This is a genomic window from Methylotenera sp. (assembly GCF_029945705.1).
GTDB lineage: Bacteria > Pseudomonadota > Gammaproteobacteria > Burkholderiales > Methylophilaceae > Methylotenera.
This window is the reverse complement of record NZ_JAQSDC010000010.1, coordinates 1-42,605: the sequence shown is the minus strand read 5'-3', so window position 1 is coordinate 42,605 and position 42,605 is coordinate 1. Positions and strand designations below refer to the sequence as shown.

The 42,605-nt window shown below is 41.3% G+C and carries 33 protein-coding genes and 1 pseudogene; 17 read left to right on the top strand and 17 right to left on the bottom strand.

All coding sequences use genetic code 11. The features are described 5' to 3' along the window. The 5 genes from PSU78_RS03520 to glgC all read right to left on the bottom strand — a co-directional run. Nucleotides 1-4,026, bottom strand: a 4,026-nt coding sequence (locus PSU78_RS03520) for a PAS domain S-box protein (protein ID WP_300384321.1), incomplete at its 3' end; no start/stop codon positions are given. A gap of 279 nt (nt 4,027-4,305) precedes the next feature. Then, on the bottom strand, nt 4,306-5,259 hold the full coding sequence (locus tag PSU78_RS03515; RefSeq protein WP_300384318.1) for an ROK family protein: 954 nt from the start codon (nt 5,257-5,259) through the stop codon (nt 4,306-4,308). A gap of 18 nt (nt 5,260-5,277) precedes the next feature. Further along, on the bottom strand, nt 5,278-6,813 hold the full coding sequence (malQ, locus tag PSU78_RS03510; RefSeq protein ID WP_300384315.1) for a 4-alpha-glucanotransferase: 1,536 nt from the start codon (nt 6,811-6,813) through the stop codon (nt 5,278-5,280). Nucleotides 6,814-6,890: 77 nt separating this feature from the next. Then, nucleotides 6,891-8,627 carry a glycoside hydrolase family 57 protein gene (locus tag PSU78_RS03505; RefSeq protein ID WP_300384312.1) on the bottom strand — a complete coding sequence of 579 codons (1,737 nt, stop codon included), beginning with the start codon at nt 8,625-8,627 and terminating at the stop codon, nt 6,891-6,893. 79 nt (nt 8,628-8,706) lie between these two features. After that, a complete protein-coding gene (gene glgC, locus PSU78_RS03500) occupies nt 8,707-9,987 on the bottom strand; it encodes a glucose-1-phosphate adenylyltransferase (protein ID WP_300384309.1) in 1,281 nt (426 codons plus the stop codon). 283 nt (nt 9,988-10,270) lie between these two features. Between glgC and glgB the strand changes: the two genes are divergently transcribed. From glgB to PSU78_RS03485, 3 genes are all read left to right on the top strand, one after another. Then, nucleotides 10,271-12,430, top strand: coding sequence for a 1,4-alpha-glucan branching protein GlgB (glgB, locus tag PSU78_RS03495; protein ID WP_300384339.1), 2,160 nt, complete (start codon nt 10,271-10,273; stop codon nt 12,428-12,430). A gap of 35 nt (nt 12,431-12,465) precedes the next feature. Then, nucleotides 12,466-14,118, top strand: a complete 1,653-nt coding sequence (gene pgi / locus PSU78_RS03490; protein WP_300384306.1) for a glucose-6-phosphate isomerase — start codon at nt 12,466-12,468, stop codon at nt 14,116-14,118. Nucleotides 14,119-14,237: 119 nt separating this feature from the next. After that, nucleotides 14,238-15,050: a polyphosphate kinase 2 family protein gene (locus PSU78_RS03485; protein WP_300384336.1), complete on the top strand. Its 813-nt coding sequence runs from the start codon at nt 14,238-14,240 to the stop codon at nt 15,048-15,050. Here PSU78_RS03485 and PSU78_RS03480 read toward each other — a convergent pair. The 4 genes from PSU78_RS03480 to PSU78_RS03465 are packed head-to-tail and all read right to left on the bottom strand — an operon-like array spanning nt 15,047 to nt 18,165. After that, nucleotides 15,047-16,045, bottom strand: coding sequence for a S49 family peptidase (locus PSU78_RS03480; RefSeq protein WP_300384304.1), 999 nt, complete (start codon nt 16,043-16,045; stop codon nt 15,047-15,049). The genes PSU78_RS03485 and PSU78_RS03480 overlap by 4 nt on opposite strands. A 32-nt stretch (nt 16,046-16,077) precedes the next feature. Next, nucleotides 16,078-16,431 carry a Rieske 2Fe-2S domain-containing protein gene (locus PSU78_RS03475; protein WP_300384301.1) on the bottom strand — a complete coding sequence of 118 codons (354 nt, stop codon included), beginning with the start codon at nt 16,429-16,431 and terminating at the stop codon, nt 16,078-16,080. Between the two features lie 23 nt (nt 16,432-16,454). Continuing rightward, nucleotides 16,455-17,111: an HAD-IA family hydrolase gene (locus PSU78_RS03470; protein WP_300384299.1), complete on the bottom strand. Its 657-nt coding sequence runs from the start codon at nt 17,109-17,111 to the stop codon at nt 16,455-16,457. A gap of 22 nt (nt 17,112-17,133) precedes the next feature. After that, nucleotides 17,134-18,165 carry an RluA family pseudouridine synthase gene (locus tag PSU78_RS03465; protein WP_300384296.1) on the bottom strand — a complete coding sequence of 344 codons (1,032 nt, stop codon included), beginning with the start codon at nt 18,163-18,165 and terminating at the stop codon, nt 17,134-17,136. 701 nt (nt 18,166-18,866) lie between these two features. On the opposite strand from PSU78_RS03465, the gene PSU78_RS03460 reads away from it, so the two are divergent. Then, complete coding sequence (locus tag PSU78_RS03460; RefSeq protein WP_300384293.1) at nt 18,867-21,533, top strand: Rne/Rng family ribonuclease; 2,667 nt, start codon at nt 18,867-18,869, stop codon at nt 21,531-21,533. Nucleotides 21,534-21,646: 113 nt separating this feature from the next. On the opposite strand, the gene crcB is transcribed toward PSU78_RS03460, so the two are convergent. Beyond that, complete coding sequence (gene crcB, locus PSU78_RS03455) at nt 21,647-22,030, bottom strand: fluoride efflux transporter CrcB (protein WP_300384290.1); 384 nt, start codon at nt 22,028-22,030, stop codon at nt 21,647-21,649. Nucleotides 22,031-22,086: 56 nt separating this feature from the next. Between crcB and glgA the strand changes: the two genes are divergently transcribed. Next, on the top strand, nt 22,087-23,571 hold the full coding sequence (gene glgA, locus PSU78_RS03450) for a glycogen synthase GlgA (RefSeq protein WP_300384287.1): 1,485 nt from the start codon (nt 22,087-22,089) through the stop codon (nt 23,569-23,571). 160 nt (nt 23,572-23,731) lie between these two features. Here glgA and orn read toward each other — a convergent pair whose 3' ends face one another. Then, entirely contained in the window at nt 23,732-24,292 is a 561-nt protein-coding gene (gene orn, locus PSU78_RS03445; RefSeq protein ID WP_300384333.1) for an oligoribonuclease, read from the bottom strand. A 141-nt stretch (nt 24,293-24,433) separates the two neighbouring features. Here orn and PSU78_RS03440 point away from each other — a divergent pair, with 141 nt between their 5' ends. The 6 genes from PSU78_RS03440 to queD all read left to right on the top strand — a co-directional run bounded on the left by PSU78_RS03440 (nt 24,434) and on the right by queD (nt 31,131). Continuing rightward, complete coding sequence (locus PSU78_RS03440) at nt 24,434-25,696, top strand: M48 family metallopeptidase (protein ID WP_300384284.1); 1,263 nt, start codon at nt 24,434-24,436, stop codon at nt 25,694-25,696. A 25-nt stretch (nt 25,697-25,721) separates the two neighbouring features. Next, nucleotides 25,722-26,045 carry a cytochrome c gene (locus PSU78_RS03435; protein WP_300384281.1) on the top strand — a complete coding sequence of 108 codons (324 nt, stop codon included), beginning with the start codon at nt 25,722-25,724 and terminating at the stop codon, nt 26,043-26,045. Between the two features lie 58 nt (nt 26,046-26,103). Beyond that, nucleotides 26,104-26,958: a ribosome small subunit-dependent GTPase A gene (gene rsgA, locus PSU78_RS03430; protein WP_300384330.1), complete on the top strand. Its 855-nt coding sequence runs from the start codon at nt 26,104-26,106 to the stop codon at nt 26,956-26,958. Between the two features lie 184 nt (nt 26,959-27,142). Next, complete coding sequence (locus PSU78_RS03425; RefSeq protein WP_300384278.1) at nt 27,143-28,759, top strand: HD-GYP domain-containing protein; 1,617 nt, start codon at nt 27,143-27,145, stop codon at nt 28,757-28,759. Further along, complete coding sequence (locus tag PSU78_RS03420; RefSeq protein ID WP_300384275.1) at nt 28,752-30,593, top strand: EAL domain-containing protein; 1,842 nt, start codon at nt 28,752-28,754, stop codon at nt 30,591-30,593. The genes PSU78_RS03425 and PSU78_RS03420 overlap by 8 nt, the downstream gene beginning before the upstream one ends. Before the next feature lie 97 nt (nt 30,594-30,690). Further along, on the top strand, nt 30,691-31,131 hold the full coding sequence (queD, locus tag PSU78_RS03415) for a 6-carboxytetrahydropterin synthase QueD (protein ID WP_300384272.1): 441 nt from the start codon (nt 30,691-30,693) through the stop codon (nt 31,129-31,131). 78 nt (nt 31,132-31,209) lie between these two features. Here queD and rfbB read toward each other — a convergent pair whose 3' ends face one another. Genes rfbB through PSU78_RS03395 form a run of 4 tightly spaced genes read right to left on the bottom strand, consistent with a single transcriptional unit; the run spans nt 31,210 to nt 34,303 of the window. After that, nucleotides 31,210-32,295 (bottom strand): dTDP-glucose 4,6-dehydratase, encoded by a 1,086-nt coding sequence (gene rfbB, locus PSU78_RS03410; RefSeq protein WP_300384269.1) that lies wholly within the window; start codon nt 32,293-32,295, stop codon nt 31,210-31,212. 47 nt (nt 32,296-32,342) lie between these two features. Further along, nucleotides 32,343-33,050 carry a DNA polymerase III subunit epsilon gene (gene dnaQ / locus PSU78_RS03405; RefSeq protein ID WP_300384266.1) on the bottom strand — a complete coding sequence of 236 codons (708 nt, stop codon included), beginning with the start codon at nt 33,048-33,050 and terminating at the stop codon, nt 32,343-32,345. Then, nucleotides 33,050-33,508, bottom strand: a complete 459-nt coding sequence (gene rnhA, locus PSU78_RS03400; RefSeq protein WP_300384263.1) for a ribonuclease HI — start codon at nt 33,506-33,508, stop codon at nt 33,050-33,052. Before rnhA ends, dnaQ begins: the two co-directional genes overlap by 1 nt. 6 nt (nt 33,509-33,514) lie before the next feature. Next, on the bottom strand, nt 33,515-34,303 hold the full coding sequence (locus PSU78_RS03395; RefSeq protein ID WP_300384260.1) for a methyltransferase domain-containing protein: 789 nt from the start codon (nt 34,301-34,303) through the stop codon (nt 33,515-33,517). Nucleotides 34,304-34,320: 17 nt separating this feature from the next. Between PSU78_RS03395 and gloB the strand changes: the two genes are divergently transcribed. The 6 genes from gloB to fabI all read left to right on the top strand — a co-directional run bounded on the left by gloB (nt 34,321) and on the right by fabI (nt 41,514). After that, nucleotides 34,321-35,103 (top strand): hydroxyacylglutathione hydrolase, encoded by a 783-nt coding sequence (gene gloB / locus PSU78_RS03390; protein ID WP_300384327.1) that lies wholly within the window; start codon nt 34,321-34,323, stop codon nt 35,101-35,103. A gap of 212 nt (nt 35,104-35,315) precedes the next feature. Further along, nucleotides 35,316-37,064 (top strand): transglycosylase SLT domain-containing protein, encoded by a 1,749-nt coding sequence (locus tag PSU78_RS03385; RefSeq protein WP_300384257.1) that lies wholly within the window; start codon nt 35,316-35,318, stop codon nt 37,062-37,064. 55 nt (nt 37,065-37,119) lie between these two features. After that, entirely contained in the window at nt 37,120-38,832 is a 1,713-nt protein-coding gene (locus PSU78_RS03380) for a peptide-binding protein (protein ID WP_300384254.1), read from the top strand. Between the two features lie 19 nt (nt 38,833-38,851). Continuing rightward, a complete protein-coding gene (locus tag PSU78_RS03375) occupies nt 38,852-39,871 on the top strand; it encodes an ABC transporter permease (RefSeq protein ID WP_300384252.1) in 1,020 nt (339 codons plus the stop codon). Beyond that, a complete protein-coding gene (locus PSU78_RS03370; RefSeq protein WP_300384250.1) occupies nt 39,868-40,689 on the top strand; it encodes an ABC transporter permease in 822 nt (273 codons plus the stop codon). The genes PSU78_RS03375 and PSU78_RS03370 overlap by 4 nt, the downstream gene beginning before the upstream one ends. Nucleotides 40,690-40,728: 39 nt before the next feature. Beyond that, on the top strand, nt 40,729-41,514 hold the full coding sequence (gene fabI, locus PSU78_RS03365) for an enoyl-ACP reductase FabI (RefSeq protein ID WP_300384248.1): 786 nt from the start codon (nt 40,729-40,731) through the stop codon (nt 41,512-41,514). A 44-nt stretch (nt 41,515-41,558) separates the two neighbouring features. On the opposite strand, the pseudogene PSU78_RS03360 reads toward fabI, so the two are convergent. Together PSU78_RS03360 and istB are read right to left on the bottom strand one after the other, a co-directional pair. After that, nucleotides 41,559-41,783, bottom strand: a pseudogene (locus tag PSU78_RS03360) (integrase core domain-containing protein); the annotation flags it as partial. 67 nt (nt 41,784-41,850) lie between these two features. After that, a complete protein-coding gene (gene istB / locus PSU78_RS03355) occupies nt 41,851-42,579 on the bottom strand; it encodes an IS21-like element helper ATPase IstB (protein WP_300384324.1) in 729 nt (242 codons plus the stop codon). Nucleotides 42,580-42,605: the final 26 nt, after the last annotated feature.

Here is a 42,605-nt window from a genome sequence, read left to right as displayed (position 1 = left end):
TGCATCACTATCTAACATGGTGCGATTAAATCGTATTTTTAGAGGTGCCCATAAGGTATTTCTACCCATTTTTTTAGCCTGATACATCGCAATATCAGCATGTTTTAATAACACATCTTGAGCATGCTCATTCTCACTGAATAACACTACTCCTATACTAGCCGTTGTCTGGTATGCACTTGAGCCAAGCTGGTATGGCTGACTAATTGACATTAAGATTTTATTAGCAATAGTTTCAGCGTGTGATGCAGCTTCTAGAGGATGTTTGCTCAAATCTTCCAGCATCACCACGAACTCATCACCACCTAAACGCGCCACAGTGTCGCCTTCTCGCACACACTCGGTCAGCCTGTCAGCCACTTGCCGTAATAATAAGTCACCAACGTCATGGCCAAGTGTATCGTTAAGTGTTTTAAAGTGATCAAGATCAAGAAATAGCAATGCACCTCCCCAGCCTAGACGTGCGCCGGCGGATAAAGCATGATTCAGGCGGTCAATTAAAAGACGTCGATTAGGCAAACGAGTCAGCACGTCATAAAAAGCTAAGTGATTGATTTCAGCTTCTGCGGCATTGCGCAATGTCACATCGGTAAATGTGGCAACATAATTCGTCACAATACTATTGTCACCCACGACTGCAGTAATCGTGAGATGCTGAGGATAAACCTCACCATTTTTACGACGATTCCAAACCTCGCCTTCCCAGTAGCCACTTATAGCAATGTTTTGCCACATTGAGGCATAAAAATCTTCATGATGATGGCCCGAGCTAACTAAGCGCGGTGTTTGGCCTACTGCCTCTTCTGCCGTATATCCAGAGATCTTAGTAAAGGCTTTATTGACGCGCAGAATAACTTTATTAACATCTGTCACCATCATGCCTTCTTGAGATTCAAACGCGGTAGCCGCGATACGAAACTCTAGTTCAGCTAACTTACGGCCGGTAATATCTAAAGAAGTACCCGCAGCACGAATGGCTCGTCCACTAGCATCACGAATGACTTTGATAGAGTTACTCAGCGTACGGACTGCTCCCAAGGATGGATTAGTGCGAGATTCAAATTGAATTGAGCCGATGAGAGTGGCTAATTGACGTTGAATATCGACCACTAGGTCACGATCATCTGGATGAATTAACTCAAGATACTCAGCAAAACTTGGCGTGCCTAATTCTGGATCTAAATCATACAACCGAAAGTTTTCATCAGACCAAGTGCCCATCATTGTGATTAAATCTAACTCCCAGCTGCCTAAATGCGCACTGGCTTGAGCTTTAGCTAAACTAGCAGAGCTTTCAAGTAGTTTTAATTCAGACTGTTTACGTTCAGTCACATCACGCGACAACATAATAAAGCGAACATTTTCGCCAGCTACTTTGGGTTTTTTGGCCACAGAAAGCTCAAACCAGAACTTACCCTTTGGCAACTCTAATTCAAGCTGCTTACCTTGTGATCTATCTTCATTTTCGGCCTCATAAATTGCAGACATCACTATATTAGCCGCGCCTTCTGGCATCACTTCACGTACCGTTTTTCCGATTAACGCTTCGGATGGAACTGGAAGCAAGTGCTTGCTGGGCGAATGTGCAGAAATATAACGGCCATCAATATCAATTTCGAACAATAAATCAGGAATGGCATCTATGGTCGCTTGCAGCCTAATGTCGGAACGCTGCTTTTCTTCCTCAGTACGCTTTAACTGAGTCACATCGAGCATCGCTGCGCGCAATATGGGTTGTTCAGCTTCATCATCCATGCGCAAGCAGTTGAGGTTAACGGTGATAATCGTACCACTGACATGCGCTAATTTAATGTCGAAATTTAGCTCTTCTCCACCATCTAGGTCTTGCATGCTTAAAAATATGCTTTGCCAGCGAGCTTTCTCTCCTTCTACTACAAATTGACTAAAGTGCTGCTCGTTAAGCTCGCCACGCTTCACACCTAGGATTGAAGTCACTTTCCAATTAACTTCAGTGATCTTGCCATGCTTACTGATAGAGAGATAACCTATAGGCGCAAATTCATAAAGATCTCGATAGCGATCACGCGACTCCGTAGCCTCTAACTGTGCCAATTGCAACTTATCTTGCGCTAAGCGACGTTGCGCTTCGCGATCGAAATTATCCAAGGCAAAACTAATATCAGATGACATTTCATTCAGTAGCGCTATTGTCTCTTTATCAAAAGCATCTACTTCAGGGCTATAAACAATAAATATGGCAAATGGCTTACCATTTCGATTAATTGGAAATGCTCCTAAAGCGTTCCAGCCACATTGTTGTGCATAGGCTAGCCAAGGCTGGGTGAGCGGATCCTCTAAGAAATTATTAACAACGACGTAGTGATTCTCTCTAAATGCAATACCACTAGGACCCTGGCCTTCTTGAATATCAGCACGACTCGAAATATGCAGACTTTCTAAAAACTCCAAACCCTCACCATAAGTGGCGACAGGTAAAATAAACTGACTAGGTTCATCCAACACCCCTACCCAAGCCATTTGCAAACCACCGAATTGAACGGCGCACCTACATACTAGAGGGAATAAATCATTCTCATCCGACATGCGAACAATCGCTTGATTAGTTTCACTCAGGGCTTGATATAGATTGTTTAATCTAAGAATGCGCTGCTCATTTTTTTTACGATTAGTCAGATCATGCAAAATGGCAAAATAAGTTTGGCCATCTAACTTACGTGCATTCACTTCAACCGTAAACTTAGTGCCATTCTTACGTACATGCACCCACTCTCCCGTATGTAACTCGCCAGCCATCATGCTCTCTACAACGGGATTTACTCTGCTTATCTCTGTATCTAGCAATACTTTAGGTAAGTGAAGACTTAAAAGCTCATCGCGCTTATAACCAAACATCTTTAATGCGGCTGGGTTTGCGTCTAGAATGCGATGTTCTCGATTGAGCACCAGCACACCAGAGCCAGACTGTTTAAAAAGCTTTAAATACCTATTCTTAGCAACCTGCTGAGCTTTCACTAAAGTCCAAGCTAGTAAAGCCAGCATTAAAGATAAGGCGAAGCCAGCGCCAGCAATAGTTTTAGACTGATTCAGATTTGAAACGCGCGATTCAAATTCTGGCGTAGTATTTAATAACAAGGTCCAAGTATGGCCAGCAAAATCCAACTGGCGTTTGGTTTGCAGCCTACCATCAGCAATGCTATATTTAGACGACTTTATCGCTGATTGATACATACGTGATTGATCTGAAACCACGTTGCCGTCGTATATTTCAAGACCAATATCTTGATCAAACTCACCCTTTAGCCCAGCCATTAAATCATTAATGCGCAATGGTACATCGACCCAGCCTTGAATGTTTGTCCGTCTAGCACTCAACGTATTAAGATTTGCACCTGCTTTAAAAATTGGCAAATACATCACAAATGAAAATACGTTTGACTTAGCTACATCTTGCACCAAGGTAAAGTGATTTGAAACAGCGACCTCATTTGAATCACGAGCCCGCTCCATCGCGACTCTCGCAATAGGGACCGCAAATACGTCTAAACCTAATGCTTTAAGATTATCCCCAGCCATAGGCTCCATACGAATGATAGGGGCATATACTTGACGGTCACCCTCAGGTCTGATTTTGTAATTGGGTAATCCCAGTTTACGAATAGCTTCTAAATGTCGAGCTTTATCAGCACCTCGCACAATGGTGACTAATCCTATTCCCAATACACCAGAGTTTTTTTCTTTTATTTTTAAGGCGTCAACATAAGATCTAAACTCGCCTACATTAACGCTTTCTGAACCATCAATAAAACCCTTTACACCTCGCATCACAGTTTCGTAGGCGTTAAGACGAGCTAGTATATTGTTTTGAGTCTGATCTGCGGCGTAGTCTAATGCTGCATTTAAATTTTCAGTATGATTTTTTTTAGCTTCTTGCCACAAAACGGCAGTAATGCTCAGCCCAGCAAGCAACACCATGGCAGAAATTAACCAAGGCGCAAGCTTAGTCTTAACTAAACCTAATAAGCGTTTTTTATTCCAAAAAGCCATACCTTCTATTCTTAAAATTAATGCTATATTTAAAATATTCAGCTGCTCTACATTACGTTAGATAACCTTTTTTAAGCCATAAAAACGATAAGAGCACAATCATCCAATGCCACTGATACTTGAAACTCAAAAACCAATCAGCTCGTTTTTGGAAAACATCATAAAAGTATCAGTGCAATCTCATTCAACTAATATCGGCAACATAATGTAAAAATTGAATATACCCCAAGCGCCGCTCCGAATTCCAGCTTACTTTTCAGTAACATTCAACAACAATAATTAAGTAGTGATTTTTTTCTGCACCAACATGGCGGCACCAATAATACCTGCTTGGTCGCCCATGCTAGAGAGGCTTATCTTCACTTTACCACGTAAAGCGGGAATCAAATCTTCGTTTAATTGTTGTGTAAAAGCTGGTTCAATTAGCGACCAAGCAGCACTCATTCCGCCGCCTATCACTACATTGGTCACATCGATTACTTTTAAAATTTGGGCTAATGCTTGAGCAAGCGTTTTACCCGCTAGAGAATACGCAGCAACTGCATGTGTGTCACCCTGATGAGCGAGGTTGGCAATTTCGTGTGCATTGTATTGCTGACTAGTCACTTCGAAATAGCTAACTGAGACGCCACTCGCTGAGGCGTACTGTTCCATGCAGCCATAATTGCCGCAGCCACATAATCGACCATTTGGCTGAACAGTGATATGTCCAACCTCCATAGCCACACCATGCTGACCTTGAAACGGCTGACCATTTAAGATTAAACCACCACCAACACCTGTGCCTAAACCCAAGTAAATGAGATGGTTGATTTGACCAACACACATGGCGTATTCGCCATAGGCAGCAGCTAAGGCATCATTTTCTGTCATCACAGGCAGTTCTATCAGCAAACTTAAATCGATACTTAAATCCACATCAACTAAACCAGGTAAATTAGGAGATTGCGAAATCTTTTGAGTATGCGGGTCAATAAAACCTGGAAAGCCTATGCCAACTGCTGAGATATTGGGGTATTTCACATGCATACTATCTATTGCGACTGCCATAGCATTTAAAATAGTTCGCCAAGCTTGCTCTGGCGTATGAATTTTACAAAAATTTGAAAAGTCAGTTTGAAAGCGCTTTTCTTCTATCAAGCGAGGCGGAATATTAGGTGCAGTTTCATCATAATCCACCACGCCCAAACGCAGATTTGTTCCGCCAACATCAATGCCGATCAACACTGCCATGATGACATCTCCATAAGATTAACTTCTTTCTGTCCTAGCAATCACTTCAGTAATAAACTCTTTTTGAGCATCCGTTAGCTGATGCCAATTAAAACGCCAATGCCAATTACCTGAGCATGTGCCTGGGGTGTTCATACGGTGACTAGAGTCCAGCGCTAATATATCTTGCATAGGAATAATCGCTAATTGTGCATGAGATTCAAACGTAAGATTAATCAAATCGGCTGGCATATGCACATCATGCTCCTCTGAACGTGAAGAGTGTATATAAGCCTCTACTAAGCCACGCTGATGTTCATCTAAAGTGTTATACCAACCAAGCGTGGTGTCATTATCATGCGTGCCAGTGTAGGCGACGCTATTGGCTTCGATATGGTGTGGTAAATACGGATTATCTTCTTGACCGCTAAACGCAAACTGCAAAATTTTCATACCGGGTAAGTGATATTTAAGTCTTAGCGCATCCACTTCGGGCGTGATAATGCCCAAATCTTCCGCAACTAAACAAATTTTAGGTAAAGCCTTAAAAATGGCGGCCAGCAAAGCATCTCCTGGCGCAATGACCCACTGGCCATTTATAGCAGTCTCTTCACTCGCAGGAATCTCCCAAGCCGCTTGCAAGCCTCTAAAATGGTCAATGCGTACAATATCAAACAAGGCGCTTTGTGTTGCCATGCGCGAAACCCACCAGCTAAAATCATCGGCTGCCATCGCATCCCAATCATAATGCGGATTGCCCCAACGCTGACCTGTAGCGCAGAAGTAGTCTGGCGGTACACCTGCTACTACTTCCATATTTTTATATTCATCTAACTTAAAGAAATGCGGTTGCGCCCACACATCGGCACTGTCATACGCAACAAAAATTGGAATGTCACCAAACAAGTAGACACTCTTAGTTGCAGCATAGGCTTTAAGCGCTAGCCATTGGGTAAAAAATATAAACTGCGTAAACTGAATGATAGCGATTTCATGTGCTAGCTCTTTACGTGCTTGCTTAAGCGTTGCAGCATCTCTATTCTTATAGCCATCAGGCCAGTATTGCCAGCCAGCCTGATTAAACTTATTACGTAATGCCAAAAATAAGGCAAAATCATTCAACCAGTGCGATTGTTTTTTACAGAATTTTTTAAAATTCAGTTGCTCTTTCTCAGCTAAAGATTCCGCTTGCTTAGCTTGCTCACAGAAAGCCTTATAGGCTATTGCAAGTAAATTGGCTTTGCTGGTTAACTCGCCACTTACCATGTCTCCGCCCAAATCGTTTTTTGTAAGCAGTCCTTGTGATTGCAGGCTTTCCAGACTAATAAAGTCTGGATTACCTGCAAAAGCTGATAAACATTGATAAGGAGAGTTATCCGCATGCGGCATATTGATTGGCAATGTTTGCCAAACACTGACACCAATACTATTTAGAAAATCTACAAAGCGGTAAGCTTCAGTGCCTAAATCACCCACCCCTAAATCACTCGCGTCAGGTGAGCTAGGCAAAGAGCTAATATGTAACAACACCCCTGATCGGCGTTGAGATAAAAGAGATAAATTAGTGCGTTTCATTATTACCTACATAAAATTATGTTGACGTGAATCTGGTTAACACTAATTACATCTATATGCGCTTTATTACATTGAGCTTAAACCTGCCCTCTACGCATTGTGCCAGCATTATCTGCATTACCACCACCCGCACTAATAGTTTTGTGCAATATTGCAGGTACTGGTTGTTGCAGTAAAGTATACAAGTTAATTAAATTGCGACGATAAAGCTGATCGAAACTCGCCACGCTATCAGACGAGTTGTAATCTCCAAACCACCAAAACCAATCAGAGCCTTCACAAATTGAAAGCTGACGTTCACAGGCCTTCAATTGATTGGCGTCTAAACTATTACTCAACATCACATCATCGTAAGTTTTTTTCGCCGCACATAGTAAATCCCATGCTAAGTTTTTATCTTTACTACCAATCCAAGTACTAAATGTGCCGTATACCCAACTACCCGCCGCTATTTGGGACAAGGCAGGAGCGGATATTCCGCTAGTTTTATATCCTTTAGATTGATATAAATCAACGATATCGCTAAAAGTCGTCATTTCGATATCAGGATGATTGGTCAGTGCTGCATACAATTCGTTCAAAAAGTAATAGCCATTGTATGGATAGTATTCCCAGGCGTTTTCACCATCTAATATAACGCTAACTACTTTAGCACTCTCATTTGAATTAGCTTGGTGTATGCCTTCTAATGTTTTAATAAAATCACTTACCGCATCTGGCGTGTGCATTTTTGCATACTCAAAGCCGATTTTATCTGAAAGATTATCATCCCTAAAGAAGCATAAAATATCTTGCTTACCATTGGTTACGCGGTATGGTTGATAGAGATATTCACTCTTGTCTTGCAAACCCATCTGCGACTTCAATAAACTATTGGCCAGTACTGCCTGCCCCGTAGCTGCCCATTCCACACCATGCTCTGCCATCAATGAGAGTGTTGCATTAGATACGCCACCCTCTGCAGGCCACATTCCACGTGGAGCTTGGCCAAATAAGTTAGTATGATATTTACTCGCTGCAACCACATGGGCAGCAGCACGCTCTTGCCCACCAGCATATCTGGCAAATTTAGGTAAAGGTGCATACGGCATGGCATCTATCGTAGATTTAAAGTCTATCAATAATGGCAAAATCGGATGGTAATAAGGCGTAGTAGAAATCTCAATTTGCTTAGATTTCATCAGCGCTTTATAGCGTGGAATCAAATTAGCAATTGTTTCTGCTATCACAGCAAATAATTGCGTTCTATCTTCTAAAGTAAAACTTAAACCCTTGGACATTAGCGTTTGCACCACTTTGTTATTGCGACGCAAACTCTCGCCACACCAAGCTAGGTGATACCACACTAATAAATCCGCTTTATATTGCGCAGATAAATAATGAAACTCATCTTTGTCATCCGCAATCGGCTCTATAAGCTGGTAAAGCTGCAATAAACGCTGATAATGCGGGAAGGGACTCAGCATTTTCTCGTGATGGCTTTTGAAGCAGCTATTCACAATTAAACGACATTGCTCATAACTGACACTAGCTAAATCTGGCTCTATCAACAAAGCCAATAACGGATCGCGGATATTATTTTGCTTAAACTGAAGAGTGTAATCTTCTAGCTGCTCTAACAAAATGGGCACAAAATTAAAGCTGACGCGCGCTTTTGGGTTGGCTTCTAGGTGATAGGCCATATCACTATAATCTTTTATCGCATGCAAATACGTCCATGGCAACACATATTCATTGCTGACAATGTCGCGGTAGTCTGGCTGATGCATGTGCCAATAAAGATTAATATACAGTTTCGGGCGAGTTGGTTTCATTTTGATTAGCAACCTTAAATTAAATAAAAATAGTTAAAAATTATTTTTTAACTATTTAATTTATATTCAATCATTTACATTAAATCACCCTATACAAATCCTGCCCTAACATATCAGGCGTTACAAGCGTGATACCTTTCTCCGAGACATAAAAACGTTTAGCGTCTAAAGCCAAGTCCACACCAATCTGCATACCCTCAGGGATGCTACAACCACGGTCTATTACTACATTTTTGAGTATTACATTACGGTGAATTGTCACTTTTGGTAAAATAACCGCACCTTCAATATCACAATAACTATGCACTCGAACATCAGAAAACAGCACTGAATTGGTCACAGACGAACCGCTGATTAGGCAACCACCTGATACCAACGAATCTGTTGCTTTACCCGTTCTACCTTCGTCATTAAACACAAATTTTGCTGGTGGCAACTGTTCCAGTGAGGTCCAAATCGGCCACTCTCTATCGTATAAATTAAGCTCAGGAATCACTCGCGTTAATTCCATGTTCGCTTCCCAATAAGCATCAATCGTGCCAACGTCACGCCAGTAATAGTTACCGTTTTGAGCGCCGACACAACTTTCGGTAAAGCGATGTGCTTGGATTTTATATTTTTTGATAATGTACGGAATAATATCGCCACCAAAATCGTGGGTTGACTTTGGGTCGCCAGCATCGCGTATGAGCTGCTCATACAAGAACTTAGCATTAAATACATAAATCCCCATACTTGCAAAAGCCTTGGTTGTATCACCAGGCATATGCTTAGGACTCGTTGGTTTTTCAGCAAACTCAATGACGCGATCAGTCCCATCTACTGCCAACACGCCAAACCCTTTGGCATCCTCCAACGGCACATTGATGCATGCTACCGTCATATCTGCATTGCTTTTTACATGAGTCGCTAACATTTTGCCGTAATCCATTTTATAAATATGGTCACCAGCTAATATCAAAATATACTCACCACCGCTCTCACGTAATAAATCTATGTTCTGATACACAGCGTCTGCAGTGCCCTTATACCACTCATCTGAAATACGCTGTTGCGCTGGAATGATATTAACGTACTCGTTAAACTCACCACGTAAGAACCCCCAGCCACGCTGAAGATGCTGAATTAGACTTTGGGCTTTATATTGTGTAGCGACGTTAATACGGCGAATACCAGAGTTGATGCAGTTTGATAATGGGAAATCAATGATTCGGAATTTACCACCGAATTGTACGGCAGGCTTTGCGCGCCAATCAGTTAAGTTTTTTAAGCGGCTACCTCGGCCACCTGCAAGAATAATAGCAGCGGTATTTTTGGTTAATGTACTAATAAAACGGTCTGAATACTGATCTTGCGACATAACGCCCTCCTGAAGTTTAATTAATCATTTGCTTAACTAGCCGGGCTCACTAGTTTAATTTTTTGTTCTTACAGTGTTCGTTTACATTATAATCAGCTTAAAGCACTATAATCTAGCTAAAACACTAGCAATCTAGCAAATATTATTAAATATATTTTTTAGAAAAATTGAGGGGGAATGTATCTTGGATAAATCTGAAGCGACTCCAGTTGATTCAACAACCAAAGTAGCCGCAAAAACAAGCGCTAAAGCCAAATCGGCTTCAAACGCAAATTCAGATTCTTTGAAACTGATTTTAAAAGCAAAGCATCACGATCCATTTAGTTTTTTAGGTTTGCATGCTGTTGATAACACCTACATTTACCGAGTGTTTTTACCAAGCGCTTCTGAAGTTTGGGTCAAAAATTCCAGAACATGGACTAAACTTAATAAAACGCACAATGATGGTTTATTTGAAGTCACAAGTGAAACTCCCCTTAAAACGCCATGTCTACTTAAAGTAAGCGCGGGTGGTAACGAATACGAAACTTATGACCCATACACCTTTGCATCAAGCCTAACGCAAGATGAGCTTTACTTGTTTGGCGAAGGTCGCTTACTACAGGGCTATAAAACGCTGGGGGCGCAGTGCATCTCTCAAAAAAGTATCGAGGGTGTGCGCTTTGCCGTTTGGGCACCCAATGCTGAACGCGTTAGTGTAATTGGTAGCTTTAACAACTGGGATGGTCGAGTCCACTCAATGCGTGCACATGGTTCTAGCGGTGTTTGGGATATTTTTATTCCTCATTTAACAACGAGTGACACCTATAAATTTGAAATTCGCAATCGCCATACTGGGCATATTTTAGCTAAAACAGACCCCTACGGCTTCGAGTTTGAACCACGCCCTGGTTCTGCTGCAAAAATCAGTACAAGCAAGCATCAATGGCAAGATAAAAACTGGCTAGATGCACGTCAAAAACGTGACTGGCTACATGCGCCGTTCAACTGTTATGAAGTGCATTTAGGTTCATGGCAACGCAACGAGCAAGGTCACTTTTTAACTTACCGTGAACTCGCAAACACATTGGTACCTTACGTTACCGAAATGGGCTATACGCATGTTGAGTTGATGCCAATTTCTGAACACCCACTTACTGAATCTTGGGGCTACCAAACAACTGGTTATTTTGGTGTGACTAATAGATTTGGTTCACCCGATGATTTACGCTTTTTGATTGATGCATTTCATCAGGCCAATATCGGCGTGATTTTAGACTGGGTGCCAGGCCACTTCCCTAAAGATGATTGGGCGTTAGCACGATTCGATGGTACGGCATTATATGAACACGAAGACCCACGTTTAGGTGAGCACCAAGATTGGGGAACGCTGATTTTCAATTATGGCCGTAACGAAGTACGCAACTTTTTGATGTCTAACGCGCATTTCTGGCTGTCTGAATTTCATATTGATGGTTTACGTGTAGATGCTGTTGCCTCCATGCTTTACTTAGACTATTCGCGTAAAGCTGGGGAATGGCTGCCAAATAAATTTGGTGGGCGAGAAAATCTAGATGTGATCGAATTCCTTAAACAACTTAACGTGATGGTAGGCGAAGACTTCGCAGGCGTACTAACAATCGCTGAAGAATCTACTGCATGGCCTGGCGTCTCTCGTCCAGTGTACTTAGGTGGTTTAGGTTTTAACATGAAATGGAACATGGGTTGGATGAACGACACCCTTGCTTACATTGAGCACGACCCTGTTCATAGGCGCTATTATCACGACATGCTGACTTTTGGTCAGCTATATGCTTACTCTGAAAACTTTGTGCTGCCCTTCTCGCATGATGAAGTCGTACACGGAAAACATTCGCTATTAGACAAAATGCCTGGTGATGCATGGCAAAAATTTGCCAACCTGCGCCTGCTGATGACTTATCAAATGACGTCTCCTGGGAAAAAACTCAACTTCATGGGCAATGAATTTGGTCAAGGGCGTGAATGGAATGTCAATAGCAGCCTTGATTGGCACTTGCTAGGGAAAGACTATGAAGGTCATCAATGGCATCAAGGTGTTAAGCAAGCTACTACTGACTTAAATAGAATTTATAAGAATCTCAACGCGCTACATGCACTCGATTTTGAAGTGCAAGGATTCGAGTGGATAGACTGCCATGATAGCGATCAATCAATAGTTAGCTATGTTCGACGCGGTTTGGACAATAGTTTTGTTATAATAGTGTTGAATTTCACACCTGTGTTGCGCAGTACTTATCGTATTGGTGTGCCGCAAGCTGGCAATTACCATGAGATTTTTAATAGCGACGCTGGTTGTTATGGCGGTAGTAATCAAGGCAATGGCGCTGGACTTCACACAGAAAACGTTGCTTGGATGAATCAGAATCAATCGCTTGTCATCACATTGCCACCTTTAGCAGGTATCGTTTTACAAATAAACTAATTTTTTCAACATCAAACTTAAAGTAATTTTACAAAATGGCTGCATTAACTACACTACCAGTCTGGCAAAATCTTTGCCAGCATCAACAAGAAATTGCAAAAACACATATGCGCGATTTATTTGCAAACGATGCCAATCGTTTTGATAAATACAGCCTTAAATTTACCGATATATTGTTTGATTTTTCCAAACATCGCATTAATGACGAAACGCTACCTTTGCTGATGCAACTGGCGCGCGAAGCGAATATTGAAAACTGGCGCGATCGAATGTTTGCTGGTGAAAAAATCAACATTACAGAAAATCGTGCGGTGCTACATACTGCGCTTCGCAACCGCAGCAATACCCCAGTGATGGTCGATGGTAAGGACGTGATGCCAGATGTCAACGCGGTACTCGCGCAAATGCGTGTATTTTCAGACAAAGTGCGCAATGGTAGCTGGCTTGGTTACACAGGCAAACGCATCACTGATATTGTCAATGTAGGTATTGGTGGCTCTGATTTAGGCCCCGTGATGGTCTGCGACGCGCTTAAACCATACGCGAGTCCAGAGTTACAAGTGCATTTTGTATCAAATATCGATGGCGCTCACTTAATGCGTGCCTTAGAAAAATGTAATCCTGAAACCACGCTATTTATTGTGGCTTCAAAAACATTTACCACGCAAGAAACCATGACTAACGCCATGTCAGCACGTACTTGGTTTTTGTCAGCCGCACAAGATAATGCACATGTAGCAAAACACTTTGTTGCCCTCTCTACTAACGCAAAAGCTGTACAAGAGTTTGGTATCGATATTGCCAATATGTTTGCGTTCTGGGATTGGGTAGGCGGTCGCTATTCACTGTGGTCTGCAATCGGCTTATCAATCGCCTTGTACGTTGGCATGGATAATTTTGAAGCGCTGCTTACTGGTGCGCATGAAATGGACAACCACTTCAAAACTGCGCCTTTAGAACAAAATATGCCAGTCATTATGGCGCTGATTGGTGTTTGGTATAACAACTTCTTCCATGTTGATACTCATGCAATATTACCTTACGACCAAGGTATGGCGCGCTTCCCTGCTTACTTGCAGCAAGCTGACATGGAAAGTAATGGTAAATTCATTTGCCGTGATGGTAGTCGTGTGAAGTACAAAACTGGCCCTGTTATTTGGGGTGAAGCTGGCACGAATGGTCAGCATGCGTTTTATCAACTTATTCATCAAGGCACTCAAATTGTGCCGTGTGACTTTTTAATGCCCGTACATAGTCATTATGCGATTGGTAAACATGGTTACGCTCATCATAAAATTCTGCTGGCTAACTTCTTAGCGCAAACACAGTCGTTAATGCTAGGAAAAACATCTCAAGAAGCACGCGTTGAACTTGAAAAACAAGGCATGAGCGGTGAAGCGCTAGAAAAACTATTGCCGCACAAAGTGTTTGAGGGTAACCGCCCTAGCACTTCCATCATGTTTGATAAGCTCACGCCAAACACGCTTGGTAAACTTATTGCTTTGTATGAGCACAAAATATTCGTACAAGGCATGATTTGGGACATTAATAGCTACGACCAATGGGGCGTAGAATACGGCAAACAAATTGCGCAAGAAATTCTGCCTTTGTTAACCAACGATGACAAAATCAGTGACTTTGATAGCTCTACAAACGGTTTAATTAATTACACCAAAGCACGTAAATAATCACCATTGTTTTACAGCGTATTTTGCAAGCAATAAAAAGCCCAACTAATCCCTTAGCTGGGCTTTTTTACGTATAAAATCAATGATATTTCATTTGCAAAACTATAGAAAGATTCATGATGGCAAATTTTGATCAATATCGAGTGAATTCAAAAAAATTCTCGCTCAAAGACCACAACCCTCAAGACAAAAGTGAACGTTCAAAAACTAAAGAGCAAGACTCAACTGATCTCACACAACTTGCCACTGAGATAAATGCCCTGCAGGATATTCTGCATGCCGAAGGTAAGCGTAAAATCTTGCTGGTATTGCAAGGCATGGATGCAAGCGGCAAAGATGGTACTGTACGCCATGTGTTTAGAGAGTGCGACCCGCTCGGCATCCGTTTAGCGAGTTTCAAAACCCCAAGCAGCGAAGAGCTCGCGCATGATTATTTATGGCGTGTACACCAAGTAGCGCCCAAAGCTGGTGAATTAGTCATTTTTAACCGCAGCCATTATGAGGATGTGTTGATAGTAAAAGTGCACGACTGGATTGACGATGCAGAATGCAAGCGCCGCTACGCGCAAATCAATGACTTCGAGCGTTTACTTACAGAAACAGGCACCACCATTATTAAATGCTTTTTAAATATCTCGAAAGAAGAGCAAAAAGCCCGTATGGAAGAAAGATTAACTGATCAAAGCAAAACGTGGAAATTCAATCCCGGTGATTTAAAAGAACGTGAACTTTGGCCGCAATACATGCAAGCTTACGAGCAGGCGATTACAGCAACATCCACAGAATATGCCCCGTGGTATGTCATACCTGCAGACTCTAAAACCAATCGTAATCTGCTAATTTCTAGGCTATTACTCGATAATTTAAAAAGCATGAAGTTAAAATATCCGCCTATACCAGCAGATTACAAATCAATCATAGTCAAAGACTAATGCAGTTTAACTTCACCAGCTTTTATTAGTTGCTGCGTTAAAGTTTCACCAAAACTAGCGCTAGCACTTGCACCAATTCGTTTAGCGATACGGCTTGTAAAGTCTTCTTGAGAGGTAAAGTCTACTATCTTTTCCTCCTTGATGACATCTCTAGCAACATAATCCGCGCTTCCAAGCGCATCAGCTAAACCCATTTTAATGCTTTGCTCGCCACTCCAGAACAAACCGCTAAAGGTTTCCGGCGTTTCTTTTAGACGGTTGCCACGACCTTGACGCACCACTGTTTTAAACTGCTCATGGATTTCATTTAGCATCGCTTGGGCTAAAGCTTGATGTTTCGGGTTTACTGGTGAGAATGGATCTAGCATTGCTTTATTTTCACCTGCGGTCAACAAACGACGTTCAACGCCCACCTTTTTCATCACTTCAGTAAAGCCATAACCATCCATCAATACGCCGATTGAACCAACAATACTGGCTTTATCCACATAAATTTTATCAGCCGCCGCCGCAATATAATAGCCGCCTGATGCGCAAATATCTTCTACTACCGCGTAAACAGGTATTTTAGGGTGTAGCTTCTTTTGGCGCTTAATTTCATCATTAATAATGCCAGCTTGTACTGGGCTACCGCCTGGACTATTGATGCGTAAAATAATACCTTTGGTATTTTTATCATCATAAGCATCGTGCAGGCTGCTCATAAACGAATCTGCGTTCACCGCACCACCCGCTTCAATCACACCAGCCACTTCAATCAGCGCAGTATGTGAGCCAGCACTATTCTTTCCGCCACCAAACCAACCTAGCGTCAGAAATAAGATAACAAATAAATAGGTGAACATAAGCCCTTTGAAAAAAATACTCCAACGTCGCGCTGTTCTTTGCTCAGTTAAGGCAGAACCAGCAAGCTTCTCAATCGCATCGCGTTGCCATTTTGTATCATCTGACTTTGAGTTATTTAATGAAGTATTTTGTTGACTATCTTCTGACATTATTAGCTTTCCTTAGTGTTTCTAAATGAATACTACTTAATTGAATCTAGATTGATTAATATTTCTTGGTTTTGTTCAGTCACTTGTATTACTTTTAAACTTTTACCCTTACAAGGTCCCATGACGCAAAAACCATTATCTGGTCGGTAATGTGCACCATGCGTAGAACAAATCAAATAATCTTTTTGAGATGTAAAAAAATCACCTTCGTTCCAGTCTAACTCTATTGGCACATGCGCACATTGGTTAACATAAGCATAAGGTTTGCCGTGAAAACGCACCACAAAACCTGTGACAAACTCACCTAACATGGGTAAAGGAAATCTGACGCCTTTAGCACCCTCTTCTAGCGCTTCACTTTTTAAAATAATGGTATTTTGTGTCATATCACTTGCATCATATCAATAGATTAAGCATGTTCGAGCAACCATGTACTCAAATCAGCAAAGGCAGAAAACTGCTTCACAGGGTTGAGATGCTGCCATTGCTCGGCCGCTTGAGCGCCATAAGTGACACCTACAGAACGAACACCTGCATTTTGTGCCATTTGCAAATCATAACTGGTGTCGCCAATCATTAATGTGCGCTCAGGCATCACCACTAAATACTCCATCAACTCATCTAACATTTGCGGATGTGGTTTAGAAAAACACTCATCTACAGTGCGCGTTGAATGGAAATACTTAGCAAGACCAGAATGTTCTAAAGCTAGATTTAGCCCTCGCCGACCTTTACCAGTGGCGACCGCTAATTTAAATCCACGTTTATTAAGTGCCTTGATGGTATCGGCAGCGCCCACAAATAAGGGAATCTCACTTTCACCTGCATAATAATTCGTCGTGTATTGCGTCGCGAGTGCTTGTGCTTGTTCAGCTGGAATATCGCCATACAGTGTCTGAATAGACTCGCGCAAACCAAGCCCGATAATATTACTCGCCGTTTGTGGTGTTAACGCTGGAAGCCCTACTTGCTCTGCAGCCTTTAAAAGTGCATTGGTAATCATCCCAGTAGAATCAGCTAAAGTACCATCCCAATCCCACACAATTAAATCAAACTGCTTTGTCATTCAAACTTACTCTTTCTCACATTTAAGACTCTAATTTTACTAAAAATTTACTCAAGTCGGGCGGCAAAGGCGCGACTAGTTCAAGTTTATCATTGGTCAAAGGATGGCGGATTTTTGTGACAGATGAATGTAAAAACATACGCTTTAAGCCACTTTTCACTAATGACTTATTCACTGCAAAATCACCATATTTATCATCGCCGACAATCTGAAAACCTAAATGCGCCAACTGCACTCGCAACTGATGAGTACGCCCAGTCACCAACTGCGCCTCAAGCAGACTAAATTTACCTAATACTGGATGACTAAAATTCTTTAACAACTTAAACATCGTTTCAGAAGATTGACGCTCATTATATTTGTCTTTTGAAATATCAGTCACCACATTCACCCGGCGCTCACCATTAGGTAAGAGATACTTTTGTAAGTCTAATACCACGCGTTTTTTTGCCTCTAGCCACTCGCCTCGAACCAGCATTAAATAACGCTTATCCGTTTGATTATTACGAATCGCCTCATGCAAAGCCACTAACGCACTACGTTTCTTTGCCAGCATTAAGACGCCTGAAGTTTCACGATCTAACCTATGCACCAACTCCAAAAATTTCGCCTTCGGGCGCTCCAAACGCATCTGCTCAATCACACCGCGACTCACACCACTACCGCCATGCACGGCAAAACCAGCTGGTTTATCAATGACCAACATTGCGTCATCTTCAAAAATAATAGTATTTTCAAACTTAGATACGGCTGGTACGTTTGACTCAACATGCTCAACAATCGTTGCTCGTATTGGTGGAACCCTGACCACATCGCCAATGGTTAATCGGAAATCCGCATCGATGCGCTTTTTATTAACGCGCACTTCGCCGCTACGCAAAATTCTATAGACATGGCTTTTTGGTACACCTTTAAGCGTTTTGGTCAAAAAGTTATCCACGCGCTGACCTTCACTTGCTTCATCAACTGTGAGAAAAGCCGCTGCCAATTCACTTACCTTATTCTTTAACTTATCCGTACTATGATGCTGATTTTGTGGTGTTATATTGTTCATACTTTGCTTAAATGTTTGTAGTAGCCTATACTTGCACGATTATCAATTAAAGTTAAAATTAATTGGTAATAAAGAATACTCTCAATTACTTAGAAAAGCGCTTTATAAAAACGCAAGCTTATGTAATTAAAAGTAAAACAGACACTTGGTTAATGCCGCTCGCCATATTATTAAAGTAGCAGCAAGTAAAATAGCGCTCAAGCCGCCGCAGACAAATAAACATAAAGCGCGACTTAAGGGAAAAGTTAAATTTAGCAATTTGCTAAATTTGCATTTACTGAAGACAGAATTTTAACGAATTTAAGCCTCAGCAGGCATAAATTTCAATAATTTAGTTTGATTTAACGAACAATAAACCCGTTTTAATTCGATTTATTCAATTAAAACAAGTGATTAAAAATTGAAGCTAACTCTAGAATACTTACTGAGGTAAGTTGCACACTTGGCAAATCTTTAAGCTAAAGCTTAAAGAGTCATTTTTTAAGAACTTTTTAAGAGTACAGCGACAATTGTCACCTGCTCTGAATTTAAATTGCGTAAGTTTAAATTACTAAGTTTAAATCGTTAGATTTCAAATTTGCGCACAGCGCCTTCAGTATCTCGGCCAGCACCTCTGGCTCCTACCCTTAATTAGCCTTCAATATCAATCGCTTACTTTATAAGCATTGAGTCTGCCACCTGAGCCTAACAGGAGCAAAACAATGAAACGCATGTTATTTAATGCAACGCAATCTGAAGAGTTACGCGTTGCAATTGTAGATGGTCAAAAACTCATCGATTTAGATATTGAACACGCTGGTAAAGAACAACGTAAGAGCAATATTTATAAAGGTGTTATCACCCGTATTGAGCCATCACTAGAAGCGGCCTTTGTCGATTACGGCATGGACAGACACGGCTTTTTGCCATTCAAAGAAGTAGCACGTAGCTACTACAAAGAAGGTGCAGACGGTAAATCTCGCATTCAAGACGCATTAAAAGAAGGTCAAGAACTAATCGTTCAAGTAGATAAAGACGAGCGCGGCAACAAAGGTGCCGCACTTACAACATTTATTTCACTCGCTGGTCGTTACTTAGTATTAATGCCAAACAATCCTCGTGGCGGTGGTGTTTCACGCCGCATTGAAGGCGAAGACCGTGATGAATTACGTGATGTATTAGCGCAATTAGAAGTACCTAAAGGCATGAGCATTATTGCTCGTACTGCTGGTATTGGTCGCAATGCTGAAGAATTACAGTGGGATTTAAACTATCTCACACAGTTGTGGACAGCCATTGATGGTGCGTCTGCAATGCAAGCCGGGGCTTATTTAATCTACCAAGAAGGTAGCTTGGTGATTCGCGCAATTCGCGATTACTTCAGCTCTGACATTGGCGAAATCTTGATTGATACACCTGACATTCACGAACAAGCTGTTCAGTTCATGAATCACGTAATGCCAGGCAATGTGAATCGCGTAAAACTTTACCAAGATGAAATTCCACTGTTTACGCGCTTTCAAATTGAACATCAAATTGAATCTGCTTTCGCACGTGAAGTGCGCTTGCCTTCAGGTGGCGCAATTGTAATTGACCACACTGAAGCGTTGGTTTCAGTTGACGTCAACTCAGGCCGCGCAACCCGTGGTAGCGATATTGAACATACCGCATTCAACACTAATATTGAAGCAGCTGAAGAAGTTGCTCGCCAATTACGCTTACGTGATTTAGGCGGTTTGGTGGTAATTGACTTTATTGACATGGAAAGCCAGCGCAATCAACGTGAAGTTGAAAATGCACTGCGTGACGCATTGCACGTTGACCGTGCGCGCGTACAAACTGGCAAAATTTCACGCTTTGGTTTGCTAGAGTTATCACGTCAACGCTTACGTCCTAGTTTAGGTGAAACGAACCACATCCCTTGCCCACGTTGTAGCGGCACTGGCCATATTCGCGGTATTGAATCAACTGCATTGCACATCTTGCGTATCACGCAAGAAGATGCAATGAAAGAAAATAGCGCAATCATTCAAGTGCAATTACCTGTTGAAGTCGCTACATTCTTGCTTAACGAAAAACGTGCTGACATTCACAAAATTGAACAACGTATGGGCGTAGAAGTGGTGTTGATTCCAAACATTCACCTTGAAACACCTAACTACAATATCGTGCGTATCAAGCATGATGACGTGAATGAGGAAACTAATCGTGCAAGTTACAAACTGGTAGAAATGCCTGCTGAAACTACATTCATTCCAACTGCAGAAGAAACTGCCAAAGCAGTAAGACCAGTGGCTGCAGTAAAAGGCATCACACCTACAGCACCTGCGCCGATTGTAGTGGAAAAAGAAGCCGAAGTTGTCGCTGTGCCTAAGTTGTCATTCTTTGCGAAAATTAAAAACTTTTTTGTTTCAACACCTGCAGCAGTAGAAACAACTAAAACTGAAGCAGAAAAAGCGGAAGATACACGTCGCGAAAACAATCGTAACAACCGCAACCGTAATAGTCGCAATCGTAACGAACGTAGCCGTGGTGACCGTCCAGAGAAAGACATCAATCAACAAAATCGCCCAAATCGTAACAACGAGAATGCACGCCCTACGGAAGCTAAACCGCAAGAGCCACGTCAACAAAAACCTCAGCAAGCTAAAAATGAGCAAGCACGTCCTGATCAAAACCGCAATGACAAACCACGCAATAACAATCAGCCTGCCAACGTTACCTCTGAAGCTCCTGCAAACAATCCACCTGCCACCAATGTAACAACTGAGCAAACTGCTGAGCGCACTGGCAGCCGTCGTAATCGCAACAACCGCCGTGGTCGTCGTGACCGTGACGACTCAGTAGCACGTGATGCTAATCGCCCTTTCGTTCCTAATGAGGAAATGAGTGCCGATCAGCCAAACGTGAATATTGAAGTGGCAATCACAGCTGAACAACCCAAGGCTGTAGAGGAAGCTAAACCAAAAGCGCAGGAAGCAATTATTTCTGTTGAAAATGCAGCGAGCGAAAGTACTACACCCGCTGTAGAAACTAAAACGAGCGAAGCACCTAAAACAAACAACAAGAAGCCTAAAGCAGCTAAAACGCCTGTAGTCAAAGCTGAAGATAATAATGAAGTTGCTCCTGCCGTAACAGCAGAGGCTACTCCAGCAAAAGCGGACAACAAGCGCCCTGCTCGCCCACGCAAACCAAAAACTGAAGCTAAACCAGTTGATTTAGCTACTGCAGGTTTACAATTGGTAGAAACGAAAGCAGAAGCGCCAAAAGCAGCAACTGTTGAAGAGGTTAAACCAAAAGCACCACGTAAAGCCGCAAATTGGCAGAAAAATGCTAATGTAGATGCAAGTGCAGAACCTTTAGTGATGGTGGAAACACAAAATAAGTAGCATTGGAAATACGTTAAGGTGAGAACCTAGCAATAAAAAAGCCCTGAATCTTCAGGGCTTTTTTATTGGCTTCAAATTTTTAATTTATAAAACCCTAACAATATTAATGCATATTAACTGCGTATGATTTGCACTGTATATAAACCTAAACCCGTCATGACTATTGAGCCCAACACATGCACTAATATATGCGTTGTCGCCCAAGCATATTGCCCCCTAGTCAACATAGTCACGGCTTCAGAAGAAAAAGTAGAAAATGTTGTTAGCCCTCCGAGTAAGCCCGTCACCAAAAAAAGTCTAACTTCTGGTGCTAATGTTGAAGGCAGGACAGAAACTCCCATGAATAATCCAATTAGGTAACCGCCAGCCAAATTGGCCACCAAAGTACCTAATGGTAATGCAGGAAAGCTTGCATTAAGCATCACACTCAAGCCCCAACGCATCCATGCACCAATGGCAGCACCAGTACCAACCGCTAAAAATCCGTTAAATCCCATGCTCACCCCTGAAACAATGTTATAGCCATTAATTTATACAATATAATAATGCATCAATGTCATTATGCAGAAAGTATATTTTGCGCGTTTTATTTGTCACATCTGAAGTGTTTCCTTTAATAAAAACTGGCGGCTTAGCCGATGTAAGTGGTTCTCTCCCCTCCGCATTACAGAATCTAAGTATTGATGTACGCATTTTGGTACCAGGCTATCCCGCAGTCTTAAAGCAACTTGATGATTTACACCACCTCGCTACACTAAAAAATTTACCCGTCATTGAAAGTGCTGAACTAATGATGGGGACGATATTGGACACTGACATCAAAGTCATGGTGATAAAAGCGGCAGGCTTGTATGAACGTGAGGGTGGCCCGTATGTAGACGCTACTGGGCAGGAGTGGCTAGATAATCCTGTGCGCTTTGGTATTTTATCCAAAGTTGCAGCGGTGATTAGTGGCCCAAATAGCCCAATTCCTGAGTGGCAACCTGACATTGTGCATTGCAATGACTGGCAAACAGGCTTAACACCAGCCTATATGAAGCTGGTCGAGCATTCACCAGCAAAGTCCATCATCAGCCTACACAATATGGCTTTTCAAGGTTGCTATGCGCCAGGGTGGCTGACGACGCTGGCTTTACCTCACGGTAACTTTGCAGTAGAAGGCTTTGAATATCATGGTCAATTATCTTTCTTAAAAGCTGGCATTTTTTACGCAGATGCTATTACAACAGTAAGCCCAAGCTATGCAAACGAAATTCAAACAGCTGAGTTTGGTTTTGGCTTGGAGGGCTTGCTCAGCAAACGTAGTAATGAATTGAAGGGTATCCTTAATGGCATTGAAACAGATGAGTGGAACCCTGAAACAGATTTTCATCTTACAAAAACTTATAGCGCAAGTAAGTTAGCTGGTAAAAAAGAGGTTAAAAATGCTTTGCAGCAAAGACTTGGGCTTCAAATTGATGCAAATGCACCATTATTAGGCGTAGTAAGTCGCCTAACACATCAAAAAGGCTTAGATATGCTGGTGCCTATCGTGCAGAAACTGGTAGATTCTGGTTGCCAACTAGCCTTGCTGGGTAGTGGTGAAAGTGCGCTTGAGAATGCCTTCCGACATCTTGCTAATGACAACCCAAACAAAGTCAGCGTCACTATTGGCTATAACGAGCAACTATCCCACCAAATCATGGCTGGATGCGATATGTTCATCATGCCGTCACGCTTTGAGCCTTGTGGATTGAACCAACTGTACGGCTTGGCATACGGCACACCGCCTATCGTTAACGCCACTGGCGGCTTAGCGGACTCAGTGGTTGATACCAACATTATCACGTTTAAAAACAAAACAGCGAATGGTTTTGTGATGAGTGAAGCCAGCCCTGCAAGTTTATTAAGCTGTATTAAACAAGCCTTAAATGTATTCAATAACGATACAAAAGCTTGGCAACAAATTCAAAAGAATGGCATGCAACAGAATTTAAGCTGGGATAAAAGCGCTTTAGAATATTTGGCTGAATATAAAAAGCTGCTTGGAAATGAATGAAATTTAGCTAAATTGAATTGAGGTGAAAAACTTGGCACAGTAAATGCTTTATTAATATTATGCTTCTCCAAAGCAAGTTTCTCCTCCCTCCAGGGCGTCTTGATAGACGCCCTCTTTTTTTGTCTAAGCAATTACCAAGAATTACTTAACGACCCAGCTTTTACTTAACAATAAAGTGCTCACGATAGTATTTGAGTTCATCAATCGACTCATAAATATCGGCCAAAGCCTCATGCTTGCTCGCTTTTTTAAACCCTGAATAGATTTCTGGCTTCCAACGGCGTGCAAGCTCTTTAAACACGCTGACATCCAAATTGCGGTAATGGAAAAAACTTTCCAAATCTGGCATATAGCGAGCCATAAAGCGCCTATCCTGACAGATTGAGTTGCCGCACATAGGTGATTTATTAGCTGGCACGAATTGTTTTAAAAACGCGATCATTTGTAGTGTGGCTTCAGCTTCATCCAACGTTGAAGCTTTCACCTTTTCAATTAATCCAGAGCGACCATGTGCGCCTTTGTTCCACGCATCCATACCGTCTAAAACTGCATCACTTTGATGAATTACAAACACTGGAGACTCACCTAATACATTCAAGTCTGCATCGGTCACAACCGCAGCGAGTTCTAAAATACGGTCAGAATCTGGCAATAAGCCACTCATTTCCATATCAAGCCAAATTAAATTATTCTGATTAGTGCTGGTAATTGTTTCGGCCATCATGATTTCCATTAAAATTTAAGTAATAAGCGAACTTGATGAACTAACACCAAGAAAATGCTTCACAATACCAATATATTAACTTATTTCACTTAACGAACTGTCAATTATCGTTATTCAACAACTAGAGACATCAAATACATGCCTTTTGAACCAACATCAACTCTTACCTATACCTTCGTTAGCTTGCTCGTTGCCACCACTCTCGTTCGCATCTGGCTTGCGCGCAGACACATTGCGCATGTACAGGCTAATCGCAATCAAGTACCAGTGGCGTTTAAAGACAATATCGCCTTGGATGCGCATCAAAAAGCTGCGGACTACTCTACGGCTAAAACAAAGTTGGTCATTACCGAAACCTTAGTGCAAGCTTTGTTACTAGCAGCCCTTACCCTAGGAGGTGGTTTACAGTGGATTGATGACATTTGGCGCAATATACTTCCAACACAGGAAATTATTCGTGGTGCGCTAGTCATTTGTAGCGCGATGTTAGTCAGCAGCGCAATTGACCTGCCTTTTGAATACTATAAAACATTTGTTGTGGATGAAAAATTTGGCTTTAACAAAATGACACCCAACATGTTTTTTAGCGACCTTGTTAAGCATAGCTTGGTTGGTCTAGCACTTGGCGCACCTATTTTATTTGCTGCTTTATGGCTTATGCAAGGTGCTGGTCAATATTGGTGGTTATACCTATGGGTAATCTGGAGTGTGTTTAATCTTGTAATGTTAGCGGTATATCCAACATTTATCGCACCGTTATTTAACAAATTTTCTCCATTAAAGGATGAAAATCTAAAACAGCGTATTGAAACCTTACTGACAAAATGTGGCTTTAAATCACAGGGCTTATTAGTAATGGATGGCTCATCACGCAGTAGCCACGGTAACGCTTACTTTACAGGCTTCGGCGCCTCAAAACGTGTCGTATTTTTCGACACACTACTCGAAAGATTAAATGTAGACGAGATAGAAGCCGTGCTTGCGCATGAACTCGGCCACTTTAAGCACCATCACGTGATTAAACGCATTGTATTATTGTTCTCTATGAGCTTTTTAGGCTTAGCTTTATTGGGTTGGTTAATCAATCAGCCATGGTTCTACGCGGGCTTAGGCGTCACGCAAATCAGCCATTACATGGCATTAATTTTATTTTTGTTGGTATCGCCCATATTCTTGTTTTTATTACGCCCGATGATGGCTAGCTATTCACGTAAAAATGAGTTTGAGGCCGATGACTATGCTGCCAATCACGCAAGCGCTAAAGACTTAGTCAAAGCACTGGTTAAACTATACCGTGATAATGCCTCTACGCTCACGCCAGATCCATTACACTCGGCTTTTTATGACTCCCACCCTCCTGCTAGCATTAGAATTTCTAAATTAGCAGCGTATACTAGTTAAACGCAAGATACGTTTAGGAGTTGTGATGAAATCATTATCATTGAGCAGTTTAATATTGTCGTTTGGTCTCGCACTATGTAGTCTTGCATCTGCAGAACCATTTACATCTGCAGATGCTAATGCTGGTAAGGCACTAGTCGCAAAGAACTGTGTAAGCTGTCATGCCGAAAGCTTTGGTGGTGATGGGTCTGGTATTTATACTCGTGAATCACGTAAAGTAAAAACATCTAAAGGCTTAGTTGCACAAGTGCGTAGCTGCAACACCATGATTGGCCTCAAATGGTTTGAAGATGAAGAACTCAACGTCGCCAAATACCTTAACCAAACCTATTATAAATTTACTGAATAATTTGACTACTACTCAAGCAGCATCAATCAAGCAAACCTCACAACTAAATGACTCCACGATTAAAGGCACCGTTGTCGCCGCTTATGGCAAACGGTTTCAAGTTGAGCTGACAGATAAAAAACGCATTAGCTGTGTCACACGCGGCAAAAAAACCGATTTAGCCTGTGGTGATCTTGTCACTCTAAAACTTACAGATAAACACGAAGGCGTTGTTGAATCAACATTGCCACGCAAAACCTTGCTATATCGTAGCAATGCCTTCAAAAGTAAAATATTAGCGGCTAATGTTACGCAGATTATCATTGTACTTGCCACACAGCCTAGTTTTTACGAAGCTTTGCTCAATCGCTGCCTAATTGCCGCAGAAGCGGCTAATATCAAAGCTTTGATTGTGTTAAATAAGTGTGACTTAGCTGACAATGATGATGCCAAACAAAAACTAAAACTCTACACGGATTTAGGCTACCAAGTGCTTTCGCTGTCAGCTAAAGAAGATATTTCAACACTTAGACCTTACTTGCAGAATGAAGCAAGTATTTTAGTGGGTCAGTCGGGCATGGGGAAATCCACCATCATTAATGCGCTTTTGCCTAATGAAGATGTACGCACGCGCGAAGTCAGCCACGTTTTAGATAGCGGAAAACATACCACTACAGCCGCGCATCTATATCACCTTGATGAACATAGCCAATTAATTGACTCGCCAGGCTTGCAGGAGTTTGGCTTACATCACCTCAGCACAGATGAGCTTGAACATGCCTTTATAGAGTTCAGACCATATCTAGGTAAATGTAGATTTAATAACTGTAAACATTTACAAGAACCAGACTGTGCAATTACATCTGCAGTAGAAGCTCACAAAATAACACCCGAAAGACTCGCTATTTATAAAATGCTGCGTTTAGAGATTTAGTTACGATCATCTTACGTCAATATAAAAATCAGCTTTAGTCACTAAAGAAAGTTAAAAGCACGTTGAGAAAATGTAGCGTTAAAAGTAAACCAATGTAAAAAATATCAACAAAAATAAAAGCTTGCAATATAATAGATTATTTATGACACAAGCATTAAACTGAAAAACTAAAAAGCGTAACTTAATGACAGACATTCGCCGCGAAAAAACTCTAGCATCCCTTTTAGATATTGGGATGTTTGTATGTGAGCTTGACAGACCGTGGTTGGGTACGCCTTTTATGCTTGAAGGTCTGCTTATTGAAGATGATGAGCAAATTACCACGATTGCATCTTTGTGCGAATTTGTCTATGTAGACCGCACCGTGTCTGTTGGCCTTCACTTTAGAGCGGCCCCCAAAGAGCAAGTAGCCATTAAACGAGATGGCACCATTAATCGAGTAACGTTAGACGCTTATACTGGCAAACAAACTAGCAACGCTATCAATAAAACTACGAAACTTGGCACACCAAATGTTAAGTTCTCATTTGTTGATATTCTGAAAGAAATACACTCAGGGAATCAAGCTGCTCTATCTGGTGAAACAAAATCCACCAACTCTGATGCCGTATTTAAAGTACAGTATATTACTGACAATAAAGTCGTTGAGATTAGTGCTGATAAAAGTGCTGACAATACAACGCTAGCCACACAGATTAAAACTGATTTTTCTAATTTTATTTCCGGACTAACTAGCTGGGGTGGCAAACAGAAAAAGCTCAAATCTAATATTGATAAAAATACTTTAAAAACTAATCTAGCAAAAAGTGAAGATCGTCACGATGGTGACAAAATTACTATTTTTGATGAAGCTCCACCCGTTGAAGATGAAATAGCGGCTATTTACCCTATTTATGAGAAATCACAACTCGCGACAAAAGAGATGTTTGAGGCGCTAGCGCTTGATCATGAAATTGATTTAACTAAAATACATGAAGCTTTAGATGGTATGGTAGAAAGCATTGAGCGCAATCCTGATGCACTGTTATGGCTGGCTAAGTTGAAGCAGACCGATGATTATTCATACAACCATGCCATGAGCGTTTCAATTACGCTCATGGCATTGGCAAATTTCATGTCTCTCCCTAAAAAACAAGTAAAAGATTTGGGCTTGGCTGGTTTACTACAAGATATAGGCAAAGCAAAAATACCTACGGATTTATTACATAAATTAGACAAAATTACGCATGATGAATTTGAAATTCTAAAAAAGCATGTCGAGCATGCACTTGCCTTATTAGAAGCTACAGAAAATATTTCCAGCACAGTTATTTTAACGGTTTCACAACACCATGAGCGCATAGACGGTAGCGGTTATCCATATAAATTATCAGGCAACCAAATAAGTTTGACGGGTCAAATGGCTGGCCTAGTTGATACCTATTGTGCACTAACAACTAATAAGGTCTACGCAAAAGGCGTGTATAACCAAATTGCTTTAGAGGAAATTCACTCTCTGCGTGGCTTTAAGTTTAACGGTGTATTGATTGACCAACTAGTACAATTTTTAGGCATGTATCCAGTGAGTTCACTTGTAGAACTCAATTCTGGTGAGGTTGGCGTTGTAATTCAACAAAATAGTGTAAGGCGCTTGCTACCTAGAATCATGATATTGCTCAACCCAGACAAAACTAGAAATGAATATCCAGCGATTATAAATTTAATCAATTCACCTCTGACAGCTTCAGGCGAACCTTATAAAATTGTGAGAGGATTGCCGCCTGACAGTTATGGCTTAAGTGCTAACAATTACTATGCCTAATCTTACCGACATTACATTACAACTAGCACATCAATCCAACAGCACAACGTTATACCAAGACTTTGAAATCCAATTAGACTCAAACTTACTGCTACAACTGATGACTAGTTATAATATAAAAGCCTCTGACGTTACGGGTGACTATGTTTTCAATTCCCTAGTGTATGAGCAGTTTGTAAAAACTGAACCGTATAACGCTGGAAATAGTGTATTAAAAAACACAACACTTGCAATTAGCAGTTGGCCACAAAAGTTAAGTTGGTCCCAGCTGAACCAACGAATAAACAACTTTCTACTTGCTTGGCTTAACGATTACAAATTAGGTGCAAATTTAGATGCCGCCTTTTTGCTAACGCGTTGTTTAGAATTAAAATCTAGCAAAAATGTGCAATTTCAAAGTTTACTCAATCACCTTATAGCACGTGTAACAAACCAGCTTGAACAATATAAATTCAGTTATGTACAGAACTTTGATTTAGAGACGGGCCTTCCAAATCAACATTTGTTACTTAGCTTACTTAACCTAAGTTTGAGCAACAACCAGAGTTTAAATAACAACCAGCAAAACGATTTGTCAAAGTCTGCACATCTTCCTGAGTCAGTACACTTAGGTTTGATATTAATAAACCTCAACATCAATCATGGAGAGGCATCCCAACTAAACTCTGCTTCATCTAACTTGATGCTGGCGGTCATACACACCATACAACAACACTTAAATGATGATGCAACCTTATTTCATGTAGGTGCTATTGATTTAGCCGTTTTAATTAACCCCTTAAAGTCGCCAACTCAATTAAACCTAATCGCTACAAAACTCCTGCACGCTTTTGAAACCTCACTCCCACTGGAAAAAATCACTTTAATACTAAACCCTCACTTTGGTGCTATAAGCACTTTCAACATACAAACAAACGCCATTTTTCTATATGAGTACGCTAAATTAGCTTTAAATCAAGCCATCGTTAAAAATGAGAAAATTAAAATATACGACCAGAATATCTCCTCATCATTCATGAGTTCGCAACTTCTTGATGAGGCTATTATTGAGGCATTACAGCAAAATGAACTATCACTTTTCTTGCAGCCAATAGTCACTATTAACGATAAATCTATATCAGATAAAGTTAGTATCACTGAACAGTGCACAAGTGCAGAAGTATTATTGCGCTGGCCAAATCAAGAGTGGCAGTCTATTTCACCTGCAAGGTTGCTTGATGTTATTTATAAAAAAGGTTTTGGTAAAGTATTCATACGCTGGTTGATCAATAATGCATGTCAGCATTGTGCTGAGTTAGCGGCTATCCACCAACATAATGTTTCGCTGACAATCAACTTAAGTAGTAGTGATTTATTAGATTCGGACTTACCTGAACTACTCTCACAATCTATTAGCCTATGGAATATCTCCGCTAGCGGTCTAACTATAGAAATCACTGAGAATGACATTCTAGTTGACGAAGTAAAAGTGTTGCAGGTACTAGATCAAATTGTACAATTGGGCTGCAAAATCGCCCTAGATGATTTCGGCACAGGCTACTCATCCATGGCACGCCTGCGCAATATGCCAATCGACATCGTCAAAATTGATCAAAGTTTTGTACGTAACATCTCTAACTCAACTCAAGATAAAGCCATTGTTAAATCCATCATTAAGTTAGCCCATAGCTTAGGTAAAGAGGTGATTGCTGAGGGTGTTGAGGATTTAGCATGCCTCAACATATTAAAAGAAATGAATTGTGAAAAGATTCAAGGTTATTACTATGGGAAACCCATGTCTTTTGAAGTGTTTGTCATTTGGTTAGACGCATTTAAAACGCAACAACTCACTTAAGTTCAAATACAGAGCTTAAGATTTTTGAATTACGCTTAGCTTAAAATAATGAACAGTCAGCGTATAATTGTCATAATTTCTCAATTAAGTCACCGCCATGCAAATCACCACCCGCCTAGAATTTGACGCTGGGCATCGTATTCCAAGCCATAAAAGCCAATGTAAAAACTTGCATGGGCATCGCTATGCCATTGAAATCACCCTCTCTGGCGACATCATTACGCTTGAAAATGCCTCTGAAAATGGCATGGTGATGGATTTTTCTGACGTAAAAGCGATAGCAAAAAGTGCCGTTGTTAATGTATGGGACCATGCATTTTTGGTATATCAACACGATATAGAAATATTGAATTTCTTGAACTCTCTGCCTAACCACAAAACGGTGGTATTTCCCACCGTACCCACCGCAGAGAACATGGCTGCTGAAGCATTTAAAATACTTAAAAGCCAGTATCAAGATACTTATGGCAACCATTTAAAATTAGAAAAAGTACGTTTATATGAAACTCCCAATAATTGGGCTGATGCACTAGGTTAAGTTATTAGCTTAACTTAAATCCTGACTATTTTAGTCGCTATGGAAGCTTGCATTGATATAGCTTCCAGAAATTTAACATTAAGCCATCTCTTCGCCACGTTCCTCATAATGCTTCGCTACCCAGTGACGATAATCACCACTCGTTACATTAGCTACCCACTCTTGATGTTCAAGATACCAATTCACAGTTTTCTCAATACCTGTTTCAAAGGTTTCTTTTGGCTTCCAGCCTAACTGTGTTGCTATTTTTGTAGCGTCAATCGCATAACGTTGGTCGTGACCTAAACGATCCTCAACATAAGTGATTTGATCTACATAAGACTGACCATCTTCGCGTGGTTTCTTTACATCTAACATTCTGCAAAGTATTTTCACCACTTCTATATTAGGTTTTTCATTCCAACCGCCTATGTTATATACCTCCCCAACCTGCCCTGCCTCTAAAACACGTCTAATTGCAGCACAATGGTCCTCAACATACAGCCAATCTCGAATCTGCTGACCAGTACCGTAAATTGGCAATGGTTTGCCTGCGAGCGCATTATGAATCACTAAAGGGATTAATTTTTCTGGAAAATGATGTGGACCATAATTATTAGAGCAATTTGTGGTTAATGTCGGCATACCATAAGTATGGTGATATGCTCGCACCAAATGATCTGAAGCGGCCTTAGAGGCTGAATATGGGCTATTTGGCGCATATGGATGGGTTTCAGTGAATGCAGCATCGGATTTACTCAGAGAGCCGTACACCTCATCAGTTGAAACATGTAAAAATCTAAAGTCGTTACGATTCTCAACACTTAAGCCACCCCAATAGGTACGCACAGCTTCTAACAAGTGGAACGTGCCGACCACGTTGGTTTGAATGAAGTCTTCAGGGCCGTGAATAGAGCGATCTACATGGCTTTCTGCAGCAAAATTTACGACCGCACAAGGCTTATGTTTAGCTAATAACTCAGCGACCAGTGACTGGTCACCAATATCTCCATGAACAAAAATATGCTCTGGATTATGCTGAATTTCCACTAGGTTTTCTAAGTTGCCTGCATAAGTCAGCTTATCAAGATTGACTATTGGGCCTAGCCCCTGCTTGATCCAAGCTAATACAAAATTAGCGCCAATAAAACCAGCGCCACCAGTCACAATAATCGTTTTATTCATACAATTAGCCTTCTATACTTTGATATATTTTATTGATATTTTTCTATTTATGATTCTGTAGTATTTGCTTCTAATTTAGTCCATAAGCAATCGCTAGATTTTGCTAATGAAGCGATATATTCATCATGTGCAGAAATCTCTGCTTGGTTGGCTAACTTAACTAACACGGGTTGCTTAATCTGCTGCATAGCGTCACTATTCTTTTGTTGGGGTTTATCCAGTTCCATCATCAAACTATCTTGACCGCGCGTCATTGCCATATAAACATCAGCGAGTAACTCAGCATCTAGCAACGCGCCATGCAACGTGCGCCTAGAGTTATCAATGCCATAATGTTTACACAGTGCATCTAAACTATTACGCTGTCCAGGGCGCATTTCTTTAGCAATTTTGAGCGTATCAGTAATTTTTGCAGCAATCGACTCAACTGGTTTTTGCTCGATTAATCCGAACTCTCTATTTAGAAAGCCGACATCAAACGGCGCGTTGTGCATGATTAACTCAGAGTCTGCGATAAAGGCAATTAACTCATTCGCAATATCAGCAAAACGTGGCTTGTCTTGTAAGAATTCCAGTGAGATCCCGTGCACTTCTTGTGCACCTTGATCAATTTCACGGTCTGGATTCAAATAGTAGTGAAAATGCTGCTTGGTTAATCGACGATTAACCACCTCAACCGCAGCCACCTCAATGACACGGTGTCCTTGTGCGTGATACAAACCAGTGGTTTCTGTATCTAAAAAGATTTGACGCATTATGCTACAACTCCTTGTAAAATCTGCTCTACACCTTTATTCGCCAGCATATCTGCCCGCTCATTTCCTACATTACCAGCATGGCCTTTTACCCAAATCCATTGCACTGTATGCTGCTGCGCCAATACATCCAAAGCACGCCATAGATCGTCATTTTTAACAGGTTTTTTATCTGCTGTACGCCAATTACGCGCTTTCCAACCGACTATCCACTCCGTCATCCCTTTTTGTACATAGACCGAATCAGTAAATACTTTGGCATGGCATGATTGATTTAGTGCCTCTAACGCTCGAATAACTGCCGTTAACTCCATACGATTATTAGTCGTCAACAACTCGCCACCAAACAACTCTTTTTCACGCCCTGCGTAGCTTATCCATGCTCCCCATCCCCCTGGACCAGGATTGCCCTTACAGGCGCCATCCGCATAAATTTCAACTTCTTTATTATTGTTCATATCTCTTTAATTTTTTCTACCACGTTGTTTTAATAAATTTTTCTGTGTGGGTTTTGACTGTGTTGGGCTCGGAATCAATGGCGACTTCAAAGGTGAAAGCTTCCAGTTTGGTTTAATAGGCGTCATTCCCACTACGCGCTTTTTAGCCACAATGAAATACACACCACCCAGCATAGCACAGCGCCTACTGCTAACCTTATCAAAAAAAGAAAAGCGTTTGTGCCAAGACGGCTGCTCGAAAGGTGGAATATGACAGCACATTTCTACCGAAACCACCTCAAAACCGAGCAAGGCCAACCAATCTTTTAAACGCGCTAAGCCTATAAACTTACCATTCCAAGGATAAGATAGATGGTTTGAAATAGCTTTTTTAAAACCAGCCGTTGCCCCCCATAAACTTAATTGGTTAAACCCAGAGATCACCAGATGACCCTCTGGCATCATCACCCTCGCCGCTTCACGCAAGGTTTGATGTGGACGCTCGCTGAATTCTAGCCGATGTGGCAACAATAATAAATCGATGCTCATGTCTGCAAAAGGTAAAAAATCATCGCTACAACTGAGCTGATTTTTTGTAGTAGTCGAAGCAAATTCAGAAGCCACAAATCGATTAGGAATACGAGAGTTCTGCAACAACTCCATTTGCGCACAGCCCATTTGCAAGGCGTTAAATCCAAACAAATCCACCACAGCCTTGTCGTACAAAACCTGTTCTTTAGCTTGTAAATATTGCCCCGCAGTGGAGGCAAGCCATGCTTGTAGTTGTTGCTGATTTGAGCAATGCGCTATTGACATTTGAGTACGCAGGCCAAATGATAGAAAGTATGAATCATAATCTGCAAATTATACCAATTCCAGCATTTAAGGATAACTATATCTGGCTGCTACATAATGTTACTCAAGCTACGGTAATAGATCCAGGAGATGCAGCGCCTGTGATCGCAAGCTTAAAACATTTAAACCTTACACTGACGAATATTCTAATCACTCACCATCATCATGATCATATTGGCGGTGTGGCAGATTTACTTGAAGCTTTTCCGCAGGCGATTGTTTATGCTCCAGCACTCGAGCACTTTGCTTTTGAGCACATAGCCATTACAGAGCAGAACATCGTTCATTTAAGCGACTTAAATATCACATTTTCTATTTTAGATTTGCCAGGCCACACTTTAGGTCATATTGCTTATCATTCCGCCCAACATGAAATTCTATTTTGTGGTGACACCTTATTTGGCGCGGGTTGCGGACGATTGTTTGAAGGTACTCCAACACAAATGTATCATTCACTACAAAAACTTGCAGCATTGCCAATTGCCACCAACGTTTACTGTACTCACGAATACACAATGCACAACATTAGCTTTGCTTTAATGTTTGAGCCCAGCAATCAAAGGTTAATTGATCGACAAAAAAATACACAAGAATTACGTGAATCGAACATCCCAAGTTTGCCATCAACCATTGAGTTAGAGCTGGCAACCAATCCCTATTTGCGTTGTAATTCTCAGGAAATTCAATTGGCTGCTCAATTGACAAATGGTAGTGAAATTGAAATATTTAGCAAATTAAGAGAACTTAGAAATCATTATTAATCATATAGATACAATGTATTGTTAAAGTTAATTTTAATAATAATTAACTTGACTTTAAACGTCATATTTTGTTAACATTTCGCAACTTTTTGACTTTGAGCGTTTTCATGCTTCACCTAAATTTTTTGCTCAAACGTCATTTCAACAACCTGCACCGCAATACCTCGAGAAATCTTATCAAACTTTCAAGCAAGCTAATCTGGTCAGTATTAATGACAATTTCAACCACTATGCCTAGCTTATCAGCATATGCGGATACCAATGTCATGGGTGAGGAAATCATCATCTACTCAGATGATGGCTACAAACCAGCGCCCAGAGACCTCGGTCCAGCTGACAAGTCGACCAACGACAAAGCTACTAGCGACAAGTCTGCAAGTGATAAACCCGTTATTAAAAAATTGGGCGGAAATCGTTTAGGCGACTCGTTTGATACAGAACTCCATAACGACAATACAGATACACAAGAACCGATAGCAGTTAATAATGATGACCTATGGCAACGTATACGAAATGGCTATGCTATACCTGACAGTACTTCCAGCCTAGTTGCGAGACATGAAGAATGGTATAGCAGCCGCCCTGACTACATAAAACGTATGGTTGAGCGTAGCCAAAAGTACTTATTCCATATCGTTGAAGAAGTCGAGAAACGCGGCATGCCGACTGAAATCGCCTTATTGCCAATGATAGAAAGCGCCTATAACCCGCAAGCCAACTCAACAAGCAGCGCTTCAGGCATTTGGCAATTTGTACCCGCCACAGGCAAACACTTCGGGCTTAAACAAAACTGGTGGGTAGACAATAGACGCAACGTAACATTTGCTACTGATGCAGCGCTGACTTATTTGCAAAAATTATATAACATGTTTGGCGCATGGGATTTGGCACTAGCTGCATACAATGCAGGCGAAGGCACGGTTGGACGAGCCATAGAGCGTAACCGCAAGTTAGGGTTACCCACAGATTATGAAAGCTTAGACTTACCTGCAGAAACAAAGAATTATGTACCCAAACTACAGGCCATTAAGAATTTAATGACCAACCCTGAAAATTACGGGCTTAAAATTCAAACCATTGCTAACACGCCATACTTTGCTAAAGTTTCTGCTCCCGCGCAGATTGATGCGCATTTAGCGGCAAAGCTTGCCGAAATTAGTGATGATGAATTTTTAGCACTTAACCCAAGTAATAAGCGACCGGTTATTACAAGCAACGGTGAAAAGCACGAGCTGCTATTACCTATATTGTCTGCACAAACGTTTAGAAACAACCTTGCTGGCTATGACAAGCCGCTTGTTAGCTGGCGCACCTACCTAGCTAAACGTGGTGAGCGCATGGAAAGTATTGCCTCTAAATTTGGCATGCAACTCTCTCAACTTCGGATTGTGAATAATCTACCAAGCCAAAATAAAATTAAAAATTCAGCCACAATCTTAGTTCCGAATGGTAATAAAACTGATTTCAACGCTGCAAAATCTATCACTAAATCCAATGATATTGAAGTAGCTCCGCCTGTTGAGAATAATGATGAAATTAACGCCAAACAAGGCTCAGCGAATATTGATATTAACAACACTGAAACACCTGTAGAAAACAATGTTGATAAAATTGAACCAGTTAAACAAGTCAGCGTCACACATAATGTTAAAAAAGGTGAGAATATGCAAACTATAGCTAAGCGCTATGGCGTTAGCGTAAAGCAAATTATGGCTGCAAACTCACTAAAAAATTACAAATTAAAAGTCGGGCAAACAATAAAAATAGGTTCTGATGCTGTAAGTGCAGCCTCTACAAAGAAAACATCAAATCGCAAGGCAAATAATAGAAATGCTAAAAAAGATATTAGTAAAAAATCGAGTGCCAAATCTAAATCTGTTAAGAAACCTGAAGCTAGCAGCAAAAGTAAATCTAAGAGTAAGAGTAAAGCAAGCACTAAAAAAATAAAGCCACATAAATAAGTATTCGCATAAAATGACTCTATTTGAGCAATGTTGATAAAAGGCAATATTTGGAATGATGGAAATCAAACATGATCAAGATCAGTTGGTAAAGCTACAGTTTATAAAACCAGCATTCATGAAACTAGCTCTTATTGCCTTTTTCACGCCTTTAATGATCTCAGCATGCGGAGACTCATCGTCAAGCAATCAAATACACAATAAGATTGATTACACAAAGAACTACCCTCCTAACAATGGTGGCACGCTTATAGATGCTATGACTGGCGAACCTAGTGGCTTAATTGCCATGATTGCAGGTGAGTCTGCAGCGTCGGCAATTGCAGGTAATATTTTCAACAGCCTACTAAGATACGATAAAAACCTAGAGTTAACAGGTGAGTTAGTAGAGTCTTGGGATGTATCAAACGACCAAAAAACCATCACTTTCCATCTAAAACCAAATCTTAAATGGGCAGATGATCAACCATTAACGAGTGACGACGTGCTATTCACTTGGCAAAAAGTCACTGATGAAAAAACCCGCACGCCTTATGGTTCAGACTTCAAATTAGTGACCAAGGCTGAAACTCCTGATGCCAACACATTCAGAGTAACCTATGCTGCACCTTATGCCCCAGCGCTTGATACATGGGCTGGCTTACACATTTTACCCAAGCACTTATTAAAAGACCAAGACATCAACACGACTGCATTTGCGCGCAATCCCGTTGGCAGCCATTACTACAAATTAGAAAAATGGAAGAACGGCCAATTCTTAAAATTGACGCGTAACGAAAATGCCACTCAAGGCCAAGCGAAAATAGGCAATTTACTGTCTCGCATCATTCCAGACAAAGCCGCACAATTCTTAGAGTTAAGTGCGGACAATATAGACTCTATGGGATTAAACCCCATTCAATATGCCAGAATCTTTCCAGCTAGACCTGACCTCAACAAAAACATAGCACTCTACAAAGAGCTAGGTAACAGCTATACCTATTTAGGCTTTAACCTTAAACGTAAGCCATTTGATGACATTCGTGTGCGCCAAGCGATTAATTACGCCATTAATAAGCAAGAAATCATAGACGGTGTACTTTTAGGCCTAGGGGAACCTGTAGCTTCACCTTACAAACCAGGCACCAGATGGAGCAATCCTGAGCTTAAACCCTACCCGTATGACCCGAATAAAGCAAAAGCTTTACTAAAAGCAGCTGGTTATGAAGACCACGATGGTGATGGCATTTTAGATAAAGATGGCAAACCTTTTACCTTTGAAATTCTAACTAATCAAAACAAAGAACGTGAAATGACTGGTGTGTTAATACAGCGCCGCCTCAATGAGATTGGTATTAAAGCTAACATTCGTGTATTAGAATGGGCGAGCTTTCTAGGACGTTTTATTAAACCTAAAGAATTTGATGTAGTCTTACTAGGCTGGAGTTTGTCATTAGACCCTGATCAATACAGCATTTGGCACTCAAGCCAGCAAGCACCCGGACAGTTCAATTTTATTAGCTATAGTAATCAGCGCGTAGATAAACTACTTGAAGCTGGCAGGCTAGAGCTCAATCCAGATAAACGCATGAAAATCTATCACGAGTTTTCAAAAATCCTGCTAGAAGACAGCCCTATCGTATTTTTATCAGCAGGCTACGGTCTAACGGCTATTCATAAACGCGTCAGAGGTATTAGCAACCCTGCTCCACCCGCTGGTATTGGTCACAATACCTATGAATGGTATATTCCTAGTGCCTACGCCCGCAATGAAATGAGTGAGCATTAAATGATAAAAATAAACCTATATGCTTAAATACTTAGTAAAACGTATTGTTTGGATGGTTCCACTACTGATTGGAATTAGCTTAATTTCGTTCTTTATCATGCACTTAGCGCCTGGTGATATTACCACCAGTGAAGCCAGTTTCAACCCAAAAGCAAGCGAAGAGTCACGACAAAAATTACGTGAGTTATATAGCCTAGATAAACCCGTGATTGTGCAATATAGTCTATGGATGAAACGCATGGTGACATTAGACTTTGGCACCTCGTTTGCATCACATCAACGCCCTGTATTTTGGCAAACAAAAGATAAAGATGGAAATGTTACATTAGGCATGATTCAAGAAGCTCTACCCATTACGTTGCTAATCAACGTACTCAGCTTAATACTCATTATCAGTGTAGCCCTGCCGCTTGGCGTTATTTCCGCACTGAACCAAAATCAGCTAACAGATCGTAGCATCACCTTATTTGTATTCATCGGCTTTGCTATACCTGGTTTTTGGCTTGCCTTAATGCTGATGTATTGGACTGGCGTACAACATAATTGGCTTCCAATTTCAGGATTACAGAGCATTGGGCATGAAAACATGAATTGGCTCGCGCAAATCGCAGACACACTAAAACACTTAGCTCTTCCAGTATTTATTTCTGGCATTACCGGCTTGGCTGGCATCTCGCTATTTGTTAGAAACGGTATGCTTGAAGTACTGCATCAAGACTACATTACTACTGCACGTTCAAAAGGCTTAAGTGAAAAACGTGTGATTTATGGTCACGCTTTGCGCAATGCGCTATTGCCCCTCATTACCATTTTCGGTTTAAGTATTCCTGGCTTAATTGGCGGCTCAGTCATTGCTGAAAGTATTTTTGCGATTCCAGGTATGGGCAAACTGTTTTATGACGCAGTATTAATGCGCGACTTTCCAGTGATTATGGGCATTCTAACTATAGGTGCAGTGCTAACCTTAATAGGTAATCTGCTAGCAGATGTAGCTTACGCATGGGCAGATCCCCGCGTTAGACGTGGAGTAGTTCAATGAGAAAGCTTTTTTCTAATCCGCTAGTTCTAATCGGCTTTATTATTATTGCCAGTATTCTCTTACTTGCAATCATAGCCCCATTGATTGCGCCATCCGATCCCGACGCGATTGATGTAAAAGCGATATTGCTTTCCCCCACCTCTCAACATTTAATGGGCACCGACGGTTTAGGCCGAGATGTATTCTCACGCATGCTTTACGGCGCCCGTATATCGCTAATGGTCGGCTTTGTAGCTGTTGGCATTGCTACAGCTATTGGCATCGTCCTAGGCGCGATTGCAGGCTTCTATAGAGGCTGGGTAGACACACTGATTATGCGAATTGTGGATGTAATGTTGTCAATCCCCACTTTCTTTTTGATTTTAGCGGTGATTGCATTTTTAACACCATCGATTTGGAACATTATGATCGTCATCGGCTTAACGTCATGGATGGGAGTCACTCGCCTAGTTCGTGCTGAATTTTTAAGCTTACGAAATCGAGAGTTTGTATTAGCGGCTCAAGCGCTAGGCGCCAAAGATGGTCGGCTAATTTTCACTCATTTACTACCAAACAGTTTAACCCCTATTATTGTCAGCTCAATTCTGGGCATCGCAAGCGCGGTACTTATAGAATCTGGCTTAAGTTTTCTCGGCTTAGGCGTACAAGCCCCGCAAGCGTCATGGGGTAACATCTTAACGGATGGCAAAGAGTATATCCAGTTTGCTTGGTGGCTTTCACTTTTCCCCGGCCTTGCAATATTGATTACGGTGTTAGGGTATAATCTGCTTGGAGATGGTTTACGCGAGGCGTATAACCCCAGAAGCAGTCAACATTAATATTCAACATATTTAAGAGTTAAACATAGGAACAATGTCATGGGATTTTTAGCAGGTAAAAAAGTATTAATCACTGGTTTATTGAGTAACCGCTCAATTGCTTACGGTATTGCAGCAGCAATGAAACGTGAAGGTGCAGAACTAGCTTTCACTTACCAAATGGAAAAACACCAAGAGCGTGTAGCAAAATTAGCTGCAGACTTTGACTCTACATTAGTATTTCATTGTGACGTTGCCGAAGACACCTTGATTGATGCGCTATTCCCTCAAATTGCTAAACATTGGGATGGTATAGATTCAATTGTCCATTCAATTGCATTCGTACCAAAAGATGCTCTAGATGGTGATTACCTAGAAAAAGTAACACGTGAAAACTTCCGCATCGCGCATGACATCAGCTCATACAGTTTCGCTGCGTTAGCTAAGGCAGCATTGCCAATGATGCTAGGTAGAAATGGTAGCCTGTTAACACTGAGCTATTTGGGTGCAGAACGTACCATGCCTAACTACAACGTCATGGGCTTAGCGAAAGCCAGCCTTGAGGCCAATGTGCGCTATATGGCGCAAAGTTTAGGTCCTAAAGGCATACGTGTAAACGCCGTATCTGCTGGACCAATCAAAACACTGGCAGCTTCTGGTATTGGTGATTTTGATAAAATGATCAGCTACAATGAAAAACATGCAGCCTTGCGCCGCAATGTAACAATTGAAGAAGTCGGTAACGTGTCTGCGTTCCTGTGCAGTGATTTAGCTTCAGGTGTTACAGGCGAAATTACTTATGTAGATGGCGGTATGAATATTACGGCTGCGGGCGTGATTGATTAATAGGGTAAAACTTTAACTTGTCCCGTCCTAAAATAGGTTGACAGTTATTCACCTATTTTAGGTTGATTAAAGAACGCCTGATGCACAGCATCGGGCGTTTTGTATTTTAGGCTTTGATGTGGCCTAAGCCCATTGTAAATATGGATGGACTGTTTGACCATCTTTCTCGCTTCTGCCAAGTCCTTCGGTTTATTGAGTAGAAACTCGTTCTTTAAGATGCCATTCACACGCTCAGCCAATGCGTTTTGATAACAATCATACCCATCGGTGTTGAATTGCATTAATAATTGACCCACCCTTAGTTGTTAATTTAGCACAAATTGATAGGGTTGGTATCTAGCTCTTTCTCTCCTTTTGGTTGTTTACAGTACTGTGTTTATAACGGAAACTATCATTGCCTGTTTCAATAATATTGCATCGATGCGTTAAGCGGTCTAATAAAGCTGTCGTCATCTTCTGATCTCCAAAGACATTCCCCCATTCTGCAAAGCCTAAATTAGTCGTGATGATGACGCTGGTATGTTCATACAACTTACTCAGTAGATGAAACAACAAAGCACCTCCAGCTTGGCTGAAGGGTAAATATCCCAGCTCATCTAAAATCACTAAATCTACATACATCAACCTAAACGCCAGTTGCCCTTGTTTGCCAGCCGCTTTCTCTAACTCTAATGTGTTGACCAACTCAATCGTAGAGAAAAAACGTACACGCTTTAGATGATGCTCAATCGCTTGAACACCAATGGCTGTAGCTAAGTGGGTTTTACCTGTACCAGGTCCGCCAATCAGTACGACATTCTGTACATCTTCAATACAGGCACATCGATGTAACTGCTTAATCAAAGGTTCGTTGGCCGAACTCTGGCTAAAGTCAAAGCCTGTGAGATCGCGATAGACCGGAAACTTGGCAATCTTGACTTGGTAGTTGATTGAACGTATCTCCCGTTCTGCTATTTCAGTTTTTAACAGGCTGCCAAATATGAGTTGCGCTGATTCGTAACTAGGCACGCCTTGTTGATGAAGTTCATCTGCCGCCTGTTGCGTATTACGGCTATCGTGACCGATCAAAACGGACTATCGTGACCAGTTGC

Coding starts and splice junctions, on each gene's coding strand:
- PSU78_RS03515 (WP_300384318.1), bottom strand. CDS start 5,259: ATGGCAGTGTTGATCGGCATTGATGTTGGCGGAACAAATCTGCGTTTG.
- malQ (WP_300384315.1), bottom strand. CDS start 6,813: ATGAAACGCACTAATTTATCTCTTTTATCTCAACGCCGATCAGGGGTG.
- PSU78_RS03505 (WP_300384312.1), bottom strand. CDS start 8,627: ATGAAACCAACTCGCCCGAAACTGTATATTAATCTTTATTGGCACATG.
- glgC (WP_300384309.1), bottom strand. CDS start 9,987: ATGTCGCAAGATCAGTATTCAGACCGTTTTATTAGTACATTAACCAAA.
- pgi (WP_300384306.1), top strand. CDS start 12,466: ATGGCTGCATTAACTACACTACCAGTCTGGCAAAATCTTTGCCAGCAT.
- PSU78_RS03485 (WP_300384336.1), top strand. CDS start 14,238: ATGGCAAATTTTGATCAATATCGAGTGAATTCAAAAAAATTCTCGCTC.
- PSU78_RS03480 (WP_300384304.1), bottom strand. CDS start 16,045: ATGTCAGAAGATAGTCAACAAAATACTTCATTAAATAACTCAAAGTCA.
- PSU78_RS03475 (WP_300384301.1), bottom strand. CDS start 16,431: ATGACACAAAATACCATTATTTTAAAAAGTGAAGCGCTAGAAGAGGGT.
- PSU78_RS03470 (WP_300384299.1), bottom strand. CDS start 17,111: ATGACAAAGCAGTTTGATTTAATTGTGTGGGATTGGGATGGTACTTTA.
- PSU78_RS03465 (WP_300384296.1), bottom strand. CDS start 18,165: ATGAACAATATAACACCACAAAATCAGCATCATAGTACGGATAAGTTA.
- PSU78_RS03460 (WP_300384293.1), top strand. CDS start 18,867: ATGAAACGCATGTTATTTAATGCAACGCAATCTGAAGAGTTACGCGTT.
- crcB (WP_300384290.1), bottom strand. CDS start 22,030: ATGGGATTTAACGGATTTTTAGCGGTTGGTACTGGTGCTGCCATTGGT.
- glgA (WP_300384287.1), top strand. CDS start 22,087: ATGTCATTATGCAGAAAGTATATTTTGCGCGTTTTATTTGTCACATCT.
- orn (WP_300384333.1), bottom strand. CDS start 24,292: ATGGCCGAAACAATTACCAGCACTAATCAGAATAATTTAATTTGGCTT.
- PSU78_RS03440 (WP_300384284.1), top strand. CDS start 24,434: ATGCCTTTTGAACCAACATCAACTCTTACCTATACCTTCGTTAGCTTG.
- PSU78_RS03435 (WP_300384281.1), top strand. CDS start 25,722: ATGAAATCATTATCATTGAGCAGTTTAATATTGTCGTTTGGTCTCGCA.
- PSU78_RS03425 (WP_300384278.1), top strand. CDS start 27,143: ATGACAGACATTCGCCGCGAAAAAACTCTAGCATCCCTTTTAGATATT.
- PSU78_RS03420 (WP_300384275.1), top strand. CDS start 28,752: ATGCCTAATCTTACCGACATTACATTACAACTAGCACATCAATCCAAC.
- queD (WP_300384272.1), top strand. CDS start 30,691: ATGCAAATCACCACCCGCCTAGAATTTGACGCTGGGCATCGTATTCCA.
- rfbB (WP_300384269.1), bottom strand. CDS start 32,295: ATGAATAAAACGATTATTGTGACTGGTGGCGCTGGTTTTATTGGCGCT.
- dnaQ (WP_300384266.1), bottom strand. CDS start 33,050: ATGCGTCAAATCTTTTTAGATACAGAAACCACTGGTTTGTATCACGCA.
- rnhA (WP_300384263.1), bottom strand. CDS start 33,508: ATGAACAATAATAAAGAAGTTGAAATTTATGCGGATGGCGCCTGTAAG.
- PSU78_RS03395 (WP_300384260.1), bottom strand. CDS start 34,303: ATGTCAATAGCGCATTGCTCAAATCAGCAACAACTACAAGCATGGCTT.
- gloB (WP_300384327.1), top strand. CDS start 34,321: ATGATAGAAAGTATGAATCATAATCTGCAAATTATACCAATTCCAGCA.
- PSU78_RS03385 (WP_300384257.1), top strand. CDS start 35,316: ATGACAATTTCAACCACTATGCCTAGCTTATCAGCATATGCGGATACC.
- PSU78_RS03380 (WP_300384254.1), top strand. CDS start 37,120: ATGATGGAAATCAAACATGATCAAGATCAGTTGGTAAAGCTACAGTTT.
- PSU78_RS03375 (WP_300384252.1), top strand. CDS start 38,852: ATGCTTAAATACTTAGTAAAACGTATTGTTTGGATGGTTCCACTACTG.
- PSU78_RS03370 (WP_300384250.1), top strand. CDS start 39,868: ATGAGAAAGCTTTTTTCTAATCCGCTAGTTCTAATCGGCTTTATTATT.
- fabI (WP_300384248.1), top strand. CDS start 40,729: ATGGGATTTTTAGCAGGTAAAAAAGTATTAATCACTGGTTTATTGAGT.